We start from the raw sequence: 52768 nt of genomic DNA on the forward strand, positions 1-52768 counted from the left end.
GAAAGGGAGGGGGGCCGAAGTGCCCCCCTCCCTTTCTGCATCTATTGCCGGTGGTGCAGGGGGACAGCGTCCCCCTGCTGGGCCGCCCTACCCCCGCGCCACCACGCCCCGCAGCACCTGCAGGGCTTCGTCCACCATGACCGACGTCACGTCCAGGTGCAGGCACGCCCGGATGCGCCCGCCGAGGAAGCTGACCTGCACGCCCTCCATCCGCAGCGCCCGCACCACGTCCATGGAGGCGACGCCCGTCCCGGCCGTGTCGAAATAGACCAGGTTGGTATCGGGCTCCGTCACCGCGATGCCGGGGATCTGCGCCAGGCCGCGGAACAGCGCCTTGGCGTTGGCGTGGTCATCCGCCAGGCGCTCCACATGATGGTCCAGCGAGTAGAGGCAGCCCGCCGCGCAGACGCCCGCCTGCCGCATCGCGCCGCCGAGGCGCTGCTTCCAGCGCCAGGCCTCATCGATGAAGTCCCGGCTGCCGCACAGCACGGCGCCCAGCGGCGCGCCGAGGCCCTTGGTGAAGTCGAGCCAGACGCTGTCGAACCCCGCCGTCATCTCCGCGGCCGAGATGCCGGAGGCGATGCAGGCATTCATCAGCCGCGCGCCGTCCATATGGGTGGAAAGCCCGGCGCCATGGGCGATGTCGGCAATCTCCGCCAGCACGGCGCGGTCCCAGACGGCGCCGCCGCCGGTATTCGCGGTCTGCTCCACCTCCACCAGGCGCTGCGTCGGCGTGTGGCGGGATTTGCCGCGAAGGGCGCCCCGCAGCGCATCCGGCGAATACATGCCGCGATCGCCCTTCAGCGGCAGGATCTGCACGCTGCCGAGCGCGGCGTGCGCACCGCCTTCGCTGGTCAGGATATGCGCGGTCTCATGCGCGATGATCTCCTCGCCGGGGCGGCAATGCACCAGCGTGGCGGCGACGTTGCACATGGTGCCGGTCGGCATGAAGACCGCGGCTTCCTTGCCCATCAGCGCGGCCATGCGGTCGCACAGCGCGTGCACGGTGGGATCGTCGCCATGCTGCTCGTCGCCGACCTCGGCGCGCATCATCGCATCCAGCATCGCCGGCGTCGGCTTGGTCTGCGTGTCGGAATAGAGGTTGATGCGGATCGGCGGCGCGCCGGAGGGCGGGCGTTCTGGGGCGTGGACCATGGTGTTCCGTGCGTGGCTTGAAGGCGCGCGCAGGGTGGCAGGGAATGGGGGGCGGGTGAAGCCGGGCCCTTCAGCCCAGACGGTGCCTGGCCCAGACGGGCGCGATGGCGGGGCGGGCGGCGACGGCTTCCGCCAGCTTCTGGATGCGCGGCAGATGTGCCGGCACCCATTCGCGGCCCTTCATCCAGCGGCACATCACAGCGATGGCGATATCCGCCACGCTGAACCACGTGCCCAGCAGGAAGGGGCCGGCATCATCGAGGCCAGCGTGATCCTCGATGATCCGCAGCACGTCACGGCCCATCGCCAGCGCATTGTCGCGCGCGGCCTCCGCCTGGTCCGGCGCGTAGCCGAAGCGGGCGGGATAATCCCAGCGCGTGACCTGCGGGTAGAACTCCCCCGCCAGGAGCGCCATCCAGCGCAGCACGACGGCGCGGGCGGTATCGCCAGGCGCGGGCAGCAGCGCGGCTTCGGGATGAAGGTCCGCCAGGCTCACCAGGATCGCCAGGCTTTCCGTCAGCACCGTGCCATCCGGCAGCACCAGCGTCGGCAGGCGGCCCATCGGGTTGATGGCCAGGTAGTCCGCGCGCAGCTGGTGGTCGCCCTCCAGCGGCACCGCCCGGTGCTCGACCTCGGCCCCGATTTCCGCCAGCGCCATCTCCGCTATGGCGGAGCCGGAGCCGATATCGCCGTACAGGATGTAGCTCATGGCCGGAGCCTCGCCCGGCGCGCAGCCGCCGCGCCAGCGCATTTCCTTGATGAAGGCCAGCAGGGGCATTGATGCCGCGCGCGAACCCTTCAGGATCGGCAACAGCCCCAAGGAAGAACGCCCATGCCCCCCATCCGCAAGATCGCCACCTGGCGGGAGACCGTCTTCGGCGAAATGGGCCGCGACGCCCCCCGCCCGATCATCCGCGCCGTCGCGCTGGCCGTCATCGCCAACCCCTTCGCCGGCCGGCCGGGGATGGAGGATCTCACCGTGTTGTGGGAGGCCGGCGCGGCGCTCGGCGAACGCCTGATGCCCGAACTGGCGGCGATGCTCGGCGGGCCGGCCGTGTCCTACGGCAAGGCCGCCATCGTCGGTGTGGCGGGAGAGGTCGAGCATGGCGGCGCCGTCGTGCATCCGCGCCTCGGCAAGCCGATGCGCGCCGCGATCGGGGGCGGCGCCTCCCCCGTGCCATCGGCGGTGAAGGTGGCGGCCGCGGGCACGCCGATCGACATCCCGCTGGGCCACAAGGACGATGCCTGGAGCTTCGCGCATTTCGACACCATCACCGTGATGATGGCGGACGGCCCGCGGCCGGAGGAGATCCTGGTCGCGATGGCGCTGGCCGATGGCGGGCGCGTATGGAACCGCTGCGGCGGCGGGCCCGCCCGATAAGGCTACTTGCGCGGCCCGCCGGCCGTGCCCTGCACGCAGCGGAAGGAGCTGATCTGGTCGTTCCAGCGATCCCCGACATAGCCGACCGCGCCGGGATGCAGCGTCAGGACCGCACCCTCATACCGCGCATGCTGGAAGAACTGCCAGACGCCGGCGGCGATGACGATGGAGGAGACCTGGTCGTTCCACGCATCGCCAACCCAGGGCACGTCCCCGGTGAAGCGCCGCGCCGCGCCGGCGAATTGCGCGTGCTGGTAGATGGTAACGTCGCATCCCGGCGCCTGCGCCCGCGCGTCATCCGCCCTCAGCAGCGGCAGCAGGGCTGGCAGGAGAGGGAGCAGGCGGCGCATGGGATTCTCCGTCACGGCCCCAGGAGCCTGCGCGTCAGGCGCCCGCCCCGCAAGCAGGGGCGAAACCCGGCGAAACCATCCTGGCGCGCTTGCGACTGGCGATCGCAGGCCGCCCGTGGAACCTTCCGCGCCCTGACGGAGGCGTGGCATGAGCGGGTTGACGGCCAGCATCGGGGACCACCTGGCCTTCCAGCGCGAGAGCGCCGCCAGCCGCGCCGGTGCGACGGCGGATGACATCCGCATCGCGCGCCTCACGGGCTTCGACCCGCTGGATGTCATGACCATCCGCACGCTCTGCGCCGCCCGCGCCGTGCTGCTGGTGTTCCGCTGCCCCAACCTGGCCGCGCGGTCCCTGCACGGGCTGCTGCCGGCCAAGAGCGCTGTCACCAGCACGAAATCCGGCAGTTCCGGCGCTGTCATGGGCGACAACGGCCTGCTGATGGTGTCGGACTACGACATCATGGGCTGCTGGCGGCAGGAAGGCCCGGGCTTCCGCCGTATCCCCATCACCGCCGTTGCGCCCGGGGCCAAATACGGCGCCTGGTCGGCGGAAGCGCGGGCGCTGGTGCAGGCGCTGAACCGGCAATTGCTGACCCGCATCCAGCATGGCGCGCAGGATGACTGGCTGGATGCCGAGAAGAACCGTGGCGTGAAGCCGGATGACGGCTTCCTGGCGTTTCGCCTCGGCGTGACGGAACCCATGGAGGGGGCCGCCGAGCTGGAGGGTTTCTACCGCCTCAACGGGCTGGACTGGCCCTACCTGCCGAATGGCAGGCATCGCGGGCGGTGAACTACGCGCTGGGCGCGGGCGTGGCGGGCGCGGCCGGCGGCGGCGCGCGGCGATACAGCGCCATGGCGCGGCGTTCGAAGGCGCGCACCATCAGGCGCACCGCCTCGTTGAACACGGTGCCGATGACGGCCTGCAGCAGGCGCGACTTGAATTCGAAGTCGACGAAGAAATCGACCTCCGTCCCCCCCGCCACGGGCCGGAACCGCCAGTGGTTGTTCAGGTAGCGGAAGGGGCCCGTGAGGTAGCGGACGTGGACGTGGCCCGGCCGGTCCAGCAGCACCTGGCTGCGGAAGGTCTCCCGGAACATCTTGAAGCCGATGGTGAGGTCGGCCGTCAGTTCCTTGTCATTCCGCGTCAGGATGCGCGCACCGACGCACCAGGGCAGGAATTCCGGATAGCGGCGGACATCCGCCACCATGTCGAAGAGCTGTTCCTCCGAATAGGGGAGGATGCGCTTTTCCGCATGCGTGGGCATGGCGCGATCAGGCCGCCTTCAGCTTCGCGGCACGGGCATCGCGCAGCGCCGCGAAGTCGCGATCCGCATGGTAGGAACTGCGCGTCAGCGGCGTCGAGGACACCAGGAGAAAACCCTTCCCGCGCGCGGCACTGGCGTAGTCCTCGAACTCCTCCGGCGTGACGAAGCGGTCCACCGCGGCGTGCTTCACCGTGGGCTGCAGGTACTGCCCGATGGTGAGGAAATCGACATCGGCGCTGCGGAGGTCGTCCATCACCTGCAGCACCTCGATCCGCTTCTCCCCCAGCCCGACCATGATGCCGGACTTGGTGAAGATCGAGGGGTCGAGCTGCTTCACCCGGTCCAGCAGCCGCAACGAATGGTAGTAGCGCGCACCGGGGCGGATGGTCGGGTACAGCGCCGGCACGGTTTCGAGGTTGTGGTTGAAGACGTCAGGCCGGGCCGCCACCACCACCTCAAGCGCGCCATCCTTGCGCAGGAAGTCGGGCGTCAGGATCTCGACCGTGGTCTCCGGCGCCGCCAGCCGCAGCGCGCGGATCGTCTGCGCGAAGTGTTCCGCGCCGCCATCCTTCAGATCGTCCCGGTCCACGGAGGTGATGACGACATGCCGCAGGCCGAGCTTGGCGACGGCGTCGGCGACGCGGTTCGGCTCATCGCCATCGAGCGCCTTCGGCATCCCCGTCGCGACGTTGCAGAAGGAACAGGCGCGGGTGCAGGTATCGCCCATGATCATCATGGTCGCGTGGCGCTGGGACCAGCATTCCCCGATGTTGGGGCAGGCCGCTTCCTCACACACCGTGACCAAATTGTTGGCGCGCATCAGCGCCTGGGTCTCGCGGTAGATCGGAGAGGTCGGCGCCTTCACCCGGATCCAGGCGGGTTTCCGCTGGATGGGGTTGTCCGGCCGGTTGGCCTTCTCGGGGTGCCTTTCGGCCCCGATACGGGCTGCCCTGTGGTCGATCTCGACGCGCGTGCTCATGGCGACGATATAGCGACGGTGCGGCGTGGCGACGAGGGGTTCATGATTTCACCGCGCGCAGGCTGAGGGAGAGGGGCAGCCAAGGCCTGTCGGGCCAGGTCCACATGCCATCCGCATCCCGCACGCTGCCCTCGAACGGTTTCCAGACCAGGCGCGGATGCTCACGCAGCCAATCCAGTTGCAGGCCCGCGCGGCGCAGCGCGCCGAGGATCTCGGCAAGGCCATGCGGAAACTCGATGGTCTGCCGGTTCGCGAGTTCGGCTGATGTGTCCATGTAGTCGGTCGGGTTGTCGATGGGGACCGGCCCGGGCTCGAAATAGGGGTATCGCCAGCCGGGAAAGCCGGGGGCGGCGATGCCGGCATCATCGAAGACCCAGGCCACGGGATGCATGTCCGCGAAGTAGAAGGCACCGCCCGGGCGCAGCGCGAAGGCGATGGCGGTGGCCCAGGCGTCCAGGTCCGGCAGCCAGGTGATGGTGCCCCAGGCCGTGAAGACCAGGTCAAAGGCGCCGGCTTCCTCCGGGATGGCGGACGGCGTCTCCAGCACGTCCGAGAACACGAACCGCGTGTTGGTGATCCCGCATTCGGCGGCAAGGCTGCGCGCGGCCTCCAGCGCCGGCGGGCTGAAATCGACGCCCACGACCCTCGCAGCGCCGCGCTGTGCCAGCGCGATGCTGTCATCGCCGAGATGGCACTGCAGATGCAGGATGTTCAGCCCCGAGACGTCCCCGATCTCGGCCGCCACGATCGCATCCAGCCGCCCGAGGCCCGCCCGCTGCGAGGAGAGGTCATAGCCCCGCGGTCCGAGATGAACGCGGGTGCGTTCATCCCAGTTGGCCTGGTTCAGGCGGCGCCAATCGGATGGGCCGTCAGATGTGGATGACCCTGCCATAGGCGTCCAGCACCGATTCATGCATGGTTTCGGAGACGGTCGGATGCGGGAACACCGTATGCATCAGCTCGGCCTCGGTCGATTCCAGGGTGCGGGCGATGCCGTAGCCCTGGATCATCTCCGTCACTTCCGGGCCGACCATGTGGGCACCAAGCAACTCGCCCGTCTTGGCGTCGAACACCGTCTTCACCAGCCCCTCGGGTTCCCCCATGGCGATGGCCTTGCCGTTGCCGATGAAGGGGAAGCGGCCGACCTTGACCTCATGCCCCAGTTCCTTGGCACGCGCTTCCGTCAGCCCCACGGAGGCGACCTGCGGGCGGCAATAGGTGCAGCCCGGGATGTTCAGCACATCCATGGCGTGGGGGTGCTTGCCCGCGATCGCCTCGATGCAGATGATCGCCTCATGGCTCGCCTTGTGCGCCAGCCAGGGCGGGCCGGTCAGGTCGCCGATGGCGTAGACGCCAGGCTCACCCGTATTGCCGAAGGCGTCGGTCACGATGTGGGTCTTCTCGACCTTGATCTTCGTGCCTTCGAGGCCGAGGTCCTCGACATTGCCGACGATGCCGACGGCGGAGATCAGGCGATCCGCGACGATGTCCTGCACCTTGCCGCCGGCCTCGACCACCGCGGTGACGCTGTCCGCGCCCTTGCGGATGCCCTGCACCCGCGCGCCGGTCAGGATCTTCATCCCCTGCTTCACGAAGGCCTTGTGGACGAAGGCGCTGATCTCGGAATCCTCCACGGGCAGGATGCGGTCCATCACCTCGATGATGGTCACCTCGGCGCCCATGTTCTGGTAGAAGCTGGCGAATTCCGCGCCGATGGCGCCGGAGCCCATGACGATGAGCTTCTTCGGCAGCGCGGTCGGCGTCATCGCTTCCCGGTAGGACCAGATCAGCTTGCCGTCCGGCTCCATCCCCGGCAGCACGCGGGCGCGCGCGCCGGTGGCCAGCAGGATATGCTTCGCCGCGATGTCAGCGACAGGCTTCCCGTCCTTGGTGACGGAAACCTTGCCCGGCCCCGCAAGACGACCGTGACCGTCATAGACGGAAACCTTGTTCTTCTTCATCAGGTGCTTGACGCCACCCGAGAGCTGCCCGGCGACGCCGCGCGAACGCTTGATGACCTTCGCGAAGTCGAAGCGGATATTGTCCGCCGCGAAGCCATACTGGTCCAGGCTGTGCAGCAGGTGATTGATCTCGCTGGCGCGCAGCAGCGCCTTGGTCGGGATGCAGCCCCAGTTGAGGCAGATGCCGCCGAGGTTCTCGCGCTCCACCAGCGCGACCTTCATGCCAAGCTGGCTGGCGCGGATGGCCGCGACATAGCCGCCAGGCCCGCCGCCCACCACCACGATATCGAAGCTGTCGGCCATGGCCGTCACCCCTTTGTTGCGGCGAGCGCGTGCAGCGCCTCACCGGTCACGCGTTGCACGCGCCATTCATCCATGCCGCGCGCGCCGATCTTCCGGTAGAAGCGGATCGCGGGCTCGTTCCAGTCCAGCACCTGCCATTCCATCCGCTTCCAGCCGCGGGCGACGCAGATGCAAGCGCAATGGCGGAAGAAGGCTTCCCCGATGCCGAGGCCCCGGTACTCCGGCTCCACGAAAGCGTCCTCCACATACAGGCCGTGGCGGCCCGTGAAGGTGCTGAAGATGGGGAACCAGATGCACTGGCCGACCGCCCTGCCCTCGACCTCGGCGAGGATGCAGAACACGGTCGGGTTGGGGCCGAAAAGCGCGTGGCGGAAATCATCCTCCGTGCCCACGGCCTCATGCAGCAGCTTCTCATACTCCGCGAGCGCCCGGACCAGCCGGTTGATCTCCGGCAGGTCCGCCTCGGTCGCGTCGCGGAGCGAGAAGCGGCTGGTCACAGCATCAAGCTCAGCGGTTCCTCGACGATCTTCTTGAAGGCCTGGATCCACTCCGCCGCCAGCGCGCCATCGACGACGCGGTGATCGACGGAGAGCGTGCAGGTCATCACCGTCGCGATGGCCAGCGCGCCATTCTTCACCACGGGCCGCTGTTCGCCGGCGGACACGGCGAGGATGCCGGCCTGCGGCGGGTTGATGATGGCCGCGAAGTCGCGGACCCCATACATGCCCATGTTGGAAATGGAGAAGCCGCCGCCCTGGAACTCCTCGGGCTTCAGCTTGCCCGACTTGGCCCGCGAAGCGAGGTCCTTCATCTGCGTGCTGATGGAGGCGAGCCCCGCCTGGTCCGCCTTCCGGATGATCGGCGTGATCAGCCCGTCCGGGATGCTGACAGCCACGGAAATGTCGACGTCATGGTACTGGAGGATCGCGTCCTCCGTCCATGTCGCGTTCACTGCCGGGAAGCGCCGCAGCGTCACCGCCGCCGCCTTGATCACCAGGTCATTGACCGAAAGCTTGAAGGCGCCAGGCCCATCCTTGGGCGAGGTCGCGTTCAGCTGCGACCGCAGCTTGAGCAGCGCATCGATCTCGATATCCATCGAGACGTAGAAATGCGGCACATTCTGCTTCGATTCCGACAGCCGCCGCGCGATCACCTTGCGCATGGTGCTGTTCGGCACGGCGGTATGCGGCGCCGTGATGACGGGCGCGGCGGGCTTCGGCGCCGGCGCAGCGACCGGGGCTGCGGCGGGTGCCGGTGCGGCAGAAGCCACGGGTGCCGGCTTCGCCGCCGGGCCCCTGGCCAGCGCCGCATCCACATCCGCCTTCACGATGCGGCCATTCGGGCCGCTGCCGGCCACGCCCGCCAGATCCAGCCCCGCCTGTTCCGCCATGCGGCGGGCGAGCGGGGATGCGATCACGCGGCCGCCCGAGGCTGCCGGCGCGGCGGCCGGTGCCGCTGCGGGCGCCGGGGTTGCCGGTGCCGCTTCCGTCTTCGGCGTCGCCGCGGCCGGCGCGGGCTTGGCGGCGGGCGCCGCATCCGCGCTTTCGCCGGCTTCCACCAGCACCGCGATCACGTCGTTCACCTTCACGCCGGCCGTGCCGCCGGCGACGACGATCTTGCCGAGGATGCCTTCATCCACGGCCTCCACTTCCATCGTCGCCTTGTCGGTCTCGATCTCGGCGATGATGTCGCCGGCCTTGACCTGCTCGCCTTCCTTCTTGAGCCAGCGGGCGAGCGTCCCCTCCGTCATCGTCGGGGACAGTGCCGGCATCAGGATGTTCGTCGCCATCGTCCTGCTCCCTCCCCTTACTTGTAGGTCACGCGCTTGGCGGCATCGATCACCTGCTCGATCCGCGGCAGGGCCAGCTTCTCGAGGTTCGCGGCATAGGGCATCGGGACATCGAGGCCATGGACCCGCACCGGCGGCGCATCCAGATCGTCGAAGCAGTTCTCCATGATCTGCATCGCGACCTCGCTGCCGATGCCGGCGAAGGGCCAGCCTTCCTCCAGCGTCACCAGGCGGTTGGTCTTCTTCACCGACCGCACGATGGTCTCGGTATCCAGGGGCCGCAGGCTGCGGAGGTTGATGACCTCCGCGCTGATCCCCTGCGCCGCCAGCGCATCGGCCGCCTGCATAGCCAGGCCCACCATGATGGAGAAGGCGACGATGGTGACGTCCGTGCCCTCGCGCTCCACCTTCGCCTTGCCGATCGGCAGGATGAAGTCATCCGCCACCGGCATCTCGAAGCTCTGGCCGTAGAGGATCTCGTTCTCGAGGAAGATGACCGGGTTCGGATCGCGGATCGCGGCGCGCAGCAGGCCCTTCGCATCGGCCGCCGACCACGGCGCCACGACCTTCAGACCCGGGCAATGCGCGTACCAGGATGCGTAGCACTGGCTGTGCTGGGCCGCGACGCGGCTGGCCGCGCCGTTGGCGCCGCGGAAGACGATCGGGCAGCCGAGCTGGCCGCCGGACATATACAGCGTCTTCGCCGCCGAATTGATGATCTGGTCGATGGCCTGCATGGAGAAGTTGAAGGTCATGAACTCGACGATCGGGCGCAGCCCCGTCATCGCCGCGCCGACCGCCATGCCGGTGAAGCCGTGTTCGGTGATCGGCATGTCGATCACGCGCTTCGGGCCGAACTCGTCCAGCAGCCCCTGGCTGATCTTGTAGGCGCCCTGGTACTGGCCGACTTCCTCGCCGATCAGGAAGACATCCTTGCTGGCGCGCATCTCGACCGCCATCGCATCGCGCAGGGCTTCCCGCACCGTGATGGATTTGGTCGGGCCCCAATCCTTCTCTGCCGCCGGTGCCTTCGCCTGGGCGGGGACGGAAGCGGGGGCGGCAGGCGCGGCAACCGGTGCGGGCGCCGGCGCTGCCGCCGGGGCGGCCTTCGCCGCGCCCGCGCCGCCGTTCAGCTCGGCGATCGGCGTGTTCACCGCCACATTCTCCGTGCCTTCCGGCACCAGGATGGAGGTCAGGGTCCCCTCATCCACCGCTTCAACTTCCATGGTCGCCTTGTCGGTCTCGATCTCGGCGATCACGTCGCCGGCCTTGATCGTCTCGCCTTCCTTCTTCAGCCAGCGGGCGAGCTTGCCCTCCGTCATCGTCGGCGACAGCGCGGGCATCAGGATCTGGGTCATGTCAGCGGCCCCCTGCCACGACGGAAGCGTCATCGATCAGGATATCGGTCCAGAGTTCGCTCTCATCCGGCTCCGGGCTGGTCTGGGCGAAATCGGCGCTGTCCTGCACGATCGCCTTCACCTCGTCGTCGATCACCTTCAGCTCGGCCTCCGTCACGCCGAAGCTTTCCAGCAGCAGGCGGCGCGCGGTCTCGATGCAGTCATTCTGCTCCCGCATCTTCTGCACCTCCTCCCGCGTCCGGTACTTGGCCGGGTCGGACATGGAATGGCCGCGGTAGCGGTAGGTCTTCATCTCCAGCAGATAGGGGCCGAGGCCCGCGCGGCAGTGGGCGACGGCGCGCTCACCGGCCTCCCGCACCGCGATCACGTCCATGCCGTTCACCTGCTCACCGGGGATGCCCCAGGGGCTGCCGTTCTTGGACAGGTCCTTGGACGCGCTGGCGCGGTCCACGCTGGTGCCCATGCCGTACTTGTTGTTCTCGATCACGAAGATGCAGGGCAGCTTGAACAGCGCCGCCAGGTTCAGGCTCTCATAAACCTGCCCCTGGTTGGAGGCACCCTCGCCGAAATAGGTCACGGCGACGGCGCCATCCTCCCGGTACCAATTGGCGAAGGCCAGGCCGGCGCCGAGGGAGACCTGCGCGCCCACGATCCCGTGGCCGCCATAGAAGCCCTTCTCGCGGGAGAACATGTGCATGCTCCCGCCCTTGCCCTTGGAATAGCCGCCGATGCGGCCCGTGAGTTCCGCCATCACGCCGCGCGCTTCCATGCCGGTGGCCAGCATGTGCCCGTGGTCGCGGTAGGAGGTGATGACCTGGTCGCCCTGCTTGAGGCAGAGTTGCATGCCGACCACGACCGCTTCCTGGCCGATATAGAGGTGGCAGAACCCGCCGATGAGGCCCATGCCATACAACTGGCCGGCCTTCTCCTCGAACCGGCGGATCAGCAGCATGTCGCGATAGGCACGCGTCAGTTCCGGCTTGCTGATTCCGGGCTCCGCGCCCTTGGGCGCCCCCTTGCCCCGCGGCTTGCGGGTGGCGGTCTCGGCCATGCGGTGTCCTCCTCAGGGCTTGCCTTGTTTTTCGCATCTACGCGGCCCGGCAGGGCTGCGCAAGGCACGGTCTCGCGCGAAAAGCGTTGATGCTGCAACGCAATACGACAATTAACCGAAACACGGTTAATTGCCATTCCGGCTCCAGAGACGCCGTCCTGCAACCTCAATGAGGCGCCAGCTAAGGGCTGTCAGCCCCCCCGTAGCGCGTTCGGTTACCCGGCGCCGCACAGGCGGCGATGATGATGCGCGGAGGCGGGGCGGTACCGTTCTTTTGTTGCGCGGAGGCGTTGATCCCGCCGCCGCCGGTACCGCGCCGCCGATGGCCAGGCCGCCCGCGATGCCGACCCGACCCGGATCACGCATTCCCCTTCCGCCGAGGCGCCGCTTCCACCGACGGCGCCCCCTGCCCGTGCGGCCCCAGCACATCGAAGGTCCGCGCGCCCAGTTCATGCGGCATGGGCGCCAGCCAGGGGGATGCCACCAGCGTCGCCGTGGCGTCCGACAGCCCCTGCGCCCAGCGTTCCCGCATGGTGCCGCGGCTGAATTCGTAGTCCTTGCTCTGCCCCTGGCTTTCCGCCGGCCGGTAGATGATCTGCGCGATGTCCATCGTCGTCACGCAGCCGAAATCATAGAGGAAGCGGCCCTCCGGCGTGTCGCGCAATTCCGGCGGCAGCTTGTCCCAGAGCGTGTTGATGTTGTGCCGCACGTCATGCATCGCGCGCACCGTGTCGGTCGCCGCGCGGGTGCGGCTGCTGTAGCGGATGTCCTTCTCCCGCTCCGCCACCTCCTCCAGCGTCGTCGGCAGGGCGCCGCGGGCGTGGAAGACATCCACCTGGAAGGTCAGGCGGGACCGGCGGGGGATCTTCTCCAGCACGTATTGCAGCGGCGTGTTGGAAACCAGGCCGCCATCCCAGTAATGCTCGCCATCGATCTCGATGGCGGGGAAGCCTGGCGGCAGCGCGCCGCTGGCCATGATGTGCTCCGCGCGGATCGGCGTCTCCGCGCTGTCGAAATAGGCGAAGTTGCCGGTGCGGACATTCACGGCGCCGACGGAAAGGCGCATGGGGCCGTGGTTGATGCGGTCGAAATCGACCAGCGTTTCCAGCGTCGTCCTCAGCGCGGCGGTGTCGTAGTAGCTGGCGGGCGGCGCGGTGCCGAACCAGGCGGTGGCGGGCTGGGGGGCGAAGAAGCCGGGCTGGCCGAACAGCAGCGCCTCCGCCGTCGCCACGGTCCGGCGCTGGCCGGGCGGCGGCACCAGCCCTTCCAGCCACCCCGCCCAGAAGCCCCGCGGTTCCGTCACCTGTTCCCAGAACAGGCGCAGCCGGTCCACCCGCTGTTCCGGCGCGTTGCCGGCGATGATCGCCGCGTTGATGGCGCCGATCGAGATGCCGGCGACCCAGTCCGGTTCGTAGTCGGACCGGGCCAGGGCCTCATAGACGCCGGCCTGGTAGCTGCCGAGCGCGCCGCCGCCCTGCAGCACCAGCGCAATCTTCTTGTCGTAGCCCGGCGGCCGGGGCGGGAATGGGGGAAGGGTCATCCGTCGATCTCCAACAGGCGGCAGCCTTGGCGATGGCGAATTTTGCGCCGGCGCGGGGCATGGTCACGCCGCGACAGCCGGCGGTTGGCGCCAGGGCGCTGGGATGGTTGGCACAGTGCCCGGGCCTGCGCTAACAAACTTGGTAATGGTCAGCGCCCCGAACCCGTTGCGATGGCTGCTCCTGCCCTGGCACGCGCTTCGCGTGGCGACCAGCGAGAAGGCCTTCCGCGACAACCCCGTCATCGGCAGCCCCCGCCTCAACCGCCTGGGCCTGCACATCGCCCGCAAGCGCCTGGCGCACCGCATGGCCGCGCGCCGACGTGCCGCCATGGCATCGCTGCTGACGGACGACCAGCGCGCCGCCTTCCTGCGGGATGGCTACCTGGTGATCCCCGACTTCCTGCCGCCCGAGACCTTCGAGGCGATGCATGCGGAGGTGATGGCCAGAGACGCCCGCGCGCGCGAATCCATCGATGGCTACACGATGACGCGGCTGATCCCGCTGGATGCGATGGCGCTGCGGCAGATGCCGGCGACGCGGGGCGCGCTGCTGACGCCGCGCTACCTCGGCCTGCACCACTACATCGGCAGTTTCCGCCGCCTGCCCCGGCTTTACGTGCAGACCATCTTCTCCGGCGTGCGGGACGGCCCGCCGGATGTGCAGAGCCACTACCACACCGACACCTTCTTCCCGACGGTGAAGTCCTGGCTGCTGCTGACGCCGGTGAACCAGGCGGAGGCCGGCTTCACCTACATCCCCGGCAGCCACCTGCCGAACCGGCGGCACCTGGCCTGGGAACGCCGCGCATCCTGGACGGCGCATGAGGCGAGGGACAGGCTGACCGGCGAAGGGTCACTCCGCATCGCGGAGGAGGAGTTGGCGCGGCTGCGCTACGAGGCCCCGCGCAAGCTGGAGGCACAGCCCAACACGCTGATCATCGCCGATACCAGCGGCTTTCACCGCCGCGGGCTGAGCGAGGGCTTCGCCTGCCGCATTTCCATCTGGGCCCAGGCGCGGGGCACGCCCTTCCTGCCCTGGCCGGGCGGGGATTTGGCGATCCCGGCGCTGCGGGGCCTGGGCACGCGCGCCTTCGGCTGGCTGGACCATGCGGTGAAGCGGCTGCGCGGGCGGGACAATGGCTGGCGCTTCGCCGGCACGCGCCGGCCGGCGGACCCGCCGCCGACGTAATGTGGATGCCGGCCTGATTCAGAACAGGCGGGGTTCGGGTCCGTAGGGGATCACGAGCTCGTCCTTGCCGACGAAATTCAGCAGCTGGCGCGCGCGCTCATCCAGCTGGTCGCGGTCCAGGCGGTCGCCCCGCATGCCCTGCACGCGGCGTTCCCAGCTTTCCAGCTCGGTCCGCGCCCTGTCCAGGTCCTGCCGCGCATCCGCCAGCACCACCAGCCGCTGTTCGCTGGCAATCAGCCCGCGTTCGCCATGCACGGCGTGCCAGATGAAATAGCCGCAGGCCGCCATGAAGAAGACCGGCAGCATGGCACTGCGCAACCCCCGCCCGATGGCCGCGAGGATGCCCTCGCGCCGCTCCGGCGCCCCGTATTCGTCACTCACGTCTTCGAGCCCCCCGCCCGTCTCCGCGCCGCCAGGAAAACAGGAGTTTGCACCCCTGTCCAGCGAAAGAAGGTTAACCCTGCGCGCCCCCACGCGCAGGGCGCTTCCTTCAGCGGCGCAGGACCGAACGCCCGGCGTAGCGCGCGGCGCTGCCCAGTTCCTGCTCGATGCGGATCAGCTGGTTGTACTTCGCCATGCGGTCGGATCGGCTCAGCGAGCCCGTCTTGATCTGCCCGCAATTGGTGGCCACCGCGAGGTCCGCGATGGTGCTGTCCTCCGTCTCGCCGGAGCGGTGGCTCATCACCACCTTGTAGGCGGCGCGATGCGCGGTCTCCACCGCCTCCAGCGTCTCCGTCAGGCTGCCGATCTGGTTGACCTTCACCAGGATGGCGTTGCCCGTCCCGGTCTCGATGCCGCGCCGCAGGCGTTCCGTATTCGTCACGAACAGATCGTCGCCGACCAGGTTCACGGTCTTGCCGAGCCGGTCCGTCAGCAGCTTCCAGCCGGCCCAGTCATCCTCGCTCATCCCATCCTCGATGGAGACGATGGGGAACTTGGCGCAGAGGCCGGCGAGGTAGTCGACCATGCCGGCGCTATCGAGCTTCTTGCCCTCGCCTTCCATGTCGTAGACGCCGTCCTTGTAGAACTCGGTCGCGGCGCAATCGAGGGCGAGCATGATGTCCTCGCCCAGGCGGTGCCCGGCCTTCTCGCAGGCCTTGGCGATGAAGCCCAGCGCCTCATCCGCGCTGCCGATGTTGGGGGCGAAGCCGCCCTCGTCGCCGACATTGGTGGAAAGGCCGGCATCGTGCAGCGCCTTCTTGAGCTGCATGAAGATCTCGGACCCGATGCGCACCGCATCGGCCACCGTGCCGGCGGCGACCGGCATGATCATGAATTCCTGGATATCGATCGGGTTGTCCGCGTGCTGGCCGCCATTGATGATGTTCATCATCGGCACCGGCAGGGTGCGGGCGAAGACGCCGCCGACATGGCGATAGAGCGGGATGTCGAGGTCGATGGCCGAGGCCTTCGCCACCGCCAGCGACACCGCCAGGATGGCGTTGGCGCCAAGGCGCGACTTGTTCGGCGTGCCGTCCAGCTCGATCATCGTCTCATCGATATGGACCTGATCATAGGCATCCATGCCGCCGATGGCGTCGAAGATCTCGCCCTCGATATTGCCGCAGGCGCGCCTGACGCCCTTGCCGCCGTAGCGGGCCTTGTCGCCATCCCGCAGTTCCACCGCCTCATGCGCGCCGGTGGAGGCGCCGGAGGGGACGATGGCGCGGCCGCGGGCACCGCTGTCCAGCACCACCTCGGCCTCCACCGTCGGGTTGCCGCGGCTATCGAGGACCTCGCGGGCGATGATGTCGGCGATGGCGGCCATGGGGCACTCCGGGGCTGGGGGATGGCGCGCGATTAACCTTGTGCGGGGCGCGCGGCAAGCCTGCGTGCGGGCACGGCCGCGCTATTCACCGCCGCCGCCATCGCCGCCCCCATCGCCGCCCCCATCGCCGCCCCCATCGCCATCGACCGACATCGATGCCTCCCCCGCGATCCCCTGGGTCGCTTTCACAAGCAGCACGAGGGCGAAGACCCAGGCGGCGATGAAACTCCAGATCAACAGGGGCGAGGCTTCGTTGACGATGCCGCCGATCATCAGGGCGGTCGCGATGCCGAAGGTGATGACCCGCGAAAAGACCCTGGGCCTGCTCGCCCCCGCGGATTGCATCGCCATCGCCCGCTCCCTCGCTGCCCGACAGTCTGGACGAAACGGGCCCCCGAGGCATCCCCGAAAGCGGTCGGCGGCTAGAGCAATATGCGTTCAGATGGAATCATCTGAACGCATTTCTCGCTCTGGATTCAATGACTTATAGATCACGAGCTGCGTTCAAGCGAACGCAGCCTGCTAGGCCCCCGCCCTGCGCGCGGGTTCCTGGACGATCACCCCGGACCAGCCCAGGCCGCGATAGGTCTCATAGCCCGGGGTGCGGTGGAAGGCGGTGGTGCGGCCGCCAGGCTCCACCGCGAAGCCATGGCCGCCCCTTCCCGCCGGCAGGCGCACCACTTCCTTCAGCACGCCCAGGCCATCGGAAGCCGCGAGCACCCGCCCCGCCGCATCCACCAGCAGCGCGCGGGTCCGCCCCTGTTCCGACGGCGTGAGCCGCACGCCGCGCAGCACCGCATCGGCCTGGGGGCCCCAGTCGAAATGAATGCCGAGCACGCCGATCACGCGGCCCCTTGCCTGCCCCCCCTCCCGGATCGCGGCGGCATAGGTCGCGACGGGCACGCCGCCCAGCGGATCGCAGGCCATGACGTCGGCCACGGCGAAATCATCGCCGGAGGACGTGGCCAGCGCCTCGCGGAACCAGCCCTCCTCCGCCACGGAATGGCCGGCCACGCCGGGGTAGCGGTCCGGCCTGCCATTGGCGATGACGCGCCCTTCCCGATCGCACAGCCAGAGGTCGAGATAGACGGTATAGGCGCAGAGGATGACGCCGAGCCGACTGGCCGCATGGGCGCAGTTGGCCGCATCGGGCGTGGAGGCCGCTTCCACCACCGCCGCATCCGTCGCCCACCAGCGGACGTCGCAGGTGCGTTCATAGAGGTTGCGGTCGATGATCTCGATCGCGTTCAGCGCCAAATCCACCAGGCGCTGGCCCGACATCTCCGCCGCCATCCGTTCGCCGACGGTCTTCAGCGCGCGGAAGGCGTCGCGGAGTTCGCCGTTCATCTCCGTCGACAGCCGCGCCACTTCCGCCGCCACGGCCTTCACCTCCCCGGCCACTACGGTGAATCCCTTGCCGGCATCGCCGGCGCGCGCAGCCTCGATCGTGGCGTTCAGGGCCAGGATGCGGGTCTGGCTGGTGATGGCCTGGATGGCCTCCACCTTGGTGGCGGCGATCTCCGCGGCGCGGTCCACCAGCGCCAGCACACGTTCGGGGGTGGCATCCCCGCCATCGGCGCTGCCATCGACAGCGCCAGGCGGTGCGGCGGAACGCTGGCGCAGGGTGAAGTTCGATCCGTCCATCGGGGTACCCCTGTTGCCGCGCGCTTCATAACGGCAGGGTCACTAAGGAAGGCTTGAGGGTGCGGCCCTGCCGGCCCGCGCGGCGCGCGCCATAGTCCGCCCGCGCGGCATGCGCCATAATCCCGGGGTGTCCGGCCATCCCGAATCCGAAATTATTGCATCGTCTGGGGGTATTTCCGGGCACCGGCTGGCAGGATCGCAACCTCGATGAACGACGCGCGCATCGAATCGCTGCGGGCAGGTTCCTATCGCCTGCACTTCCGGCCCGGGCAGGGGCGGCCCCTCCTGATCATCCACCCCTCCCCCATTGAGGAGACGGCAGCCTGGTTCGGCCCGAGCGGGTATGACGACCGCCCGCTGGCGGTGATGTCGGCGCGGGAGATGGAGCGCTTCGACTCCGACGCGGATGACGTCGTCCGTGCCCTGCTCGCCGCCACAGGGTGGCAGGATGCAGCCGATCTGCAGGTCCTGGGCTTCAGCACCGGCGGCTACGCCGCCATCCTTTATGCCGCGATGATGTCCGTGCTGCGGCCTGCCGCCCGGATCAGCGTCCTCGCCTTCAGCCCGATGACCTGCGTCTGGCCGCCGGAGGCCGCGGGCTGGCGCGTGGCGCATCATGAACGCGTCGTGGCCGCAGGCTGGCAGACGCCGACGCAACGGCGGAACCTGGAACGCTTCGGCGATACGCGACCCTGGGTCCGCAAGGCCGTATCCGCCAGCGACGGGTGTTTCCGCGCCGCGATCCTGCATCCCGCGCGCAACGCGCGGGACGTCGCCCAGGCCGGCCTGCTGACCGGCATCCCGGGCGTGACGGTGGCGGCGCTGCCCACGGCGCAGCACACCTTCTACACGCTGCTGACCCTCAAGCGCGGTCGTGCCAACAGCGTGGCACGGATCCAGCTGGCGCTCACGCGACATGGCCGGATGACCCCGGCGGAGGCGCTGCCGCGTGCCACCGCCCTGCATGCGGCGCTGGCCGATGCCGCTGCCGCGGCGCCGGACCTCCTCTCGCTCTACGCCATGCCACGCCCGGCGCCCGTCGGGCGGAAGCCGGCCATCGCCTGAACCGGCGGCCGCCCCTACAGCGGCTCGCCCGTGCCCCAGACGCGGCGGCGGGGCGTTTCGGCCGGGGGGCGGCCGAAGGCATCGCAGCGTTCGACGATGCTGATCGGGATGGAGGTGGCGCGCGGCTGCGGCGTGGTGCGCGGGCGGCAATAGCCCGCCAGCATCAGATCCACTGTCGCGTTCCGGTTGACCCGGGCCACCTGGCCCCAATCCCCGGCACGGGTGGTGACGAAATCCCCGGGCTCGTCGCGCCGCAGGCGGACGAAGTCGCCGATGGCGATGGGCCGGGTGGGCTGGGCGTCTCGGGGATCATGGCTTTGCATGGGGCCAGCAGACCCCACGGTTTTTGCCGCGATGTTACCCACCCGCATCGGCCGGGACGCGGGCCCGCATCAGCGCGCTGGGCGCGTGTCCCACACCGCGGAAAAGCCCCGGCGCAGCGGCAGCCCCTGGCGGTCGCAGGGTTCCACATGGCCACGGGGAATCGCCATGGCGCGGGCCATGCCCGCATCCTTGGGCCGGGAATAGCCGGCGAGCTTGAGGTCGAGCGACCCGCAGGGATGCACGCGCATCACCACCCCCCAGTCGCCCGGCATGGCGCTGGCGATGGGCCCGGTTTCCGCCTTCAGCAGGCGCACCAGATCCCCCGGTTCGAACAGGTAGGTCTCGGAGTCGCCGTGGCCCTTGATGGTCCGCATGGGCCCATCATGGCGGCGAAACGGTTAGCGGGCGGTTGCGGCGCGCTACTTCTTGGCGAGTCCACCGCCCAGCAGCAGCGTGGCGCCCAGCCCCACGGCCAGCGCCAGCGGCACGGCGATGGAGCCGAAGACGATGGCGGCCAGGATGGTCAGCACCAGCGTCGCCGCCGCGCCGATCCCCAGCCGCTTCAGCCTGGCCTTCTCATCCATGGCGCTCCCCCCGCATCAGACCAGCCGAGCCTGCTTGACCGCGGCGCCGATGAAGCCGCGGAACAGCGGATGCGGCGCGAAGGGCTTGGACTTCAGCTCCGGGTGGAACTGCACCCCGATGAACCAGGGGTGGTCCGGTACCTCCACGATCTCCGGCAGGCTGCCATCGGGCGACATGCCGCAGAACTTCAGGCCGACGCCTTCCAGCTTCTCCCGGTAGGCGACGTTCACCTCGAAGCGGTGGCGGTGGCGTTCCTGGATTTCGGCCGCGCCGTCATAGACCTCCCGCACCAGGGACCCCTCCGCGAGATGGGCGGTGTAGGAGCCGAGCCGCATGGTGCCGCCCAGGTCGCCGCCGGCGGAGCGCGTCTCCACCCGGTTGCCCTTGGTCCATTCCGTCAGCAGCCCCACCACCGGTTCCGCGCAGGTGCCGAATTCGGTGGAGGACGCGCCCTTCAGGCCGACCAGGTTCCGCGCTGCCTCGATCACCGCCATCTGCATGCCGAAGCAGATGCCGAAGAAGGGGATCTTGCGTTCGCGGGCGAAGCGCACGGCCTCGATCTTGCCGCCGGTGCCGCGTTCGCCGAAGCCGCCGGGCACCAGGATGCCGTGCACGCCTTCCAGGCGCTTCAGCGTTTCCTCGTCGCCGGCCTCGAAGACCTGGCTGTCCACCCAGTCCAGCTTGACCTTCACATTATGGGCGATGCCGCCATGGGCCAGCGCCTCGGCGAGGGATTTGTAGCTGTCGAGGAGGTTCGTGTACTTGCCGACGACGGCGATCGTGACCGCCCCTTCCGGCGCGCGGATGGACTGGACGACCTTCTCCCAGGCCCGCAGGTCGGGCTCCCCGTAGAAGGACAGATTGAAGTGCCGCAGCACTTCGCGGTCCAGGCCTTCGGCGTGGTAGCTGATGGGGACGGAGTAGATGCTGTCGGCGTCGTAGGCCGGGATCACCGATTCGGGGCGCACGTTGCAGAACAGCGCGATCTTGCGGCGCTCATTCTCCGGGATCGGTCGGTCGCAGCGGCAGAGCAGGATCTGGGGCTGGATGCCGACGCCGAGCAATTCCTTGACGCTGTGCTGCGTCGGCTTGGTCTTCAATTCGCCGGCCGACGGGATGTAGGGCACCAGCGTCAGGTGGACGAAGAGGCTGCGCGTCGGCCCCACTTCGTTCGCCAATTGCCGGATGGCTTCCAGGAAGGGCAGCGACTCGATGTCGCCGACCGTGCCGCCGACCTCGACCAGGACGAAGTCGTAGCCATCCGTCTCCGCCTGGATCACGTCCTTGATCTTGTCGGTGATGTGCGGAATGACCTGGACGGTGCCGCCGAGGTAGTCGCCCCGGCGCTCCTTCGCGATCACGTCGGAATAGATCCGACCGGTGGTCCAGTTATCCGCCTTGGAGGCATGGACACCGGTGAAACGCTCGTAGTGGCCGAGGTCGAGGTCGGCTTCCGCCCCGTCATCGGTCACGAAGACCTCGCCATGCTGATACGGGGACATCGTGCCCGGATCGACATTGAGGTAGGGGTCGAGCTTGCGAAGGCGCACCTTGTAGCCGCGCGCCTGCAACAGGGCACCGAGCGACGCCGCAGCGATGCCCTTGCCGAGGGAGGAGACCACGCCGCCGGTGACGAATACGAACCGCGTCATGGACGCCCCTCATAGCGAAGCCGCGCGGGCAAGCAAAGCCGCTCACGCGTTGTGGAACCGGGATACTGCCATGTAGCCCGCGCGGGGCGCGGGCGTAGATGCCAAGCCCGCGCGGGGCGCGGGATGGCGGACTTCAGTTGTTGGGGACGGCGGGCGCCGCCGGCACGGCCGGGGCCGTCGCGGCGGGCGGCGTCGCATCCAGGATGGAACCGCGCGGGTTCTGCCCCTTGCCGAGCATCGCCAGCACCAACGCCAGCGCCATGAAGGCGGTACCGAGGATGGCGGTGGTGCGCGTCAGCAGGTTCGCGGTGCCGCGCCCCGTCATGAAGCTGCCCATGCCCTGGGAGGAACCGATGCCGAGCCCACCCCCCTCGCTCCGCTGGACGAGGATGACCCCGATCAGCGCCAAGGTGACGAGCAGGAAGAGGACGAGGAGGACTGTGGTCATGGCGCGCCGCTTCTAGCCTGCCGCGCGCGGGAAGGCCAGCGGTGGCTCAATCGTCGGGAAGGTTGGAACCTGCCTCGCCATTTGTGTACATACTCAGTGACTACAGGAGGCCATCAATGCCCAGCCCAGGCCCGGGATCACCCCAGCGCGTCGGCGTCCGCGAATTGCGTGACAACCTCACGACCTTCCTGCGGGAAGCCCGCCAGGGCTCAGCCTTCCTCGTCACCTCGCACGACCGGGTGGTGGCCGAACTGCGCCCGCCGCCGCAGGAAGCCGCGCCACCGCGCCAGCCCGGCGTGCTGGCCGGCCGCATCCGCCTGGCCCCCGATTTCGACGAAACGCCGCCGGATCTGATCGATTCGATGGAAGCGCCGCTGGGGTGAGGATCCTGCTCGACACCCATGCCCTGCTCTGGTGGCTCGCAGGCGATCAGCGCCTTGGCCCCGCGGCCACCGCCCTGATCGCCGACCCCGTGAACGAGGTCCTGGTCAGCGCCGCCTCGCTCTGGGAGATCACAGTCAAGGTGCGGATCGGCAAGCTCGAGGCCGATGTGGCGGAGATCGCGACGGCGATGCGCGGGCAGGGCTTCAGCCTGCTGCAGATCGCCGTCCCGCACCTGGTGGCGCTGCAGGCCCTGCCCGCGCACCACCGCGATCCCTTCGACCATCTGCTGATCGCGCAATGCCTGGCGGAGGGCGCCGCCTTCCTGACCGCGGACGGGCATGCGCCCGCCTATCCGGTCCGGTTGATCAGCGCCTCCGCCTGACCCTCATCCCGCGGCCCGGGCGATCGCCAGGAAATCCGCCGCCACCAGGCTCGCGCCGCCGACCAGCCCGCCATCGACATTCGGCAGCGCCAGGATGGCGCGGGCGTTGCCCGGCTTCATGGACCCGCCATAGAGGATGCGCGTCCCGGCCCCCGCCGCCCCGAAGCGTGTCGACAGCGTGGCGCGGATGGTGCCGTGGATGGCGGCGATGTCGGCCTCGGTCGGCGTGCGGCCGGTGCCGATGGCCCAGACGGGCTCATAGGCCACCAGGCCGGCGAAGCCGTCCGGCAGGCTTTCGGCCAATTGGCGGGAGACGATCTGCTCCGCCTGCCCGGCCAGGCGCTCCGCCTCCGTCTCCCCCACGCAGACCACCGGCACCAGGCCCGCGGCCAGGGCCGCCACCGTCTTGGCGCGCACCACGGCATCCGTCTCCCCATGGTCGGCCCGGCGTTCGCTGTGGCCGAGGATCACATGGGTGGCGCCGACATCCCGCAGCATGGGCGCGGCAACATCGCCGGTATGGGCGCCCTTGGCGGCGGCGTGGCAATCCTGCGCACCGACCGCGACGGGCTGGCCGACCATGGCGGCGGCCAGGATCTGCACATGCAGGAAGGGCGGGCAGATCAGCAGGTCCGCCGGCAGGGCCTCCGCCACCGCGCCGGCGCGCACCGCCTCCGCCAGCGCCGCGGCCTCCCGCAATGTGCCATGCATCTTCCAGTTGCCCGCGATCAGCGGCCGGACGCCGGGGGTCATGCCCATCTCCCTTGCTTTGATGCCCAGGGCCCTACCAACGCCTGCCCGGGCTGGCAACGTGCGGATTTCTCGGCTACCCCGGCGGGCATGATCACCTGGTTCCGCGCGCTTACCCAGACCTGGATCGCCAAGGTCCTGTTCCTCCTCCTGGTGCTGTCATTCGGCATCTGGGGGATCGAGGACACGGTCCGCAATCTCTGGCGGGAGACCGCCGTCGTCCGCATGGAAGGCGCCAGCATCGAGGTGCCGGAGGCCCAGACCGCCGCGCGCCGCGAATTGCAGCGCGTGACGCGCCAGCTGGGCCCGAGCTTCGAGCCGGAGGAACCGCTGCGCCGCGCCGTCGCCATGCAGGCAGTGGAGAATTTGATCAGCGAACGCGCCCAGCGCCTGGAAGCCAACCGGATCGGCGTCTCCACCCCCGATGCGGTGGTGCAGGAATACGTCTTCTCCATCCCGAACTTCCAGTCCGGCGGAACCTTCAACCGCCTCATCCTCGACCAGTGGCTGCGCCAGAACGACATGAACGAGGCGATGTTCCTGCAACTGGTGCGGGATGATCTGCAGCGCATCCAGCTGATCGGCGCCGTCCGCACCGGCGCCATGGCGCCCGCCTCCCTCACCAACGCCATGGTGCGGTTCGAGCGGGAGCAGCGCGTCGCCCAGGTGGCCGAATTCCCCCTGCTGGAAGCGCCGGAGCCCGAGCCGCCGACGGAAGCCGCCCTGGCCCGCTTCCACGCCAACAACCCCGACCGCTTCTCCTCCCCCGCGCTGCGGGAAGCCGCCGTGGCGGTGCTGACGGCGGAAACGCTGGCCGACCAGGTGGAGGTCTCCGACGCCGACCTGGCCGCGGCCTATGAGGCCCGCAAGTCCCAGTACGAAACGCCGGAGCGCCGCGACCTGCAGCAGGCGCTGGTGCCGAATGAGGATGCGGCCAAGGCCATCGCCGCCGCCTGGACCGCCAACCCCGATTTCGACGCCATCCAGCAGGCCGCGACGGCCGCCGGTGGTGGGGCGCTCGCGCTCGGCGACCTGACCCGCGCCGATTTGCCGATCGAATCCCTGGCCGCGGCGGTCTTCGCCACCCCCGCCGGCGGCGTCACCGCCCCCGTGCAATCCCCCTTCGGCTGGCACGTCATGCGCGTGGCCCGCATCACCCCCGGCATCACCACGCCGCTGGCGGAGGTCGCGGACCGGCTGCGGCGAGAGGTCGCGCTGGAACGCGCCGGGGACCTCGCCTTCGATCGCGCCAACCGGGTGGAAGACGCCATCGCCGGCGGCGCGACGCTGGAGGAAGCGGCCCGCCGCTACACCATGACCATCGCGACCGTGAAGCTGGATGCCGAGGGACGCGACGCCGAGGGCCTGCCCGTGGTCCTGCCCGTCCCGGCCGCCGCGCGCCAGGAAGCGCTGCGCGCGATCTTCACGGCGGAGATGGGCCGCGCGCCGCGCCTGGCCGAACTCCGCCAGGCCGAGGGCTTCATGGCCGTCGAACTCCGCGCCATCACGCCGCCCGCGCTGAAGCCGCTGGAGAGCATCGCGGATGAGGTCCGGCTTGCCTTCATCGTCGATGCCCGCCGCCGCTTCCAGGAGGAGAAGGCCGCCGCCCTGCTCGGCGCCAGCCGCAACGGCGCGTCACTGGCCGATGCCGCAACGGCACAGGGCGCGCAGAGCGAGCGGATGGGCCCCTTCGGCCGCCAGCCCGTGGCCGGCACGCCCGGCCTGACCGTGCCGCCGGAACTGCTGCCCGCCATCTTCAACCTCCGGGTGGGCGAGGCCACGATGGTGCCGACCCGCAACGGCTTCGCGGTCGCCCAGCTGCTGGAGATCATCGCCGCCGACCCCGCCGCCGATCCCGCGGCCCTCGCCAATGCCCGCACCACGCTGATGAGCCAGTCGGCGGATGAGCTGGAAGCGGCCTACCTCGCAGCACTCCGGGACCGCGCCGCACCGCGCATCAACCAGACCCTGATGCAGCAGGTGGTCCCGTGAGCCCGGGCTTCGCCACCTTCCGGGAGGCGATCGCCGCCGGGCGCGGCCAGGTGCTGTTCCGCGAAAGGGTCGCGGACCTCGATACGCCGGTCGGCGCCTTCCTCCGCCTGGTGCAGGGCAGGCCGAACGCCTTCCTGCTGGAATCCGTCGAAGGCGGCGCCGCGCGCGGCCGCTTCTCGGCGCTGGGCATGGAGCCCGACCTGGTCTGGCGCTGCCGCAACGGCCAGGCGGAGATCAACCGCCACGCGCTGTCCGCCCCCCATGCCTTCGTGCCGGACCCCGCGCCGCCGCTCGACAGCCTTCGCACCCTGGTGCAGGCGACGCGGATGCCGATGCCGGCGGGGCTGCCCAGCATCGCGGCGGGGCTGTTCGGCTATCTCGGCTACGACATGGTCCGGCAGATGGAACGCCTGCCGGCGACCAACCCGGATGTGCTGGGCGTGCCGGAAGCCGTGATGATCCGCCCGACGCTGGTCGCCGTCTTCGACCATGTGCGGGATACGCTGACGCTGGTGACGGCCGTCTGGCCGGAACCGGATATGGACCCCCAGGCCGCCTGGGATTTGGCGAATGCCCGGCTGGATGAGGCCGAGGCGGCGCTCGACCGCCCCCTGCCCCGCCCGGCGCCCGCCGCCGCCCTGCCCGCGCCCCCCGCGCCGACCTCCAACTTCACGAAGGAGGAATTCAAGGCCGCGGTGCTGCGCGCGAAGGACTACATCAATGCCGGCGACGCCTTCCAGGTGGTGCCGTCGCAGCGCTTCTCCGCCCCCTTCGGCCTGCCACCCTTCGCGCTGTATCGCGCCCTGCGCCGCCTGAACCCGGCGCCCTACCTCTTCTACTGCGATTTTTCGGGCTTTTCCCTGGTGGGCGCGTCCCCGGAAATCCTCGTCAGCGTGAAGCATGGTGAGGTGAAGCTGCGACCCCTTGCGGGGACGCGTCCCCGGGGCGCGACGCCGGAGGAAGACAAGCGCCTGGAGGTCGAACTGCTGGCGGACCCGAAGGAACTGGCGGAGCATCTGATGCTCATCGACCTCGGCCGCAACGACATCGGCCGGGTGGCGGAAATCGGCAGCGTGCGCGTGACGCAGAAATTCCAGGTCGAGCGCTACAGCCAGGTCATGCACATCATGTCGGAGGTGGTGGGCCGCCTCCGCCCCGGGCTCGATGCGCTGGATGCGCTGGCGGCGGGCTTCCCGGCGGGCACGCTCTCCGGCGCGCCCAAGGTGCGGGCGATGCAGATCATCGAGGAGCTGGAACCGTCCCGCCGCGGCATCTATGCCGGCGGCGTCGGCTATTTCGGCGCGGATGGGGACATGGACACCTGCATCGCGCTGCGCACCGCGCTGGTGAAGGACGGCGTCATGCATGTCCAGGCCGGCGCCGGCGTGGTGGCGGATAGCGACCCGGAAGCCGAGTACCAGGAGACGCACCAGAAGGCCCGCGCCCTGTTCCGCGCCGCCGAGGAAGCCGTGCGCTTCGCCGCGCAGCGGCGCTAAGGCCCCACACCGCGCAGCGGCGCTAAGGCCCCACGCCGCGCAGCGGCGCTAAAGCCCCACGCCGCGCAGCGGCGCTAAGGCCCCACATCGCGCAGCGGCGCTAAGGCCCCACATCGCGCAGCGGCGCTAAGGCCCCACACCGCGCAGCGGCGCTAACTCCGGACGCCGCCCGGGGCGGGTTCAGCCCGCCCCGATGTAGACGATGGCGCCCCGGAAGGCGAAGCCACCCACCCCGATCGCGCCCTGGACCTGCGGCAGGTCCAGCACCGCGCGGCCGAAGCTCGGCAGGTTGCGGGGGATGTTGAAGCGCGTGGCGGTGATCACGTCGCCCTCCCCGAAGATCGCCACCTCCCGGATCGTGAAGGCCGCGAGCTGCGCGCCGAGCACGACGGCGGAGGCGCCGATCTGCGCGATGTCGAACTGCTCCCGCTGGATGTCCTGGCAGGAGAAATTGCCGCTCATCGCCCCCCAGCCGTAATCATCCGTGGGCGGCCGGAAGCTGGGGTTGATCAGCTGCCGGACGATGTCGCTGTAGGGGATGGAGACGGCGCTGCCGATGCTGCCCCCCATGCCGGCGCCGCCCGCGATGGCGACGAAGCAGGGCTTCACGGCAATGTCCGGGCTGCGGAACTGCACGAAGAAGACGCCGCCGCCCAGGATCGCCGCCCCGCCCGCCTGCGCCACGACGCAGGACTGCCAGCGCGACGACTTCTTCTCCCACCAGCCCATCCGGCCACACCCTCCAAGGATGGGGAAATCCTTGCGGCGGGGGCCGCAACCCGCAAGGTGACGACGGTTTCAGGCGTTTCACGCCGCGGCTTCCCGAACCGCCGCGGTTCCGTCGCGTTACACCCGTCGCGTTGCATCGGCGACGCAGCGGAGGCGCCCCATGGAATCGTTCCACCCCCTGCCCGGCCATGGCATAGCCGCCGGCATGGTCGCCCTCACCCGCCGCGCCACGCTCTTCGCCCTGCCAATCCTAGCCTCCTGCGGCGCGGGGCCGCGGCCCGGGCTGTCCGGCGGGGTCACGGCGGGGGAGATGGCGGTGCCGAGGCTGGCCGCGCTGGCCGCGCATGGCACCATGCCCGGGGAGCCGGATGCGGTGATGCGCTGGACCGCGATTCCCGCCGGCGCGACACAACTGCGCATCGTGGTCCACCTGCACGGCTTCTCGGCGCCGGGAGAGCCGCTGCGCCTGGCGCAGGGCCGCCTGCCCGGCAGCGGCCTGGTGCTGCCCGCCTCGCCCCCCACCATCGCCATCATGCCGCGTGGCCGCCCCGTCCCGGGCCGTCCCGGCGCCTTCGACTGGCCGGCGATGGGCGTGCCGGGCGGGTTGCAGGCGGTGGTGGAGGAGGCACTTTCCGGCTTCGGCCCGCGTCTGCCCGCGCCGACGCACCTCATCCTCACCGCCCATTCCGGCGGCGGGTCCGGCCTGGCGCGCATCCTGGAGACCAGCCTGCGCGGCGCGCTCCGGGTGGATGAGGCGCATCTGTTCGACGCGCTCTATGGCGACCATGGCCCCGTGCTGCGCTGGGCGCGGACGCGGGCGGCGGACCAACGGGCTGGCGTGCCGCCGCCGGCACTTGCCGTCATCGCCCGCCCGGGGACGGCGACGGAGGCACCGTCCCGCCGCCTGGCCGCGGGGCTGGGGCAGGCAGGGCTGGGCGCGCCGCGCTTCCGCGTGCTGCTCACCAGCGCGTCGCACAACGACATCCCGAGGCTCTACGGCCCGACCCTGCTGGCGGATGCGGGCGCGGCCCTGCCGGCGACGTCGCTGGCCTGATCGAGCAGGTCGCGGCGGCGGGGGGTGGGCTTCATCCGCCCTGCTCCGGCCAGCAGCGGGCCACCGTCTCCGGGTCCACCAGCCGTTCCGCCGGCGTGGCGAGCAGCGCGGCCAGCGCCCGCTCCGGCCACGGGATGACGTAGTGGGACCAGTCCGTATCGGTGAAGACGGATTGCGCCGCCGCTTCAGGCAGGGTGCAGCCCTGGCTGGGCGGCCAGGGTTCGGCGAACAGGATGGAGGCCTCCATCCCCTGCCCCGCCGCGCCCACCGCCAGCAGCGCCGCCAGCAGCGCGCGGCGCCAGCCCGGCGCGGCATGCAGCAGCGCCAGCGCCGCGGCGACGGCGAGGAAGGCCAGGGCCGCGATGCCGCCGCGCATCGTCATCTCATTGCCCGGCCCGAAGACATAGAGGGGCAGCACCGCCAGCAGCCCGACCGCCACCGCCAGCAGCCGGGACCGCGCCAGCAGCAGCACGGCGGCGGCGATGGCGCCGACCTCCACCAGCAGGAACAGCGCCAGGCGGGGCAGGCTTTCCCAGCCATGGATGCCGAACAGGAAGCCATGCGGGATGGAGGACGACCCCGCCATCAGGAACAGCCCCGCCGGCACCACCAGCAGCACGGAAAGCCAGTTCGCCGGCCCGGACAGCGCGGCGCGGATCACCGGCCACCCCGCATGCGCGAAAGCCGCCGCCGCCAGCACCCCCGCGCCCAGCGCGGATAGCGGCGCCCAGATCGCGGCGGCAGCCAGCGGCAGCCCGGCCATGGCGGCGAAGCGGGGCTGGCGCGCATGGCGCAGCAGCAGCAGCGCCGGAATCCAGGCCGGCAGCGCATGGTTCGGCACCCAGAGAAGCAGCGTCACATGGCCGGAGAACTGGAATTCCCGCGCCCACCATTCGCCGCCGCGACCCCAGTAGCTGGCGATCCCCTCGCCCTGCGTCGCGTCCAGCCAGATATTGGGCAGCAGGTCGAGCCCGCCGAAGGTGAGGAAGACGAGCGCCAGAACCAGGCCCGCCCGGCGCCGCCCCGGCAGCACATCCCGCGCCAGCGCCGCCAGCAGGGCCAGCACCAGGAACAGGCCGAGCGCGGTCCAGAGGAACAGCGCCGCCTGCGCCGCGGCGATGCCGCCGATCCGCCCGGCCACCGCCGCCGGCATGTAGTAGCCGAGTGGCGCGCGCAGCAGCCAGGCGAGGTCCCCGATCGCGTAGAGCACCGGCCAGGGCCCGGTGGCGAGGTCATGCAGCACCGCGTCCCGGATCTGCCAATCGACCGCGGCATACAGAAGGTGGTGCGTCCCGCTGGCCCCGAAGCCCCAGGCCAGCGCGCCCGCCGCGCAGGCCAGCGTCGCGCGGCCGGATAGCGGCCAGCCGCCCCGCCACCCCGGCATCAGCGCCGCCGCGCCGATCCCCGCCAGCAGGCAGGCCGCCGCCCAGGGCAGCGCCAGGAACCCGCCCGCGAAGATCAGGCCCGGCAGCAGCAGATAGGCCGTGGCGGCCAGCAGCAGCCGATCCGGCGCCGCCATCCCCAGGCGGGCATCGAGGTCGAGCCGCCGGCTGGGCGCCGCGGCCGGCGGGCGGACCTCATCCTCCCCCCGCCAGCCCTTGAAGCGGGCTAGGCCCTGGTTTCGCGAATCGCCGCGCGCTTCCGCGTATCCGGCTGCAGCGCCGTCCCCAGCCCCGGGCCCTGCATCGGCAGGCAGAAGCCCTGCTCCACCCGCGGCAGCACCGTCACCAGGTCCCGGTACCAGGTCGCCAGCGTCGCCCGCACCACTTCCTGGAAGATCGCCGTCGCGGCGTGCAGCGCGAAGTGGAGCGACGCCACCAGCGTCACCGGCCCCGTGCAATCGTGCGGCGCGACCGGCCGCGCCCAGGCTTCCGCCATGGCCGCGATCTTCCGTGCCTCGGTCAGTCCACCGCACCAGGTCAAATCCACCATGACGATATCGGTGGCGCCGGCCACCAACAGGTCACGGAACGCCACCTTGCCGCCCAGGGTTTCACTGGCGCAGATCGGCACCCCCGGGGCCATGCGCCGCAATTCCGCCAGCGCCGCCGTGTCATCCATCTTGAGGATGGGGTCCTCCACCCAGAAGGGGCGGATGGGCGCCAAGGCGTTGCAGATGCGCGATGCGGCCGGCAGCGACCACAGCGAGTGGAGTTCGGCCATCACCTCCATCCGGTCGCCGACCGCGGCCCTGATCTTCTCGAAGGGCTCCATGCCCTTGTTGAGATCGGCCAGGTTGATGAGCTGCCCGCCCGACGCCGCCGCATGGACGTCGAAGGGCCAGATCTTCATCGCCGTGAAGCCTTCCTCCAGCAGCGAATGCGCCAGCTCATCCGGCGCATTCATGAAGGCGACCTGATCGTCATAGGGGCCGGTGCGATCCTCCGCCCCCGCCACTTCGCGCCGGTTCGGGCGGGAATTGTAGTCGTAGCCCGCGCAGGTGTTGTAGGCGCGGATGCGGTCGCGGGAGAGGCCGCCAAGGGCTTCGTGGACGGGAACGCCCAGCCGCTGCCCCGCCAGATCCCACAGCGCGATGTCCACGGCGGATGCCGCGCGCATCTCCGCGCTCGATGCCCCGAAGCCGACATAGGGCGTCATCAGGAAGCGATGATGCCGCTCGATGTCCCGCGCATCCTTGCCGAGGAGATAGGGCGCGACGAGGTCATGCATCTGCCCCTCGACCGCCGCGGCGCCGCGGAAGGCTTCGCCGAGGCCGGTCAGGCCCTCCGCCGTCTCGATCTCCACCCAGCAGAGATTGGCGCGTTCCGGCACCCGCAGCGTGCGGACGCAGGTGATCCTGGACGAGGCACTCATTCCGCGCGAATCCCCTGCTTGCGGACCACCTCGGCCCAGCGCGCGACTTCGCCGCGCATGTAGGTATCCATCTGCGCCGGCGTGCCGCCCAGCACCACCACGCCGAGGTCGGCCAGCCGCCGCCGCACCACCTCATTCTCCAATGCCTTGCCGAAGGCCGTGTTCAGCGCGGCGATGGCGGGCTGCGGCGTGCGCATGGGCGCGAGGAATCCGAACCAGCTGTCGATCGCCATGCCCTCCACGCCCTGTTCCGCGAAGGTGGGAAGGTCCGGCAGTTCCGGCAGCCGCGCGGCGCTCACCGCCGCCATCGGCCGCACGGCGCCCGCGCGGATATGCGGCAGGATCGACGGCAAATTGTCGAAGAAGATGTCGATGCGCCCGGCGATCAAATCCGTCGTCGCCGGCCCCGATCCGCGATAGGGCACGTGCTGCATCTCGATCCCCGTCAGCGATCGCAGCAGTTCCGGGCCGATATGGTTGGAGGCCCCGACGCCGGAGGACCCGTAGGTCAGCGCCCCCGGCCGCGCCCGCGCCAGCGCCAGCAATTCCTGGACGTTCTGCGCCGGCAGGTCGCGCCGCACGGACATCACGTTGCGCACCGCGCCGGTCAGGATCACCGGCGCCAGATCCTTCAGCAGATCATAGCCGGGATTGGCGTAGAGCGACGGGTTCGCGCCGCAGGGCCCGAAGCTGCATTGCAGGATGGTGGTGCCATCCGCGATGGCCCGCGCGACCTCGGCCGCCGCGATGTTGCCGCCGGCGCCGCCACGGTTCTCCACCACCGCGCCACGCGGCAGAAAGGGGCCCGCGGCCTCCGCCAGCACGCGGGCCATGATGTCGCTGGTGCCGCCCGGGGGGGCGGGGACGATGATTCGGATGGGGCGTTCCGGCAGGTCCGCCGCCATCGCCGGCAGCACGAAGAGCAGGGCGGATAGCGCCCCCAGCAGGCGTCGCTTCATGGTTCGCTTCCTTCCCCTGATGGACGGCGGCTTCAGCCGCTCGTCTTGTCCCAACCCGCCAGCACGCCGCGCAGGGCCTCGGTCGCCGCCGGCGCCAGTGGCCAGGCGGCGGGCGGGCGCGCCGCGCCCACATCCTCCCCCCGCAGCGCCAGCGCCGCCTTCACCACGGAGACATTCGCCCCGTTGCCTTCCTGCGCCCGCAGCTTTTCGAAGTTCTCGATGGCGAGAACCGCGCGATCCGCCGCCTCATAGTCGCCCGCCGCCAGCGCGTTCAGCACCGCCATCGACAGATGCGGCGCGACATTGATGACGCCGGAGGTGAAGCCGCGCGCGCCCATCGCCGTCATCGGCGGCGCCCAGGGCTCCGCCAGCCCGCAGATCCACGCCAGGTGAGGCGCCGCCCGCCGCGCGGCGGCGAGCGTCAGCAGATTGGGCGTCGCCCATTTCACCCCCGCCACCCCCGGCACCGCGCAGAGCGACGCGATGGCATCCAGCCCGCCGCTGTCATCGCGGAGATACAGCAGCACCGGCAGCCCATCCGCCGCCTCCGCCACCCGCTCCACATAGGCCGCGACGCCGCGCGGCGCGCGGAAGGGGTCCGGCGGCTGGTGGATCATGATGGCGTCGCAGCCATCCGCCTTCGCCGCCTTCGCGAGCGAAGCCGCCTCCTTCACGCTCCGGCCCACGCCCGCCACGACGATGGCGCGGCCGCCGACGAGGCCCGGCACCGCCGCCTGCATCCGCCGTGCCTCATCCAGCGTCAGCCCATAGAACTCGCTGGTGTTGCCATTCACCGTCAGCGCGCCGATGCCCGCGCCGACCGCCCGGTCCACGATCGGCGCCAGCTTCCCCGGCGCCGGCTGGTCATCGCCATCGAAGGGCGTGACCAGGATGCCGGAGACCCCGCGCAGCGCCTTCGCCACGCGCTCGGTGACTGCCATCAACTCACTCCACCCGAAGATTGGCGCGCCGCGCCACATCGCCCCAGCGCTGCGTCTCCGCCGCGATGAAGGCCCTGAATTCATCCGGGCTGCTGCCGACCAGCGTGAAGCCGAGTTCCGTCAGCCGTGCCGCCAGCGCCGGTTCCCGCAGCGCCGCCACGGCTTCCGCATGCAGCCGCGTGACGATGGCCGGCGGCGTGTTGGCGGGCGCGAACAGCCCGTGCCAGGACAGGCTCTCGAAGCCCGGCAGCGCCTCCGCGATCGCCGGCACATCCGGCGCCGCCGCGATGCGTTCCTTGCTGCCCACCCCGATCAGCCGGATGCGCCCTTCGCGGGCCAGCGGCAGAACCGAGGAAAGATTGTCGAAGGACATCGGCGTCTCGCCGGACATCACCGCCGTCATGACGCCGCCGCTGCCGCGATAGGGCACATGCACCACTTCCGCGCCGACCATCTGCGCGAAGGCCTCCCCCGCCAGGTGCGTGGAGGTGCCGACACCGGAGGTCGCGTAGCTGAAGAAGCCGGGACGCGCCTTCACCAGCGCGATGAACTCCGCCAGCGTGCGCGCCGGCACGTCGTTGTTGATGACCAGCGCGTTGGGCTGGTGGGACAACTGCGTGATGGGCGCGAAGTCGCGGAGGTTGTCATAGGGCATCCGCGCCATGATCGCCGGGTTGATCGCGTGGCTGCTGATCGTGCCCATGCAGATGGTGTTGCCATCCGGGGCCGCCCGGGCGCAGGCCTCGGCGCCGATATTGCCGCCGGCACCAGGCCGGTTTTCCGCGACGAAGGTCTGGCCGAGCTTGCGGCCCATCTCCAGCGTCACCAGCCGGCCGAGCGTGTCGGTGACACCGGCCGCGAAGGGGATGATCACGCGGATGGGCTGGGACGGCCAGGGGCGGGCCTGGGCGAAGGCCGGCATGGGCAGGGCAGCGGAAGCGGCAAGCGCCCCCAGCAGGGTGCGACGGTTCATTGTTGTTTCCTCCCTCAACGCGTTGATGCCGCCCCGCTCAGGGCAGGGCCACGGATAGTGATCTCAGGGCATGGGCGCGCATGCAGGCTTCGGCGGCACGGGCATCGCCCTCGATGATGGCGCGCACGATGGCCTGGTGTTCGGCCTGCGCGGTGTCGCGTTCCTCGGCGGTCGAGAGGATGCGTTCGCGCGTCAGATGGTCATAGGCGCGCAGCCCCTCCAGCAGCCTGGTCACGTCGCGGCTGGCGGCGGCGGCGTGGATGGCGTCGTGCAGGGCCTCGTTCGCCAGCGTCACCGCGGCGGCATCCTCGCTCCGCATCGCGCCGGCGATGGCATCCAGCCTGGACCGCATCGCCGCATGGTCGGCGGGCGTCGCGCGTTCGGCGGCCAGCCTGGCCGCCACCGCTTCCAGCGTGGCGCGGATCAACCCGATCTCGAACAGCCGGTCCCGGCCGAGATCCGCCACATAGGTCCCGCTGCGGGGCCTGGTTTCCACCATCCCCTCGACCTCAAGCCGCCGCAGCGCCTCCCGCACCGGCTGGGCGGAGATGTCGAGCGCGGCGGCAAGCCCGCGTTCGGAAATGCGTTGCCCCGGCGCCAGGCTTCCCGCGACGATGGCCTCCCGGATCCGCGCATAGGCGCGGGCGGCAAGGGATTGCAGGTCGGTCTCGGTGAAGGGGCGAAGGACGGACAGGGCGACGTTTCCTGTTTGCTTGCAACTACCATGGCAGATGGCAGGGCGCCGTCAATCGGTTTTGCCTGGAACCGGCGGGCGCCTCCCCGTGTTGATCGGCCATGACGATCCGCGGCCTGCTCCCCTCCGCCCTCATCGGTGCCGTCGCCAGCGCCAGGTCCATGACGCCGATGGCGACCATCGCGACCGCCAGGCTGGCGGGGCGCCTGACGCCCGGGCGGCTGGTGCTCCTGGATCATCCCGTCTTCAAGCTCGGCGCCCTGTTCATGGGCGTCGCGGAGTTGTTCGGTGACAAGCTTAAATCGGCGCCGGACCGCACGGTTCTCCTCGGCCTGGTCGCCCGCGTGGCCAGCGCGGGGATCGCCGGCGCCGCCCTGGCACCGCGGGGGCGGGAGCGTGACGGCGCCGCGATCGCGGTCGCGGCCACCATCCCGCTGGCCTACCTGACGCTGGATGGCCGCAAGCGCGCCATGACGAGGATGGGCCAGACGCGGAGCGGGCTTATCGAGGATGCGCTGGTCGTCGCGGCCGGGGCGCTGACCGTGGCGCTGGCCGTCAGGCGCTGACGCAGCCCCGCCCCGCTTCCGCCACACTTGATTAACCGCGGCCGCGGGGCGACCATCGGGCCGCATGATCCTGCTGATCGACAATTACGACAGCTTTACGTGGAATCTCTACCACTTCCTGGGCGACCTTGGAGCGGTGGTGGAGGTCCGGCGGAATGATTCCCTGTCGGCCGACGAAGCCCTGGCCCTGAAGCCGGACGCCATCGTCCTCTCCCCCGGCCCCTGCACGCCCAATGAGGCGGGCATCTGCCTGGATGTCATCGCCGCCGCCGCGGCCGAACGCCTGCCGCTGCTGGGGGTCTGCCTCGGCCACCAGGCCATCGGCCAGGCCTTCGGGGCCAAGGTGGTGCGGGCGCCCACGCCCGTGCATGGCAAGGTCTGGGACGTGACCCATGGCGGCACCGACATCTTCGCCGGCCTCCCCTCCCCCTTCCGCGCCACGCGCTACCACTCCCTCGTGGTGGAGGATCTGCCGGAGACGCTGATCCCGACGGCGCGCACTGCCGATGGCCTGGTGATGGGCCTGGCGCATCGGGACCTGCCGATCTGGGGCGTGCAGTTCCACCCCGAGAGCATCGCCAGCGAGCACGGCCACGACATGCTGCGCAACTTCCTGGCCCTCAGCGCCCAGCGCAACGCCTTCGAACCCGCATGAAACGGATATTGGCGCGGCTCGCCCAGGGCGAACGCCTGGCGGAGAGCGAGGCCGAGGCCGCCTTCGGCATGATCATGGCGGGCGAGGCCACCCCCGCGCAGATCGCCGGCCTGCTGATGGCCATGCGCGTGCGCGGCGAAACGGTGGCGGAGATGACCGGCGCCGTGCGGGCCATGCGCGCCCGCATGATCGCGGTGGAAGCGCCGCCGGACGCGATCGACATCGTCGGCACCGGGGGCGATGCCGCCGGCACGCTGAACATCTCCACCGCCAGCGCCTTCGTGGTCGCCGGCGCCGGGGTGAAGGTGGCCAAGCATGGCAACCGGGCGCTGTCGTCCCGCTCCGGCGCCGCGGATGCGCTCTCCGCACTCGGCATCCCCGTGATGGAGACGCCGCTGGAAAGGCTGCCGGCGGTGCTGGCGGAAGCCGGCATGGTCTTCCTGATGGCGCCCCGCCACCATTCCGCGCTGCGCCACGCCGCCGGCCCGCGCGTCGAACTCGGCACGCGGACCATCTTCAACCTGCTCGGCCCGCTGGCGAACCCGGCGCGGGTGACGCGGCAAATGACGGGCGCCTTCGCCCCGGAATGGCTCCGCCCCATGGCGGAAACCCTGGCGCGGCTCGGCACCCAGAGCGCCTGGCTGGTGCATGGCATGGGGCTCGATGAGCTGACGCTGGCCGGCCCTTCCCAGGTGGTGGAGCTGAAGGACGGGCTGATCCGGGAATTCGAGGTCTCGCCCGAGGATGCCGGCCTGCCCCGCGCCCCCGCGGAATCGCTGAAAGGCGGCGACCCCGCGGAGAACGCGGCCGCCCTGCTCGCGTTGCTGGAGGGCGCCCCCGGCCCCTATCGCGACGTCGTGCTGCTGAATGCGGCCGCCGGCCTGGTCGTGGCCGGGGTCGCCCCCACCTTGCGCGATGCCGTGCCGCTGGCCATGCGCTCCATCGATGGCGGCGCGGCGCTCGACGTGCTCAACCGCCTCCGCGCCGCCGCGGCGCCGCCTCCCCCTGAACCGACTGCCTGAGTCCCATGAACGCCCCCACCCCCGTGATGTCCGACACCCTCGCCCGCATCCTCGCCGACAAATACGAGGAGGTCCGCGAACGCTCCGCCGCCGTCAGCCTGCATGAGATGGAGAAGCGCGCCGCCGCCGCCGATGCGCCCCGCGACTTCACCCGCGCGCTGTGCGATGCGGTCGGCGAAGGCCGCGTCGGCCTGATCGCCGAGATCAAGCGCGCCTCCCCCTCCGGCGGCTTGATCCGCGACCCCTTCGAACCCGCGACCATCGCCCAGGCCTATGAGAAGGCGGGCGCCGCCTGCCTGTCGGTCCTGACGGACGGCCCGTGGTTCCAGGGGGACCTGGGCCACATGGTCCAGGCCCGCGCGGCTTGCTCCCTGCCCGTGCTCCGCAAGGATTTCATGGTCCATCCCTGGCAGGTGTTCGAGGCCCGGGCGATGGGCGCCGACGCCATCCTGCTGATCCTGGCCGCGCTGTCCGACGACCAGGCGCAGGAGCTGGAGGATGTCGCCCGGTCCCTCGACATGGCCGTGCTGGCGGAGGTGCATGACCGGCGGGAGCTGGACCGCGCGCTGGGGCTGGAGACGCGGCTGATCGGCGTGAACAACCGCAACCTGAAGACCCTGGTGACGGATCTCGGCACCTCCGACGAGTTGATCCCGCTGATCCCCGCGGACCGCATCCCGGTCGGCGAAAGCGGCATCCGCACGCCCGAGGATGTCCGCCGCATGTGCCGCGCCGGCGCCCGCTGCCTGCTGGTCGGCGAACACCTGCTGCGTCAGGCGGATGTCGAGGCGGCGGCCCGGGAACTGATCACCGCGCTGGATTGAGATGACCAAGCTCACCCATTTCGACGAGGCCGGCCGCGCCGCCATGGTGGATGTCTCCGCCAAGGCGGAGACCAGCCGCACCGCCACCGCCCGCGGCCGGGTGGTCATGCAGCCGGAGACGCTGGCGCTGATCCAGGCCGGCCAGGTCGGCAAGGGCGATGTGCTGGGCGTCGCCCGCATCGCCGGCATCATGGCGGCCAAGAAGACCAGCGACCTGATCCCGCTATGCCATCCCCTGCTGATCTCCAAGGTCACGGTGGATCTGGTGCCGGTGGCCCCCGATGCGGTGGAGATCGAGGCGACCGTCAAGCTCACCGGCCAGACCGGGGTGGAGATGGAGGCGCTGACCGCCGTCACCGTCGCCGCCCTGACGGTCTATGACATGGTGAAGGCCGCCGACCGCGCCATGCGGATCGAGGATATCCGCCTGGTGCATAAATCCGGCGGCAAATCCGGGACTTATGAGGCGTCCTGATGCTCTCGGTTGAGGAAGCCCGGACCCGAATCCTGGGCGGCCTCGCCCCCACCCCGGCCGAGGCCGTGGCCCTGCCGGAGGGCTGGGGCCGTGTCCTCGCCCGCCCCATCCTGGCGCGCCTGACCCAGCCGCCGGCCGATGTCTCCGCCATGGATGGCTACGCGGTGCGCGCCGCCGATGCGGTGCTCGGCGCCAGGCTGGAAGTGGTGGGATCGGCCCCCGCCGGCCACCCCTATGCCGGCAGCGTCGGCCCCGACCAGGCCGTCCGCATCTTCACGGGTGCCTTCATCCCGGGCGGCGCGGATGGGATCCTGCTGCAGGAAGACGCCGTCGCGGCCGATGGCGTGGTGGAGGTGCGCGACGCCGTGCGCCCCGGCCGCTGGGTCCGCCGCCGCGGCCTGGATTTCCAGGAAGGCGAGGCGCTGATCGCCCCAGGCCGCCGCCTGACCGCCCGCGACATCGGCCTGGCGGCCGCGGCCAACCACCCCTGGCTGATGGTCCATCGCCGCCCGCGCATCGGCATCCTGGCGACAGGCGATGAGATCGCGCTGCCTGGCGACCCCATCCCCCCCGGCGGCATCGTCAGCAGCAACGCCCACGCCATCGCCGCCATGGTCCGCGCCGGCGGCGGCGATCCCCTGGTCCTGCCCATCGCCCCCGATGACCGGGAGGCCATCGCCGCCACCGCCGCCGCGGCGCGCGCCTGCGACCTGTTGGTGACGACGGGCGGCGCCAGTGTGGGCGACCACGACCTGATCCAGACCGCGCTCGGCCAGGACGGCTTCGCGCTGGATTTCTGGAAGATCGCGATGCGGCCCGGGAAGCCGCTGATCTGGGGGCGGCTTGGCACCACCCCCGTGCTCGGCCTGCCGGGCAACCCCGTCTCCGCCATGGTCTGCGCCGTGCAGTTCCTGATGCCGGCGCTGGCCGTGCTGTCCGGCGAACCCGCCGCGGCCCCGCCGACCATCCAGGTCCATGCCGGCACCGCGCTGGCGGAGAACGACAAGCGCTTCGACCACCTCCGCGCCATCCTGTCCCGCGACCGGGACGGCCGCGTGGTGGCGACGCCCTTCCCGCAGCAGGACAGTTCCATGCTGAAGACCCTGGCACGGGCGGAGGCGCTGATCCTGCGCGCCCCCTACGCCCCCGCTTTGCCCGAGGGCGCGGCGGTGGAGGCGATTCCGCTGGATCGCCTCGGCCTCTGATTCGCGCGGATTCAACCGCTTTCGGCTGCTCAAGAATCTCGATTCACCCCAGGTTTTGCCTGGGTCTGTGGAAAACATTTGACGAGGTCGCAGGAACCTACATAGAACATCCACGTCGGTTGCTTGTTTGTTCGGGGCGAAGGCGCCCCCACCCCTTGGACCGCACCAGGGGGAACCGGCAGTGGAGAAACCCATGCTCACGCGCAAGCAGCACGAATTGCTGATGTTCATCGACCGGCATCTGCGCGCCACCGGCTTCTCCCCGTCCTTCGAGGAGATGAAGGAGGCCCTTCGCCTCAAGTCGAAGTCGGGGATCCACCGCCTGATCACGGCGCTGGAGGAACGGGGCTTCCTGAAGCGCCGCGCGCATCGCGCCCGGGCGCTGGAAGTGCTGCGGCTGCCGGAGAATGTGTCGCCCCGCAGGGCCGATCCCGCGCCGGTCGCCACGCCGGCCCAGTCCGCGGCAGCCCCCGCTTTCACCCCCCCCGCCTTCACGCCGAACGTCATCCGCGGCAATTTCGCGCCCGGCCTGGCCGGCGTGCAGAAATCCGCCAACGATGCCGCCGCGGTCGCCCTGCCCCTCTATGGCCGCATCGCCGCCGGCATGCCGATCGAGGCGCTGCGCGACACCTCCGCGACAGTGGAGGTCCCGGCCGCCCTGCTGGCGGGCGGCGAACACTACGCGCTGGAAGTCGCCGGTGATTCGATGATGGAGGCCGGCATCCTGGATGGCGACACCGTCATCATCCGCCGCGGCGACACGGCGGAGAACGGGTCCATCGTGGTGGCGCTGGTGGATGAGGCGGAGGTGACGCTGAAGCGCCTGCGGCGCCGCGGCAATTCCGTCGCCCTGGAACCCGCCAACCGGGCCTATGAGACCCGTATCTTCGGACCCGACCGGGTCCGCGTGCAGGGCCGCCTGATCGGCCTGCTGCGCAAGTACTGAAGGGCCGATGGCCCGGCCATCAGGCCGGGCCGTCCCACCTCAATAGGGATCCCATTCGGCGTAGCGCTGTTGCCGCCACGCATGAAGGCGCTGCCAGGCGGTCAGGGCGCCGGCGCCGATCAGCAGACCCATGGCGACCAGGCCCAGTTCCACCACCGCCGGATAGGACGCGATTGTCGCGATCATGTCCTGCATTCCCTTGTTTCCTGCCCCGTTAATCTAGGTCGCAAGGTCTTAATGGAGGGTAACTGGCACCGTTCCATCCGATGGCGGCCTGTTGATCGCGGGCGTCAGTTCCCGCCGGGATCCACCGGCGCCAGCGGCAGCGTATCGGCGCGCCCCGGCATCGGCACCGGCGGCACCCAGGGCCGGTCCCCCCGCCAGGCGCGATCCGACACCACAAGCGCCCCCGCCGGCCCCAGCCAGGCCGCCTGCGCGCCATCCCGCCACATCGCGAAGCGGTCGATCGTCTCCCCCTGCGCGCAGCGCGGCCGCACCGGCTCCAGCGCCAGGATCAGCGCCGCCCGGCCGCAGGCCGCGGCCAGGGAAGCGGCATCCGGCGGGTCCGCCCTGCGGCCCCTCGCCGGCGGCGGGCTTCGCAGCAGCATAGCCTCTCCACTCTCCGGATGCGGCCGGAACCGGCAGGCGGCCGGGGTGCAGGCGATGGCGCCGCCCGCCACCTCCCCGCTCTCCGGCAAGGGGGTGGCCGCCGCCACGCCCAGCGCCCGCAGCATGGAATCCCGCGTGAAGTTGCTGGCGCCGGGCAGACGATGCAGGAACACGCCCTCCGCCGTGCGCAGCGCGACGATCCGCGCATCAGCGGAGACCAGGATATCCGGCGGCGGCGTCACCTGCCCCGCGGCCAGCCCCGCCGCCACCACCGGCACCCCCAGCAGCCGCGGCCAGCCCCGCCACAGGCACAGCCAACAGAAGCCGAAGCTCGCCACGCCCAGCCCCCAGCCCGGCAGCGGCACCATCACCGGCGCCGCATCCGGCCAGGCGGCCACGGCCCGCGCCACCCACAGGATGCCCTCCGTCCCCCAGCCCATCACGGCCAGCGGCCAGGCTTCCAGCCCGAAGGGCATGGCCAGCATCGCCGCCAGCCCCGCCGGCATGACCAGGAAGGAGGTCAGCGGCACCGCCAGCGCATTGGCCGCGATGCCATAGACCTGCAGCCGACCGAAATGGTGCAGCCCGAAGGGCGCCGTCGCCGCCCCCGCCAAAGCGGAGGTCGCGACCAGGCCCAGCACCACCAGCGCCACCCGCCGCCAGGCCCGCGGGCCCGTGACACCCCCGGCGCGGAAACGCGCGATCGGCCCGCGCAGCGCCTCATGCCCCGCCACCAGCGCCAGCACCGCGCCGAAGGACATCTGGAAGGAAGGCCCCGCCACCTCGGCCGGGGCCACCAGGATGACGGCGGCGGCGGCCACCGCCAGCACGCGCACCGACAGCACCCGCCGCCCCGCCAGCATCGCCACCGTCATCAGCGCCGCCATGCCGAGGCAACGCTGCATCGGCACCTGCGACCCCGTCAGCAGCATGTAGAAGGCGCCCGCCGCCAGCGCGACCAGCGCCGCCACCGGCTTGGCCGGCACCCGCAGCGCCAGCCAGGGCACCAGCGCGATCGCGCCCCGCAGCAGGGTGAACACCATCCCGATGACGATCGCCATGTGCAGGCCTGAGACGGAGAGCAGATGGGCCAGCCCCGAATCCCGCATGGCCTGCATGGCGGGCTCCGGAATGGCGCTTTGCGTGCCCGTCAGCAGCGCCGCCGCCACCGGTCCCGCCGCGCCGGGAATCGCCGCCGCCACCCGCTGGTCCAGCCAGGCGCGCAGCCCGGCCAGCAGCGGCTCCCCCGCACCCCGCTCCACCACGACCGGCCCCAGCGCGAAGCCGGACCCGCCGAGGCCTGAGAAATAGGCCGACCGCTGGAAATCCCACCCGCCCGGCACCACCGGCATCCCGGGCTGGCGGATCAGGGCCCGTAGGCTGACAACGTCACCCGGCAGGGGCCGGGCCGGATCCTCCGCCCGCATCCGCACGCGGATGGTCCGCGGCAGAGCCTCCCCGCCGGCGATCCGGGCCTGTTCCAGCACCAGGCGCCGTCCCTCCGGCAGGGGTTGCACCTCCGCCACCACGCCGGAAAGCTGGACCGCGCCGAAGGGCAGGACCAGCGGCGGCGGCATCCGCGCGGCGTGCCAGCCCGCGATGCCGAGGCCCAGCAGGAAGGCCGCCAGCAGCCCCAGCGCCCAGCCCGGCAGCAGCCAGCGCCGCGCCACCCCGAAGGCCAGCGCCGCCAGCGGCAGCGCGACCCACAAAGGCTGCCAGGCCGGCTCCTCCGCCAGGGCCAGGTAGTGCAGCACCCCCGCCCCCAGCGCCACCGCCAGCCAGGGGGCGAAGCGGCCATGCTGGTGCTCGAGCACCGACTCCGCCCCCGCCCGGATGCGCGCGGCAACGCCGATCCGCTCGGCGGGAAACAGGGCCAGGGACATGTCGCGGGATCGTCGTCATTTCCCGCGCAATATTCAACTTCTAGATGAGATCACTCGTCCCGCCCCGCATTCGCCTGGCGGCCGATCGGGCGGACCTCCACCGGCGCCGTCCCGCTCTCCCGCATGCCGAGTTCATCGGCCGTGCGGGGCGACACATCGATGATGCGGCCGCGGACATAAGGACCGCGATCCTCGATCACGACCGTCCGGCTTTCCCCGTTCCGCAGATTCGTCACCTCCGCCACCGTGCCGAGCGGCAGGGTGCGGTGGGCGGCGGAGTTGGAGCGGGGGTCGAAGGGCTCCCCATTCGCCATGGGCCGGCCGGTGAAGCGATGGGGGTGGTAGAAGGACGCCTGGCCGCGCTGGGCATCGCGCCCGCCTTCATTGGCCACCGCCTGGTCGGGCGCCATGGGGTTCAGGGCCGGTGCCGCGCAGGCCGCCAGGGCCAGCACCGCCACCATAGCCATCCGCGTCTTCCGCATCCCGCTCTCCTCCTGCTTGCCGCGCCCCCGCCACGGTGTTCCGCCTGATTGGCGCGCAGGGGACGTGGCGGAGGGCTCAGGGTTGCCGGGCGTTCACGGGATGGTGGGCCAGCAGGCGGCCGGCGGGCGCGATCCGTTCGGATTCGGCCAGGGCGGCGGCGATGGATAGGAAGAAAACCTCCCTGCCCTCGGCGCCCCGGGCGATGCCGTCCAGATCCATCCCGGTCAGTGCCGCCAGCGCCGTCGCGCCCCTGGCCCCCGGCAGGGCCGTGACCAGGCCGTGCAGCCGACCCTCCGCATCCAGCGCCGGGCCGCCGGAATAGCCCATCAGCGCGCCGATCCGGGCGGTGAAGCCCTCGCCGCGCCCCGGCATGATGGCGGAGGGCCGCGTCACCACCCCCACCGCCAAGGCCGGCCCGGCGGAAGGCGCGCCCAGCGCCCAGAGGCGCTGCCCGGCCGCCGGCGCCTGGCGCGCCACCGGCACCGGTTCGAAGACACCCTCCGGCACCGCCAGCACGGCCAGGTCCATCGCGTCACTGCGCGCCAGCACCCGGGCCTGCGCCCGTCCCACCCCGTCGCCCCGCCGCGCCTCGACCACCGCCACGCCCTCGGGCAGCAGATGCGCGCTGGTCAGCAGGCGCCCCGGCGCCACGGCCACGGCGGAACCGAGCGGCGCGCCATGGCTGGACAGGGCCGCGAAGCCCCAGGCGGCCACGGCCGCGGCCGGCGTGGCCCGCGCCTCCTCCGCCGGCAGGCGGGCGCAGGCGGCCAGGGACAGCAGCAGGCCCAGGCTCCAGCAAAGGGCGACTCGCATCCCGATGGGTTCCGGTCAGAAGCTCCCGGGTTGTGCGGCATGAAGGTTAACCCGCCGTGTGGTTGGAAGAAGCGCCCAGCCCTCTCCTCACATCCACTGCAAGGATATTCATGCAAATATCTGTTATAAAACAAATGTGGTGGATCATATCGCTTCCGTCTTCCCAAATGGCTTGACCGCGACCACCTCGGGGTCGGAACATAGCAAGAACAGCCATGGCCCCCGACATCCCTCCCCCCCTCGCCGCGAATACCCCGCCGGACGGTCCCCCCATGGACGCCCTGCCCATGGACGCCCTGCCCATGGACCGGCCTGCCCTGATGGCCGCGCTCCGCGCCCGCATCGGCCGCCTGGAACGCGGCGGCGCCGCCGCATCCCTCGCCCGCGCGGCCGCCGGAACCGTCGCGCTGGCCGATTCCATCGACGCCGCCCTGCCCGATGGCGGCCTGGCCCGCGCCGGGCTGCACGAGATCCTGGCCGCCGAACCAGGCGCCGCCACCGGCTTCGCCAGCCTCATCCTGGGCCGCGCCAGCGCCATGCCCGGGGGCAACGCCCCCATCCTCTGGATCGGGCCGGACCCGGATGCCTGGCCCTCCGGCCTCACCCGCTACGGCCTCTCCCCCGCCGACCTGGTCATGGTCCGCGCCCCCCGCCCCAGCGACGCCCTCTGGGCCATGGAGGAAGCACTCCGCTGCCCCGCCATCGCCGGCGCCCTGCTGACCCTCTCGGACATCGACCTCACCGCCGCCCGCCGCCTCCAACTCGCCGCCGAAGCCGGCGGCGCGCTCGGCCTCCTGCTCCGCCCGGATACCGAAGAACCCGGCCCCTCCGCCGCCCTCACCCGCTGGCGCGTCAACGCCCTGCCCGGCCTCGGCGGCACCCAGCACAACCTCGGCGACCCCAGCTGGTCCCTGGACCTGCTGCGCTGCCGCGGCGGCCAACCCCGCACCTGGACCGCCACCTGGCGCACCACCCTCGACCGACTGGACACCGAAGGGGACACAACCCCGATGCCGGCGACAAGGCGACGGCGGGCCTAGCGGGGGGCTGGGTTGCGTGGGTTGATTCCAGGAGGGGCGTTGCCCCTCCCGGACCCTCCCCACCAGGGTCCAGCGGGACCCTGGACCGCGAGAAATGGGGTGGGGAGGGAGGGGGCGGATGCGCCCCGGGGACCGGGGGGGCCGGCCCCCCCCCACCCCGCCCCCACCCCACCCAATCCCCTTGGTTTCCAACGGCCCGCTGGCCTTTGGTGGGGGAGCGCGAGGGGGCAAAGCCCCCTCGTGAATCACCGGCGCGACGTCAGTCCCCCCGCTATTCCACCGTCACGCTTTTCGCCAGGTTCCGGGGTTGGTCCACGTCGGTCCCTTTCAGGGCCGCGACGTGGTAGGCGAGGAGTTGCACGGGGATGCTGTGCAGGATGGGGGCGGCGAAGGGGTCGATGCTGGGCAGGGTGATGACCTGTTCGGCGAAGCGGCTGAGCGCCCCCGCGCCGGCGGCGTCGGTGAAGGCCATGATCCGCCCGCCGCGCGCCGCGGCTTCCTGGAGGTTGGAGGCCGTCTTCTCGAACAGCGGTCCGCTGGGGCAGAGGGCGATCACGGGCACAGCCGGGTCGATCAGGGCGATGGGGCCGTGCTTCATCTCACCTGCCGCATAACCTTCGGCGTGGATATAGCTGATTTCCTTGAGTTTCAGCGCGCCTTCCATGGCGATGGGGAACATCGATCCGCGGCCCAGGAACAGCACGTCCCGCGCCCCCATGATCTCCCCGGCCAGGGCCTTGATGCGGTCATCCTGTTCCAGCACGGCGGCGGCGTGGCCCGGGATGGCCAGCAGCGCCTGGGTCAGCCGTTCCTCCTCCGCCGCATCGATCGTGCCGCGGGCGCGGGCGAAGCCGAGGGCGAGGCAGGCCAGGACGGAAAGCTGGGCGGTGAAGGCCTTGGTGGAGGCGACGCCGATCTCCGGCCCCGCCACCGTCAGCAGCGCGGTGTCGGACAGCCGGGCCATGGTGCTTTCGGGCACGTTGACGATGGACAGCACGCGCTGCCCGCCGTCGCGCAGCAGCCGCAGCGCCGCCATGGTGTCCGCCGTCTCGCCCGATTGGGAGACGAGGATGGCGCCGCCGCCGGGGGCCAAGGGCGGGTCGCGGTAGCGGAGTTCGCTGGCGACATCGGCATCGCAGGGAATGCGGGCGAGTTGTTCGATCCAGTAGCGCCCGACATGGGCGGCCAGGAAGGCGCTGCCGCAGGCGGAGAGCGTGAGGCGCGGCACCACCGCGGGGTCGAAGGGCAGGCGCGGCAGGCGCACGGCGTGGGTGCCGGGGTCGAGGTACTGGCGGAGCGTGTCGCCGATGACGGCGGGGTGCTCGTGCAGTTCCTTTTCCATGAAGTGGCGGTAGTTGCCCTTGCCGACCGCGGCGCCGGAGACGGCGGTGACGACCACGGCGCGGTCCACCGGACGGTCCGTGGCGTCGTGGAAGCGGGCTCCGTCCTCCGTGATCTCCACCCAGTCGCCTTCCTCGAGATAGGCGATGCGGCGCGTCAGGGGTGCCAGGGCCAAGGCGTCGGAGCCGAGGAACATCTCCCCCTCCCCGAACCCCACCGCGAGGGGCGCACCCTGCCGGGCGCCCAGCAGCAGCTTCGGGTGGCCGGCGAAGATGGCGGCCAGCGCGAAGGCGCCATGCACGCGCTTCAGGGCCGCGGCGAAGGCGGCGATGGGGGCCAGGCCCTGGGCCAGCAGATGGTCCAGCAGGCGGACGAAGGTCTCGGTATCCGTCTCCGTCTCGAACACCGCGCCTTCGGCTTCCAGTTCGGTGCGGAGTTCGGCGTGGTTCTCGATGATGCCGTTATGCACCACGGCGACGCGGGCGGTGGCGTGGGGGTGGGCGTTGCGTTCGGTGGGGGCGCCATGCGTCGCCCAGCGCGTATGGCCGACGCCGGTGGTGCCCGGCAGCGGGTCCTGCGCCAATACGGTGGCGAGGTTGCCGAGCTTGCCCTCCGCCCGGCGGCGATCGATGTGGCCATTCACCAGGGTGGCGATGCCGGCACTGTCATAGCCCCGGTATTCCAGGCGGCGCAGCGCCTCCAGCAGCAGCGGCCCTGCATCGGCCCGGCCGATCACCCCCACGATCCCGCACATGAAGCCGGCAGTCCCCCTGTAGCCCTGTCCCGGCGGACATTAGGCGAGGCACCCGCGCCGGTGAAATGCTGCGCCGCCGCAAACCGTCGCGCTGCCCGATCATAAGATGCTTCGGGGGATTGCGGGGCTACCCCCCCGCCAGCCACTCCAGCACCGGCGCCGCCATCACCCCCGCATTGAAGCGCGCGGCCTGCGGGATCGCCTGCGCCGCCAGTTCCGCCTGGACGCCGGGATTCGACATCTCCTCCAGCGCCGCCACGAAGCCATCGACGGAGAAGGGGTCGAAGAACAGCCCCGCCGGCCCGATCACCTCCGGGAAGCTGGAACTGAGCGAAGCCAGCACCGGCTTGCCGAGGCTCATCGCCTCCACCGCCGGGATCCCGAACCCCTCATAGACCGAGGGATAGACCAGGAATTCCGCGTGCCGCAGCAGCCGGTACTTCGCGAATTCGGAGATGAAGCCGGTGAAGCTGATGCGCGCCTGGGCTTCGGGCGACAGCTGCGCCAGCGCCTGGTCCGCCATCCATCCCCGCGCGCCGATGACCACGAAATGCAGGTCATCCGCCGCGACGGAGGGTTCTTCCAGCGCCCGCAGCAGCAGGCGCAAATTCTTGCGGGGCTCCACCGTGCCGATCACCACGGCGTAGCGGCCGAGCCGGATGGCGGGCTGGTTGCGGTCCATCGCCTCGAACTCGGCGGGCCAGTCCACATACTGGTACATCACCCGCGCCTTGGGCCGCACCCAGGGGACATAGGCGCACAGCGCCTCCCGCGTCGCTTCCGAACAGCAGAACACCGCCTCGTCGGAGGCCAGCTGGTCGCGCAGCGGGTCCAGGTGGAAGGCCACGTTCTCCGGCATGTGGGTGTCCGGCATCACCAGGGTGCTGATGTCGTGGATGGTGCTGGCTTCCCGCGCCGCCGCCCCGGGGCTGGGCTTCACGGAGGGGTAGAGAAGCGGGATGGCGGGGTCGATGGTCGGCCGCGCCGCTTCCTGCCCCAGCGATTCCATGTCGGCGTGGATGGCGTCGCGCAGATAGGTCCCGGTGCTGATCCGGATGGCCTGGCGCACCGCATCCTCCGGCAGCCCGTTCGGGCCGATGCAGAAATGCAGGCGCAGATGCGGGTCCAGCGCCTGCACCAGGCGGCGCGTGAAGACCGGGATGCCCGTCCACTGGCTTTCCAGCAGCGGCGTGATGTCGAGCGTCAGCGCGGGCTTCATGGCACCTGCCCCACCGTCACCGGCATCAGCCCCAGCTGCGGGCGGATACGCTGCACCGTCACATCCCGCCCCAGCCAGGTGGTGATCAGCGACCGCGGGGCGGAGAGCGTCCCGCTGCCCGCCAGCACCACCGCCGCCGCCGCATCCAGCACGTCCCGCCCGAAATGCCAGAACGGCACGCCGGCATGGAGCGTCAGCCGCCCCCCCGCCAGCGCCGCGGGGTCCGGCATCCCCGCCACGAAGCGGACGGACCAGGTCGAGCGCCGCGGCAGGGCGACACCGGTCCGGCTGAAGGCTTCCAGCACCGCCTCCACCTGGTCCTTGGTGGCGGCGTCGTCGCGGTCCAGCGCCGGCAGCCCGATCAGCAGCGGGTCCTTCGCGGGATCCAGCACCGTGTCCCGCACCTGCTTCGCGAGTTCCACGACGAAGGGATGGTCGCTCAGCGCCGCCAGCGTCAGGGGCACGAAATGCGGCGGCTTCAGCAGCGGCACGCCCGCCATCGCCTCCTTCTCGCTCAGCACGCCGGCCTGGCCGTGGTTGCCGGGCAGCCAGATGAAGGGGGTGTATTGCGCGGGCTCGCTGGCCGGCGTCACCGCGAAGCCCAGCGGCAGCAGCGGCGGGCGGACCCAGCGCGCGCCCAGCCGGAAGGACATCGTGCCGTTCACCTGGGAAGCGAGGCCCGCGAAGGCTTCCGGCACCAACCGTACCAGGCGCCGCAGCGCCGCTTCGCGCGAAGGCATGCCGAGGGGGAAGAAGAACATGTGGTTGCGCAGCCCGGGCAGCAGCCGCAGCGTGTTGCCATCCGTCAGCGCCAGGTGGTCCTCCGCGCCCCCGGCCTGGGCGTCCAGCCATTCGCGCGCGGCGCCATGGGTGAAGATCTCCGGCCGCGCCACGAAGCGGATCTCGGTCTGCTGCGCCTCCGCCGCCTGCATCACCAGCAGCAGCGCCAGGCGCAGATCGGGCGGCAGAACCGCGTCGCGCAGGCAGCGCCAGGGATAGATCGAGCCCGGCAGCTCGATCTGCGAGAGATGGACGGCGGGCACGGAGACCAGCAGGACGGGCCTCGCGCTCATCAGGCCCCCGCCGCCACGGGCGCGGATGGGGCCGCCGGCATGGCGAAGATGAAGGCGGACTGGACGGGGGATGGCAGCAGCCGGGGGCGGGACCGGAATTCCCCGCTATCGGCCAGGATCGACAGCAGGCCGAAGGGCGTCAGCGCGCCGCGGCGCATCAGCTTCTCATAGCTCGCGAAGCCCACGGGATCGGCCGGCCGGCCCAGCACGTAGCCATAGGCCGCCCGGATGAAGGCGGAGAGCCCTTCCCGCGCGATGAAGCGGGTGAACAAATCCCCGCACCCCGCCAGCTGGTCGATCGAGCGCAGCATGGTCGGGTCTTCCGCCACCACCGCCGCCACCGTCTCGCAGTCCCGGTCGGTGGCGTGGCGGATGGGCAGGCTGGGCTGGACATGCAGCACCGCGCCGGTGGCGGGTTCCACCAGCCGCAGCGTCTGCGCCGCCAGCGCGTCCGGCGCCAGCGCCGCGCGCAGGCGGAAGGCGCACCAGCCGTAGCGAAGCTGCGCCTCCATCAGGTCCTCGCGGAACAGCTCCGCCCGTCCGGCGGCCACTTCCGTCCCATCCTCCAGCAGCACGGCCAGCGCCAGGCTTTCGGCGGGCTGGTCCGGGTCGCAGGCCCAGCCCTCGATGACGCCGTGCTGCGTCACCGCATCCAGATGCGCCAGCTTCATGCCGCCCGGTCAGTCAAGGCACAGGCGTCAGTCAAGGCGAACCCGCCGGGCGATGAACTGGGTGGAGATGCGGTCGAAGCCCGGCAGGCTGTGGTCGCGCGCGACGTGCAGCGGCTGGAAGCCGAGTTCCTTCAGGATGCCGAAGACGATGTCCTGGCGCAGCACATGCACTTCCGGCTCCTCCACCGGCTTCGCGGCCAGCCAGGCCGCGGTGTCGTAGCGATAGCCCTCGAGGTGCGTCAGCAGCTGGAACACCGCGATGCCGCCCACCCGCATCCGGCCGAGGCAGCGGCGCAGGATCTGCGCCTGCAGCGGCGGCGGGTTCCGGTGCAGCACCATGCGCGAGTAGAAGAAATCGTGCTGCGGCACGTCCAGCGCGCGGATGTCCTTCACCGGCGCCAGCGCGATGTTCCGCCGCCCCGCGATGCGCGCCGCCTGCTGTGCCAGTTCCAGATGCGGCTCGGAGATGTCGAACCCCGTCACCTTCCGGAACAGGCCGGCAAGCGGCACCGTCACCCGCCCCACGCCGCAGCCATACTCCACCGCATCCGGGTGGTCCGCCGGATCGATCTCCAGCGCCGTCAGCCGGCGCTTCAGCACCTCGATCTCGTCGCGCCCGGTCTTGCCGAAGGCCTCGAGATTGGCCTCCACCAGCGCCGGGCTGAAGCGCTTCTCGCCGAGCACGGAGAAATAGGGCTTCTCCTGCCCCAGCGCGGTCCAGACGCGCCTGACCTGCGCCAGCATCCGTTCCGCATCCTTGGCGGAGACCTCGATCTCCATCGGCACGGGGTCGTAGCCGGCGGCGCGGCGGATGGTCGGGGTGGCAACGGGGCCATAGGCCACGCGCTGGAATTCCGCCGATCCCATGATCCGGTCCCGCAGCGCGCCGATATCCGGCGCCGCCGCCAGGTGTCCCGCCACCACCGCATCCGATTCGGGTGCGCGTCCCAGCAGCAGGCGATAGGCGGCGGCCACATCCTCCACGGTCGCCTTGCGGTCGATCGGCTTCGGCGCCGGCTTCTTCGCGGGCTTCGCGCCCGCGGTTGCTGCCCCAGAGGTTGCTGCCCCGGAGGTTGCCGCGCCAGCGGCTGCGGCTGCGGCGGTGGCTGCGGCTGGCGCCACGGCCGCGGGTCCGGTTGCACTCGTCTTCGCTGCGCTCACGACCGATTGCTTCCTCGTCTCAGGCTTCCCGGTCTCGCCCTTGGCCGGTTGGGTGCCGTCGCCATCGGCCTGCCGTGTCCCGCCACGACGTCGGGCGCCGGCATCCGCACGTGAAACCCCCTCAGCCACCAGACACACCATGCGCCATCGCCCGCCCCTGCCCGGCCAGGCCGGACAGCTGCGTCGTTCCGCCACGATATGGCTGTTGCTCAACCCCCCTGACGCATGACACGACCTGCCACGCGACAATTGATGGCGTCCTTGCCACCAATGCGCGAATGGTACAGCTAAAGCGACCGCGCGCCAGTCCCGCTGAATACAAGATAATTGTCTAATACTCCTCAGGTCACGTCGAACAGGTGGCCCAGCAATCCGGCCAGCATCCGCTCCGGCGACACGCGCTGTCGAGGGGACATCACGCAGAGACTGCCGGCCTGTTCCTCCAGGTGGAAGAAGTCGAAGACACGCTGGTAGCCCGGCCGGCGGTCGCTCACGTCATGGATCATCACCAGCGGCGCCGGCCCCTGCCCGCCCCGCGCCGCGGCCATCAGCGCGACGGAGATGCAGCAGGCCACGCGGAAGCGGCCATCCACCAGCACCAGGTCGGGGAAGCTGCCCCGGCGGTCCCATGCCTCCCACATCGCGGCGATGTAGCGCGGCCAGGGCTTCACCTGGTCACGGTCCACCGGCGATCCCCAATTGCCGACCTTGCCGATATTCCCATGCACCAGGCTGCACCGCCCGGCCGCGGCTTCCGCCGCCACTTCCTCGTCCCGCAGCACGCTGGCGAGCCAGGCGGGGTCCGATTCCACGCCGACCACCGCCTCGAACCCCTGCCGCACCGCCAGCAGGGTGGACCCGCCCGTGCCGAATTCCGCGTAGCGCCGCCGCCCGCTGCCGAGCACCTGGCGGAACAGCGCCAGCTCCTCCCGCGACATCCGCGGCAGGCCGATCTTGATGGCCGCACCCGGCGCTTCGGCGGAATCCTGTTCCCCGGCAGGCCCGGCATCCACCGGCGTGGCATCCCGCGCGGGCGCCTCGGCAGGCTTCCGC

56 protein-coding genes are annotated in these 52768 nt (G+C 70.9%); 17 read left to right on the top strand and 39 right to left on the bottom strand.

Translation table 11 applies throughout. The features are described 5' to 3' along the window. Positions 1 to 87: 87 nt before the first annotated feature. Together ACTIE5_RS09840 and ACTIE5_RS09845 are read right to left on the bottom strand one after the other, a co-directional pair. Complete coding sequence (locus ACTIE5_RS09840; RefSeq protein WP_439549521.1) at positions 88 to 1155, bottom strand: threonine aldolase family protein; 1068 nt, start codon at positions 1153 to 1155, stop codon at positions 88 to 90. Positions 1156 to 1225: 70 nt separating this feature from the next. Beyond that, positions 1226 to 1864 (bottom strand): glutathione S-transferase family protein, encoded by a 639-nt coding sequence (locus ACTIE5_RS09845; protein ID WP_439549522.1) that lies wholly within the window; start codon positions 1862 to 1864, stop codon positions 1226 to 1228. 123 nt (positions 1865 to 1987) lie between these two features. Here ACTIE5_RS09845 and ACTIE5_RS09850 point away from each other — a divergent pair, with 123 nt between their 5' ends. Continuing rightward, on the top strand, positions 1988 to 2536 hold the full coding sequence (locus tag ACTIE5_RS09850; RefSeq protein ID WP_439549523.1) for an amino acid synthesis family protein: 549 nt from the start codon (positions 1988 to 1990) through the stop codon (positions 2534 to 2536). A 2-nt stretch (positions 2537 to 2538) separates the two neighbouring features. On the opposite strand, the gene ACTIE5_RS09855 is transcribed toward ACTIE5_RS09850, so the two are convergent. After that, positions 2539 to 2886, bottom strand: a complete 348-nt coding sequence (locus ACTIE5_RS09855; RefSeq protein ID WP_439549524.1) for a beta/gamma crystallin-related protein — start codon at positions 2884 to 2886, stop codon at positions 2539 to 2541. A gap of 148 nt (positions 2887 to 3034) precedes the next feature. On the opposite strand from ACTIE5_RS09855, the gene ACTIE5_RS09860 reads away from it, so the two are divergent. Further along, on the top strand, positions 3035 to 3676 hold the full coding sequence (locus ACTIE5_RS09860; protein WP_439549525.1) for a hypothetical protein: 642 nt from the start codon (positions 3035 to 3037) through the stop codon (positions 3674 to 3676). Position 3677: 1 nt separating this feature from the next. On the opposite strand, the gene ACTIE5_RS09865 is transcribed toward ACTIE5_RS09860, so the two are convergent. The 9 genes from ACTIE5_RS09865 to ACTIE5_RS09905 form a co-directional block, all read right to left on the bottom strand. Beyond that, a complete protein-coding gene (locus ACTIE5_RS09865; RefSeq protein WP_439549526.1) occupies positions 3678 to 4151 on the bottom strand; it encodes a type II toxin-antitoxin system RatA family toxin in 474 nt (157 codons plus the stop codon). Positions 4152 to 4158: 7 nt separating this feature from the next. Further along, positions 4159 to 5130, bottom strand: a complete 972-nt coding sequence (gene lipA / locus ACTIE5_RS09870) for a lipoyl synthase (RefSeq protein WP_439549527.1) — start codon at positions 5128 to 5130, stop codon at positions 4159 to 4161. Between the two features lie 40 nt (positions 5131 to 5170). Continuing rightward, complete coding sequence (locus tag ACTIE5_RS09875; RefSeq protein ID WP_439549528.1) at positions 5171 to 5875, bottom strand: class I SAM-dependent methyltransferase; 705 nt, start codon at positions 5873 to 5875, stop codon at positions 5171 to 5173. 124 nt (positions 5876 to 5999) lie between these two features. Continuing rightward, positions 6000 to 7394: a dihydrolipoyl dehydrogenase gene (lpdA, locus tag ACTIE5_RS09880; RefSeq protein ID WP_439549529.1), complete on the bottom strand. Its 1395-nt coding sequence runs from the start codon at positions 7392 to 7394 to the stop codon at positions 6000 to 6002. Between the two features lie 5 nt (positions 7395 to 7399). Continuing rightward, the gene (locus tag ACTIE5_RS09885) at positions 7400 to 7891 is read right to left on the bottom strand and encodes a GNAT family N-acetyltransferase (RefSeq protein ID WP_439549530.1); all 492 of its coding nucleotides are present in this window, start codon (positions 7889 to 7891) and stop codon (positions 7400 to 7402) included. Continuing rightward, positions 7888 to 9183, bottom strand: a complete 1296-nt coding sequence (locus tag ACTIE5_RS09890; RefSeq protein ID WP_439549531.1) for a pyruvate dehydrogenase complex dihydrolipoamide acetyltransferase — start codon at positions 9181 to 9183, stop codon at positions 7888 to 7890. Before ACTIE5_RS09890 ends, ACTIE5_RS09885 begins: the two co-directional genes overlap by 4 nt. A 17-nt stretch (positions 9184 to 9200) precedes the next feature. Then, positions 9201 to 10541: a pyruvate dehydrogenase complex E1 component subunit beta gene (locus ACTIE5_RS09895; protein ID WP_439549532.1), complete on the bottom strand. Its 1341-nt coding sequence runs from the start codon at positions 10539 to 10541 to the stop codon at positions 9201 to 9203. Between the two features lies 1 nt (position 10542). Then, entirely contained in the window at positions 10543 to 11592 is a 1050-nt protein-coding gene (gene pdhA / locus ACTIE5_RS09900) for a pyruvate dehydrogenase (acetyl-transferring) E1 component subunit alpha (protein ID WP_439549533.1), read from the bottom strand. Between the two features lie 358 nt (positions 11593 to 11950). Then, the gene (locus ACTIE5_RS09905) at positions 11951 to 13132 is read right to left on the bottom strand and encodes a DUF3734 domain-containing protein (protein WP_439549534.1); all 1182 of its coding nucleotides are present in this window, start codon (positions 13130 to 13132) and stop codon (positions 11951 to 11953) included. 145 nt (positions 13133 to 13277) lie between these two features. Between ACTIE5_RS09905 and ACTIE5_RS09910 the strand changes: the two genes are divergently transcribed. Continuing rightward, positions 13278 to 14321: a phytanoyl-CoA dioxygenase family protein gene (locus ACTIE5_RS09910; RefSeq protein ID WP_439549535.1), complete on the top strand. Its 1044-nt coding sequence runs from the start codon at positions 13278 to 13280 to the stop codon at positions 14319 to 14321. A gap of 18 nt (positions 14322 to 14339) precedes the next feature. Here the strand turns inward: ACTIE5_RS09910 and ACTIE5_RS09915 are convergent, their stop codons facing one another. From ACTIE5_RS09915 to ACTIE5_RS09930, 4 genes are all read right to left on the bottom strand, one after another. After that, positions 14340 to 14702: an FtsB family cell division protein gene (locus tag ACTIE5_RS09915; RefSeq protein ID WP_439549536.1), complete on the bottom strand. Its 363-nt coding sequence runs from the start codon at positions 14700 to 14702 to the stop codon at positions 14340 to 14342. A gap of 109 nt (positions 14703 to 14811) precedes the next feature. Next, on the bottom strand, positions 14812 to 16089 hold the full coding sequence (eno, locus tag ACTIE5_RS09920; protein ID WP_439549537.1) for a phosphopyruvate hydratase: 1278 nt from the start codon (positions 16087 to 16089) through the stop codon (positions 14812 to 14814). 81 nt (positions 16090 to 16170) lie between these two features. Beyond that, complete coding sequence (locus ACTIE5_RS09925) at positions 16171 to 16440, bottom strand: hypothetical protein (RefSeq protein WP_439549538.1); 270 nt, start codon at positions 16438 to 16440, stop codon at positions 16171 to 16173. Between the two features lie 171 nt (positions 16441 to 16611). Further along, positions 16612 to 17733, bottom strand: coding sequence for a methyl-accepting chemotaxis protein (locus tag ACTIE5_RS09930; RefSeq protein ID WP_439549539.1), 1122 nt, complete (start codon positions 17731 to 17733; stop codon positions 16612 to 16614). A 207-nt stretch (positions 17734 to 17940) separates the two neighbouring features. On the opposite strand from ACTIE5_RS09930, the gene ACTIE5_RS09935 reads away from it, so the two are divergent. Continuing rightward, positions 17941 to 18798, top strand: a complete 858-nt coding sequence (locus ACTIE5_RS09935; protein WP_439549540.1) for a hypothetical protein — start codon at positions 17941 to 17943, stop codon at positions 18796 to 18798. Between the two features lie 14 nt (positions 18799 to 18812). Here the strand turns inward: ACTIE5_RS09935 and ACTIE5_RS09940 are convergent, their stop codons facing one another. The 5 genes from ACTIE5_RS09940 to secG form a co-directional block, all read right to left on the bottom strand. Beyond that, positions 18813 to 19121, bottom strand: a complete 309-nt coding sequence (locus tag ACTIE5_RS09940; RefSeq protein WP_092961768.1) for a hypothetical protein — start codon at positions 19119 to 19121, stop codon at positions 18813 to 18815. A gap of 69 nt (positions 19122 to 19190) precedes the next feature. Next, complete coding sequence (locus ACTIE5_RS09945) at positions 19191 to 19496, bottom strand: hypothetical protein (protein WP_439549541.1); 306 nt, start codon at positions 19494 to 19496, stop codon at positions 19191 to 19193. 45 nt (positions 19497 to 19541) lie between these two features. Continuing rightward, the gene (locus tag ACTIE5_RS09950; protein WP_439549542.1) at positions 19542 to 19706 is read right to left on the bottom strand and encodes a hypothetical protein; all 165 of its coding nucleotides are present in this window, start codon (positions 19704 to 19706) and stop codon (positions 19542 to 19544) included. Positions 19707 to 19721: 15 nt separating this feature from the next. Beyond that, a complete protein-coding gene (locus ACTIE5_RS09955; protein ID WP_439549543.1) occupies positions 19722 to 21359 on the bottom strand; it encodes a CTP synthase in 1638 nt (545 codons plus the stop codon). A gap of 133 nt (positions 21360 to 21492) precedes the next feature. Beyond that, positions 21493 to 21807: a preprotein translocase subunit SecG gene (gene secG, locus ACTIE5_RS09960; RefSeq protein WP_092961771.1), complete on the bottom strand. Its 315-nt coding sequence runs from the start codon at positions 21805 to 21807 to the stop codon at positions 21493 to 21495. A 116-nt stretch (positions 21808 to 21923) separates the two neighbouring features. Between secG and ACTIE5_RS09965 the strand changes: the two genes are divergently transcribed. Together ACTIE5_RS09965 and ACTIE5_RS09970 are read left to right on the top strand one after the other, a co-directional pair. Beyond that, on the top strand, positions 21924 to 22190 hold the full coding sequence (locus ACTIE5_RS09965; protein WP_439549544.1) for a type II toxin-antitoxin system Phd/YefM family antitoxin: 267 nt from the start codon (positions 21924 to 21926) through the stop codon (positions 22188 to 22190). Then, the gene (locus ACTIE5_RS09970) at positions 22187 to 22573 is read left to right on the top strand and encodes a type II toxin-antitoxin system VapC family toxin (RefSeq protein ID WP_439549545.1); all 387 of its coding nucleotides are present in this window, start codon (positions 22187 to 22189) and stop codon (positions 22571 to 22573) included. Before ACTIE5_RS09965 ends, ACTIE5_RS09970 begins: the two co-directional genes overlap by 4 nt. Positions 22574 to 22576: 3 nt before the next feature. Here ACTIE5_RS09970 and tpiA read toward each other — a convergent pair whose 3' ends face one another. Then, positions 22577 to 23326 (bottom strand): triose-phosphate isomerase, encoded by a 750-nt coding sequence (tpiA, locus tag ACTIE5_RS09975; protein ID WP_439549546.1) that lies wholly within the window; start codon positions 23324 to 23326, stop codon positions 22577 to 22579. Positions 23327 to 23413: 87 nt separating this feature from the next. Here tpiA and ACTIE5_RS09980 point away from each other — a divergent pair, with 87 nt between their 5' ends. Continuing rightward, positions 23414 to 25315 carry a peptidyl-prolyl cis-trans isomerase gene (locus ACTIE5_RS09980; protein WP_439549547.1) on the top strand — a complete coding sequence of 634 codons (1902 nt, stop codon included), beginning with the start codon at positions 23414 to 23416 and terminating at the stop codon, positions 25313 to 25315. Next, complete coding sequence (gene trpE / locus ACTIE5_RS09985) at positions 25312 to 26811, top strand: anthranilate synthase component I (RefSeq protein ID WP_439549548.1); 1500 nt, start codon at positions 25312 to 25314, stop codon at positions 26809 to 26811. The genes ACTIE5_RS09980 and trpE overlap by 4 nt, the downstream gene beginning before the upstream one ends. A 180-nt stretch (positions 26812 to 26991) precedes the next feature. Here the strand turns inward: trpE and ACTIE5_RS09990 are convergent, their stop codons facing one another. Next, complete coding sequence (locus ACTIE5_RS09990; protein WP_439549549.1) at positions 26992 to 27540, bottom strand: hypothetical protein; 549 nt, start codon at positions 27538 to 27540, stop codon at positions 26992 to 26994. Positions 27541 to 27700: 160 nt separating this feature from the next. Between ACTIE5_RS09990 and ACTIE5_RS09995 the strand changes: the two genes are divergently transcribed. Next, complete coding sequence (locus ACTIE5_RS09995; protein ID WP_439549550.1) at positions 27701 to 28594, top strand: hypothetical protein; 894 nt, start codon at positions 27701 to 27703, stop codon at positions 28592 to 28594. A 31-nt stretch (positions 28595 to 28625) separates the two neighbouring features. Here ACTIE5_RS09995 and ACTIE5_RS10000 read toward each other — a convergent pair whose 3' ends face one another. The 6 genes from ACTIE5_RS10000 to ACTIE5_RS10025 all read right to left on the bottom strand — a co-directional run bounded on the left by ACTIE5_RS10000 (position 28626) and on the right by ACTIE5_RS10025 (position 35014). Continuing rightward, positions 28626 to 30113, bottom strand: a complete 1488-nt coding sequence (locus ACTIE5_RS10000) for a hypothetical protein (RefSeq protein ID WP_439549551.1) — start codon at positions 30111 to 30113, stop codon at positions 28626 to 28628. Positions 30114 to 30202: 89 nt separating this feature from the next. Then, positions 30203 to 31408: a mandelate racemase/muconate lactonizing enzyme family protein gene (locus tag ACTIE5_RS10005; RefSeq protein ID WP_439549552.1), complete on the bottom strand. Its 1206-nt coding sequence runs from the start codon at positions 31406 to 31408 to the stop codon at positions 30203 to 30205. Next, positions 31405 to 32367 (bottom strand): Bug family tripartite tricarboxylate transporter substrate binding protein, encoded by a 963-nt coding sequence (locus tag ACTIE5_RS10010; protein WP_439549553.1) that lies wholly within the window; start codon positions 32365 to 32367, stop codon positions 31405 to 31407. The genes ACTIE5_RS10005 and ACTIE5_RS10010 overlap by 4 nt, the downstream gene beginning before the upstream one ends. A 32-nt stretch (positions 32368 to 32399) precedes the next feature. Beyond that, positions 32400 to 33308, bottom strand: a complete 909-nt coding sequence (locus ACTIE5_RS10015; RefSeq protein ID WP_439549554.1) for a dihydrodipicolinate synthase family protein — start codon at positions 33306 to 33308, stop codon at positions 32400 to 32402. Between the two features lie 4 nt (positions 33309 to 33312). Further along, positions 33313 to 34281 carry a Bug family tripartite tricarboxylate transporter substrate binding protein gene (locus ACTIE5_RS10020; protein ID WP_439549555.1) on the bottom strand — a complete coding sequence of 323 codons (969 nt, stop codon included), beginning with the start codon at positions 34279 to 34281 and terminating at the stop codon, positions 33313 to 33315. Between the two features lie 37 nt (positions 34282 to 34318). Further along, positions 34319 to 35014: a GntR family transcriptional regulator gene (locus ACTIE5_RS10025; protein ID WP_439549645.1), complete on the bottom strand. Its 696-nt coding sequence runs from the start codon at positions 35012 to 35014 to the stop codon at positions 34319 to 34321. A 62-nt stretch (positions 35015 to 35076) separates the two neighbouring features. On the opposite strand from ACTIE5_RS10025, the gene ACTIE5_RS10030 reads away from it, so the two are divergent. From ACTIE5_RS10030 to lexA, 7 genes are all read left to right on the top strand, one after another. Then, on the top strand, positions 35077 to 35541 hold the full coding sequence (locus ACTIE5_RS10030) for a hypothetical protein (protein ID WP_439549556.1): 465 nt from the start codon (positions 35077 to 35079) through the stop codon (positions 35539 to 35541). 64 nt (positions 35542 to 35605) lie between these two features. Then, entirely contained in the window at positions 35606 to 36196 is a 591-nt protein-coding gene (locus ACTIE5_RS10035) for an anthranilate synthase component II (protein WP_439549557.1), read from the top strand. Further along, positions 36193 to 37218: an anthranilate phosphoribosyltransferase gene (gene trpD / locus ACTIE5_RS10040; protein WP_439549558.1), complete on the top strand. Its 1026-nt coding sequence runs from the start codon at positions 36193 to 36195 to the stop codon at positions 37216 to 37218. The genes ACTIE5_RS10035 and trpD overlap by 4 nt, the downstream gene beginning before the upstream one ends. A 5-nt stretch (positions 37219 to 37223) precedes the next feature. Continuing rightward, positions 37224 to 38042 carry an indole-3-glycerol phosphate synthase TrpC gene (gene trpC, locus ACTIE5_RS10045; RefSeq protein ID WP_439549559.1) on the top strand — a complete coding sequence of 273 codons (819 nt, stop codon included), beginning with the start codon at positions 37224 to 37226 and terminating at the stop codon, positions 38040 to 38042. 1 nt (position 38043) lies between these two features. After that, a complete protein-coding gene (gene moaC, locus ACTIE5_RS10050; RefSeq protein WP_439549560.1) occupies positions 38044 to 38517 on the top strand; it encodes a cyclic pyranopterin monophosphate synthase MoaC in 474 nt (157 codons plus the stop codon). Beyond that, a complete protein-coding gene (locus ACTIE5_RS10055) occupies positions 38517 to 39722 on the top strand; it encodes a molybdopterin molybdotransferase MoeA (RefSeq protein ID WP_439549561.1) in 1206 nt (401 codons plus the stop codon). The genes moaC and ACTIE5_RS10055 overlap by 1 nt, the downstream gene beginning before the upstream one ends. Positions 39723 to 39915: 193 nt before the next feature. Next, positions 39916 to 40668, top strand: coding sequence for a transcriptional repressor LexA (gene lexA, locus ACTIE5_RS10060; protein ID WP_439549562.1), 753 nt, complete (start codon positions 39916 to 39918; stop codon positions 40666 to 40668). Between the two features lie 39 nt (positions 40669 to 40707). On the opposite strand, the gene ACTIE5_RS10065 is transcribed toward lexA, so the two are convergent. The 4 genes from ACTIE5_RS10065 to ACTIE5_RS10080 all read right to left on the bottom strand — a co-directional run bounded on the left by ACTIE5_RS10065 (position 40708) and on the right by ACTIE5_RS10080 (position 44456). Continuing rightward, on the bottom strand, positions 40708 to 40863 hold the full coding sequence (locus tag ACTIE5_RS10065; RefSeq protein WP_439549563.1) for a hypothetical protein: 156 nt from the start codon (positions 40861 to 40863) through the stop codon (positions 40708 to 40710). A gap of 95 nt (positions 40864 to 40958) precedes the next feature. Then, the gene (locus ACTIE5_RS10070) at positions 40959 to 43160 is read right to left on the bottom strand and encodes a ComEC/Rec2 family competence protein (RefSeq protein WP_439549564.1); all 2202 of its coding nucleotides are present in this window, start codon (positions 43158 to 43160) and stop codon (positions 40959 to 40961) included. 50 nt (positions 43161 to 43210) lie between these two features. Then, the gene (locus ACTIE5_RS10075) at positions 43211 to 43642 is read right to left on the bottom strand and encodes a septal ring lytic transglycosylase RlpA family protein (RefSeq protein ID WP_439549565.1); all 432 of its coding nucleotides are present in this window, start codon (positions 43640 to 43642) and stop codon (positions 43211 to 43213) included. A gap of 76 nt (positions 43643 to 43718) precedes the next feature. Continuing rightward, entirely contained in the window at positions 43719 to 44456 is a 738-nt protein-coding gene (locus ACTIE5_RS10080; RefSeq protein ID WP_439549566.1) for a S1 family peptidase, read from the bottom strand. A 272-nt stretch (positions 44457 to 44728) separates the two neighbouring features. Between ACTIE5_RS10080 and ACTIE5_RS10085 the strand changes: the two genes are divergently transcribed. Then, the gene (locus ACTIE5_RS10085) at positions 44729 to 45496 is read left to right on the top strand and encodes an ImuA family protein (RefSeq protein WP_439549567.1); all 768 of its coding nucleotides are present in this window, start codon (positions 44729 to 44731) and stop codon (positions 45494 to 45496) included. Between the two features lie 271 nt (positions 45497 to 45767). Here the strand turns inward: ACTIE5_RS10085 and glmS are convergent, their stop codons facing one another. The 6 genes from glmS to ACTIE5_RS10115 all read right to left on the bottom strand — a co-directional run. Further along, positions 45768 to 47591, bottom strand: coding sequence for a glutamine--fructose-6-phosphate transaminase (isomerizing) (gene glmS / locus ACTIE5_RS10090; protein ID WP_439549568.1), 1824 nt, complete (start codon positions 47589 to 47591; stop codon positions 45768 to 45770). Between the two features lie 127 nt (positions 47592 to 47718). Continuing rightward, positions 47719 to 48810: a glycosyltransferase family 4 protein gene (locus ACTIE5_RS10095; RefSeq protein WP_439549569.1), complete on the bottom strand. Its 1092-nt coding sequence runs from the start codon at positions 48808 to 48810 to the stop codon at positions 47719 to 47721. Continuing rightward, entirely contained in the window at positions 48807 to 49883 is a 1077-nt protein-coding gene (locus tag ACTIE5_RS10100) for a hypothetical protein (protein WP_439549570.1), read from the bottom strand. The genes ACTIE5_RS10095 and ACTIE5_RS10100 overlap by 4 nt, the downstream gene beginning before the upstream one ends. Then, a complete protein-coding gene (locus ACTIE5_RS10105; RefSeq protein WP_439549571.1) occupies positions 49883 to 50554 on the bottom strand; it encodes a hypothetical protein in 672 nt (223 codons plus the stop codon). The genes ACTIE5_RS10100 and ACTIE5_RS10105 overlap by 1 nt, the downstream gene beginning before the upstream one ends. A gap of 27 nt (positions 50555 to 50581) precedes the next feature. Beyond that, positions 50582 to 51538, bottom strand: coding sequence for a methyltransferase domain-containing protein (locus ACTIE5_RS10110; RefSeq protein WP_439549572.1), 957 nt, complete (start codon positions 51536 to 51538; stop codon positions 50582 to 50584). Positions 51539 to 52056: 518 nt separating this feature from the next. Further along, a partial coding sequence (locus tag ACTIE5_RS10115) for a hypothetical protein (protein WP_439549573.1) occupies positions 52057 to 52768 on the bottom strand: 712 nt, incomplete at its 5' end.

The organism is Falsiroseomonas sp. (assembly GCF_051859025.1).
GTDB lineage: Bacteria > Pseudomonadota > Alphaproteobacteria > Acetobacterales > Acetobacteraceae > Falsiroseomonas.

What these genes read in the sequence shown, in the direction of transcription:
- ACTIE5_RS09840 (WP_439549521.1), bottom strand. Translation starts at nt 1,155, where the DNA reads ATGGTCCACGCCCCAGAACGCCCGCCCTCCGGCGCGCCGCCGATCCGC.
- ACTIE5_RS09845 (WP_439549522.1), bottom strand. Translation starts at nt 1,864, where the DNA reads ATGAGCTACATCCTGTACGGCGATATCGGCTCCGGCTCCGCCATAGCG.
- ACTIE5_RS09850 (WP_439549523.1), top strand. Translation starts at nt 1,988, where the DNA reads ATGCCCCCCATCCGCAAGATCGCCACCTGGCGGGAGACCGTCTTCGGC.
- ACTIE5_RS09855 (WP_439549524.1), bottom strand. Translation starts at nt 2,886, where the DNA reads ATGCGCCGCCTGCTCCCTCTCCTGCCAGCCCTGCTGCCGCTGCTGAGG.
- ACTIE5_RS09860 (WP_439549525.1), top strand. Translation starts at nt 3,035, where the DNA reads ATGAGCGGGTTGACGGCCAGCATCGGGGACCACCTGGCCTTCCAGCGC.
- ACTIE5_RS09865 (WP_439549526.1), bottom strand. Translation starts at nt 4,151, where the DNA reads ATGCCCACGCATGCGGAAAAGCGCATCCTCCCCTATTCGGAGGAACAG.
- lipA (WP_439549527.1), bottom strand. Translation starts at nt 5,130, where the DNA reads ATGAGCACGCGCGTCGAGATCGACCACAGGGCAGCCCGTATCGGGGCC.
- lpdA (WP_439549529.1), bottom strand. Translation starts at nt 7,394, where the DNA reads ATGGCCGACAGCTTCGATATCGTGGTGGTGGGCGGCGGGCCTGGCGGC.
- ACTIE5_RS09890 (WP_439549531.1), bottom strand. Translation starts at nt 9,183, where the DNA reads ATGGCGACGAACATCCTGATGCCGGCACTGTCCCCGACGATGACGGAG.
- ACTIE5_RS09895 (WP_439549532.1), bottom strand. Translation starts at nt 10,541, where the DNA reads ATGACCCAGATCCTGATGCCCGCGCTGTCGCCGACGATGACGGAGGGC.
- pdhA (WP_439549533.1), bottom strand. Translation starts at nt 11,592, where the DNA reads ATGGCCGAGACCGCCACCCGCAAGCCGCGGGGCAAGGGGGCGCCCAAG.
- ACTIE5_RS09905 (WP_439549534.1), bottom strand. Translation starts at nt 13,132, where the DNA reads ATGACCCTTCCCCCATTCCCGCCCCGGCCGCCGGGCTACGACAAGAAG.
- ACTIE5_RS09910 (WP_439549535.1), top strand. Translation starts at nt 13,278, where the DNA reads ATGGTCAGCGCCCCGAACCCGTTGCGATGGCTGCTCCTGCCCTGGCAC.
- eno (WP_439549537.1), bottom strand. Translation starts at nt 16,089, where the DNA reads ATGGCCGCCATCGCCGACATCATCGCCCGCGAGGTCCTCGATAGCCGC.
- ACTIE5_RS09925 (WP_439549538.1), bottom strand. Translation starts at nt 16,440, where the DNA reads ATGGCGATGCAATCCGCGGGGGCGAGCAGGCCCAGGGTCTTTTCGCGG.
- ACTIE5_RS09930 (WP_439549539.1), bottom strand. Translation starts at nt 17,733, where the DNA reads ATGGACGGATCGAACTTCACCCTGCGCCAGCGTTCCGCCGCACCGCCT.
- ACTIE5_RS09935 (WP_439549540.1), top strand. Translation starts at nt 17,941, where the DNA reads ATGAACGACGCGCGCATCGAATCGCTGCGGGCAGGTTCCTATCGCCTG.
- ACTIE5_RS09940 (WP_092961768.1), bottom strand. Translation starts at nt 19,121, where the DNA reads ATGCAAAGCCATGATCCCCGAGACGCCCAGCCCACCCGGCCCATCGCC.
- ACTIE5_RS09945 (WP_439549541.1), bottom strand. Translation starts at nt 19,496, where the DNA reads ATGCGGACCATCAAGGGCCACGGCGACTCCGAGACCTACCTGTTCGAA.
- ACTIE5_RS09950 (WP_439549542.1), bottom strand. Translation starts at nt 19,706, where the DNA reads ATGGATGAGAAGGCCAGGCTGAAGCGGCTGGGGATCGGCGCGGCGGCG.
- ACTIE5_RS09955 (WP_439549543.1), bottom strand. Translation starts at nt 21,359, where the DNA reads ATGACGCGGTTCGTATTCGTCACCGGCGGCGTGGTCTCCTCCCTCGGC.
- secG (WP_092961771.1), bottom strand. Translation starts at nt 21,807, where the DNA reads ATGACCACAGTCCTCCTCGTCCTCTTCCTGCTCGTCACCTTGGCGCTG.
- ACTIE5_RS09965 (WP_439549544.1), top strand. Translation starts at nt 21,924, where the DNA reads ATGCCCAGCCCAGGCCCGGGATCACCCCAGCGCGTCGGCGTCCGCGAA.
- tpiA (WP_439549546.1), bottom strand. Translation starts at nt 23,326, where the DNA reads ATGACCCCCGGCGTCCGGCCGCTGATCGCGGGCAACTGGAAGATGCAT.
- ACTIE5_RS09980 (WP_439549547.1), top strand. Translation starts at nt 23,414, where the DNA reads ATGATCACCTGGTTCCGCGCGCTTACCCAGACCTGGATCGCCAAGGTC.
- ACTIE5_RS09990 (WP_439549549.1), bottom strand. Translation starts at nt 27,540, where the DNA reads ATGGGCTGGTGGGAGAAGAAGTCGTCGCGCTGGCAGTCCTGCGTCGTG.
- ACTIE5_RS09995 (WP_439549550.1), top strand. Translation starts at nt 27,701, where the DNA reads ATGGAATCGTTCCACCCCCTGCCCGGCCATGGCATAGCCGCCGGCATG.
- ACTIE5_RS10000 (WP_439549551.1), bottom strand. Translation starts at nt 30,113, where the DNA reads ATGGCGGCGCCGGATCGGCTGCTGCTGGCCGCCACGGCCTATCTGCTG.
- ACTIE5_RS10005 (WP_439549552.1), bottom strand. Translation starts at nt 31,408, where the DNA reads ATGAGTGCCTCGTCCAGGATCACCTGCGTCCGCACGCTGCGGGTGCCG.
- ACTIE5_RS10010 (WP_439549553.1), bottom strand. Translation starts at nt 32,367, where the DNA reads ATGAAGCGACGCCTGCTGGGGGCGCTATCCGCCCTGCTCTTCGTGCTG.
- ACTIE5_RS10015 (WP_439549554.1), bottom strand. Translation starts at nt 33,308, where the DNA reads ATGGCAGTCACCGAGCGCGTGGCGAAGGCGCTGCGCGGGGTCTCCGGC.
- ACTIE5_RS10020 (WP_439549555.1), bottom strand. Translation starts at nt 34,281, where the DNA reads ATGAACCGTCGCACCCTGCTGGGGGCGCTTGCCGCTTCCGCTGCCCTG.
- ACTIE5_RS10030 (WP_439549556.1), top strand. Translation starts at nt 35,077, where the DNA reads ATGACGATCCGCGGCCTGCTCCCCTCCGCCCTCATCGGTGCCGTCGCC.
- ACTIE5_RS10035 (WP_439549557.1), top strand. Translation starts at nt 35,606, where the DNA reads ATGATCCTGCTGATCGACAATTACGACAGCTTTACGTGGAATCTCTAC.
- trpD (WP_439549558.1), top strand. Translation starts at nt 36,193, where the DNA reads ATGAAACGGATATTGGCGCGGCTCGCCCAGGGCGAACGCCTGGCGGAG.
- trpC (WP_439549559.1), top strand. Translation starts at nt 37,224, where the DNA reads ATGAACGCCCCCACCCCCGTGATGTCCGACACCCTCGCCCGCATCCTC.
- moaC (WP_439549560.1), top strand. Translation starts at nt 38,044, where the DNA reads ATGACCAAGCTCACCCATTTCGACGAGGCCGGCCGCGCCGCCATGGTG.
- ACTIE5_RS10055 (WP_439549561.1), top strand. Translation starts at nt 38,517, where the DNA reads ATGCTCTCGGTTGAGGAAGCCCGGACCCGAATCCTGGGCGGCCTCGCC.
- lexA (WP_439549562.1), top strand. Translation starts at nt 39,916, where the DNA reads ATGCTCACGCGCAAGCAGCACGAATTGCTGATGTTCATCGACCGGCAT.
- ACTIE5_RS10065 (WP_439549563.1), bottom strand. Translation starts at nt 40,863, where the DNA reads ATGCAGGACATGATCGCGACAATCGCGTCCTATCCGGCGGTGGTGGAA.
- ACTIE5_RS10070 (WP_439549564.1), bottom strand. Translation starts at nt 43,160, where the DNA reads ATGTCCCTGGCCCTGTTTCCCGCCGAGCGGATCGGCGTTGCCGCGCGC.
- ACTIE5_RS10075 (WP_439549565.1), bottom strand. Translation starts at nt 43,642, where the DNA reads ATGCGGAAGACGCGGATGGCTATGGTGGCGGTGCTGGCCCTGGCGGCC.
- ACTIE5_RS10080 (WP_439549566.1), bottom strand. Translation starts at nt 44,456, where the DNA reads ATGCGAGTCGCCCTTTGCTGGAGCCTGGGCCTGCTGCTGTCCCTGGCC.
- ACTIE5_RS10085 (WP_439549567.1), top strand. Translation starts at nt 44,729, where the DNA reads ATGGACGCCCTGCCCATGGACGCCCTGCCCATGGACCGGCCTGCCCTG.
- glmS (WP_439549568.1), bottom strand. Translation starts at nt 47,591, where the DNA reads ATGTGCGGGATCGTGGGGGTGATCGGCCGGGCCGATGCAGGGCCGCTG.
- ACTIE5_RS10095 (WP_439549569.1), bottom strand. Translation starts at nt 48,810, where the DNA reads ATGAAGCCCGCGCTGACGCTCGACATCACGCCGCTGCTGGAAAGCCAG.
- ACTIE5_RS10100 (WP_439549570.1), bottom strand. Translation starts at nt 49,883, where the DNA reads ATGAGCGCGAGGCCCGTCCTGCTGGTCTCCGTGCCCGCCGTCCATCTC.
- ACTIE5_RS10105 (WP_439549571.1), bottom strand. Translation starts at nt 50,554, where the DNA reads ATGAAGCTGGCGCATCTGGATGCGGTGACGCAGCACGGCGTCATCGAG.